This window comes from Allobosea psychrotolerans (assembly GCF_002917105.1).
GTDB classification, from domain to species: Bacteria; Pseudomonadota; Alphaproteobacteria; order Rhizobiales; family Beijerinckiaceae; genus Allobosea; species Allobosea psychrotolerans.
Genome location: NZ_PQFZ01000003.1, coordinates 282,520 through 335,720, shown reverse-complemented (window position 1 = coordinate 335,720; position 53,201 = coordinate 282,520). Strand labels below are relative to the sequence as shown.

Sequence of the window (53,201 nt, the reverse complement as noted above, 5' to 3'; positions counted from 1 at the left end):
GGCTTGCGCCCCGAGCTGCTTGAACTCGAGGTGACGGAGGACATCATCCTCGACGACGGCGCCAAGACGTTGCGCGTGCTCGCGGCGCTGCGGGCGCTCGGCGTCAAGATCGCGTTCGACGATTTCGGCACCGGCTATGGCAGCCTGACCTATCTGAAGACCTTTCCGCTCGACAAGATCAAGATCGACCAGTCCTTCGTGAAACGGCTGGAGCCGGGCTCACAGGATGCTGCCATCGTTGCCGCGACGATCGATCTCGGCCAGGCGCTTGGCCTTTCGGTCATCGCGGAGGGTATCGAGACGCAAGCGACCGCCGACCTGCTGCGCGAGATGGGCTGCGACGAGGGACAGGGCTATCTGATCAGCAAGCCGATCCCGGCCAAGGAATTCGAGATGAAGTTCCTGAACAGGGAAACGCGGCTCGTGGCGTAGGTGGCGCCACCGGATGGGCGTCAGCCTTGGGCCCCAGCGCAATGTCGCCATGAAAGCGACGGGATGAGATATTGACGCCGTCACAAACAGACTGTCCAGCGCACAGATCGTCTTCAACGGTTTTGCACGCTGCCGCCTGTCCCGAGGTTGCGCATTGGCCGGGCGATCAAGAAGGTGGTTCCATCAGGAACAAATTGATCAGGCTGCAGGTTTATCCCGATGCTCCTCACAGCGTGGCCGGCACGAAAGGGGCATCGGGAGAGAAACGATGCAAAGACGAGCTTTTCTGATGATGATGTTCGGAGCGGGGTTATTGCCCGTGACGCTTCACAGTGCAGCTGAGGCCTTGCCCGTTGCCGCTGCAGCTGAACGACCGGCAAACGCCGAGGATTCGTTGATCGAGCCTGCGCGAGGTCGAGGCCATGGCTACGGGCGGGGCAGGAATCGCGGTCTGCATCGCGGGTGGAATCGTGGGCGCCATCGTGGCTGGAACAAGCGCCGCTATTGAGCGCTGAGCCGGGACCGCGAGCGTTGCTCCAACCAAAATACGGGCCTGCCACGAATCTCGTGGCAGGCTTTTGAAATCACGGGCTTCATCTCAAGCCAAGCTTTCGGGACGATCCGAACAGCGCCCTTACATCCTGAACACGCCGAACCTCGTCTCCGGCACTTCGGCGTTGAGGCAGGCCGAGAAGGCCAGCGCCAGCACGCGCCGCGTCTCGGAGGGCAGGATGATGCCGTCGTCCCAGAGCCGGGCAGTCGCGTGATAAGGCGAGCCCTCCTCCTCGTATTTCGAGCGGATCGGCGCCTTGAAGGCCTCCTCCTCCGCCGCCGTCCAGCTCTTGCCCTCGGCCTCGATATTGTCGCGGCGCACGGTTGCGAGCACGCTCGCCGCCTGCTCGCCGCCCATCACCGAGATGCGCGAATTCGGCCAGGTGAAGAGGAAGCGCGGGGAATAGGCGCGCCCGCACATGCCGTAATTGCCGGCTCCGAAGGAGCCGCCGACCAGCACGGTGATCTTCGGCACCTTCGCCGAGGCTACCGCCGTGACGAGCTTGGCCCCGTCCTTGGCGATGCCGCGCGTCTCGAAATCGCGGCCGACCATGAAGCCGGTGATGTTCTGCAGGAAGAGCAGCGGAATCCGGCGCTGGCAGCAGAGTTCGATGAAATGCGCACCCTTCAGCGCGCTCTCGGAGAACAGGATGCCGTTATTGGCGATGATGCCGACAGGGATGCCGTGGATGCGGGCAAAGCCGGTGATCAGCGTCGTGCCGTAGAGCTTCTTGAACTCGTCGAACTCGGAGCCGTCGACGAGCCGGGCGATGACCTCGCGGATGTCGTATTGCTTCTTGAGGTCGGTCGGGACGACGGCTTCCAGTTCCTCTTGCCGGTAGAGCGGCTCGACCGCCTCGGCGATGTCGAGATCGGGCCGCTTGACGCTGTTGAGATTGCTGGCGATGCGGCGCGCGATGGCGAGCGCATGGGTGTCGTCGCCGGCATAATGGTCGGCGACGCCCGAGAGGCGGGCATGGACATCCGCGCCGCCGAGGTCCTCGGCCGAGACGACCTCCCCGGTCGCGGCCTTCACCAAAGGCGGTCCGCCGAGGAAGATCGTGCCCTGGTTCTTCACGATGATCGTCTCGTCAGACATCGCCGGCACATAGGCCCCGCCGGCAGTGCAGGAGCCCATCACCACCGCGACCTGCGGAATGCCCTCAGCCGAAAGCGTCGCCTGATTGTAGAAGATCCGGCCAAAATGCTCGCGATCGGGAAAGACCTCGGTCTGATGCGGCAGGTTCGCGCCGCCAGAGTCGACCAGATAGATGCAAGGAAGCCGGTTCTCGCGCGCGATTTCCTGGGCGCGCAGATGCTTCTTCACCGTCATCGGATAATAGGTGCCGCCTTTGATCGTCGCATCGTTGCAGACGATCATGCATTCGCGGCCGGAGACGCGGCCGATGCCGGCGATCATGCCGGCGCCATGGATCTCCCTGTCGTACATCTCGAAGGCGGCGAGCGCCCCGATCTCGAGGAAGGCGGAACCGGGATCGAGCAGGCGCAGTACGCGCTCACGCGGCAGGAGCTTTCCGCGCGCCGTATGGCGCTCGCGCGATTTGGCGTTGCCGCCGAGCGCAGCCGTCATGCGGCGCTCCTGCAATTCGCTGCGCAGGGCGGCCCAGTTCTCGGCATTGGCGCGCGTCTCGGCCGAATCCAGATCGACCTTGCTCTCGATGACCGGCACGTCGCGCTCCCTCGTCAGTTCTTGGACAGCTGATCTGCACCCCCCTCAGCCCTCATCCTGAGGAGCGCTCCGCAGGAGCGCGTCTCGAAGGATGCTCCAGGAGGCTCCTGTGCAAACTGGAGCATCCTTCGAGACGCCGCTTATCGCGGCTCCTCAGGATGAGGGCTGAGGGTCCAACTGGACTGCTCGGCAGATCAACTCTTGGGATCAGCCTTATGAACGGCTCCGCGGGTGCTGCCAACGGGGCGTCATGCCAAGATGGTCGGCCCAAAGATGCGCTCGAATTGCGCGCGCAAGGCCGAATCGACCTCCGCCATCGTCACGGGCAGGCCGAGATCGACCAGCGAGGTCACGCCATGGTCGCTGACGCCGCAAGGCACGATGCCGTCGAAATGCGTGAGGTCCGGCTCGACATTCAGCGAGATGCCGTGGAACGAGACCCAGCGCCGGACCCGGATGCCGATCGCGGCGATCTTGTCCTCGGCGCTCTCTGCGCCAGTCATTGCCCGCTTCTCGGGTCGCCTGACCCAGACGCCGACGCGGTCCTCGCGCCGCTCGCCCCTGACATTGAAGGTGTCGAGCGTGCCGATCAGCCAGGCCTCCAGCGCTGCCACGAAGCGCCTGAGATCAGGGTCGCGGCGCTTCAGGTCGAGCATCACATAGGCCACGCGCTGGCCCGGGCCGTGATAGGTGAACTGCCCGCCTCGGCCGCTGCGATGCACCGGAAAGCGCTCCGGCGCGATCAGATCCTCATCCTTTGCCGAGGTGCCGGCGGTGTAAAGCGGAGGATGCTCGACCAGCCAGACGCGCTCGGGCGCGAGCCCGTCGGCAATCAGCGCGACACGCGCCTCCATCTCGGCGACAGCGGCCTCATAGCCGGTCAGGCCCTCAGCCACGACCCATTCGACCGGGCCGGCCTCGCCCTCTGTCCCAAACAAAACTGCCAGCGCCTCGCGCGTCTTCACTTCGCCTTAACCCTGTTTGTTCAACGTTCATTCATCGGAAGCGGCAGGCGCCTCTTGCGCTCGAAAATGGCCCTCAGGCAAGCTCTGCTGGCAAGTTTCGTTGGTAGAATTCTGAAGTAGGGTTTCGGAGGCAGGACTTGAAGGCTGATCTCGATCTCGTTCCTGTCGTTCTCACCGTCGTGCTGGGCCAGACCCAGATGCCGATCTACAAATTGCTGCGCATGGGCCGCGGCGCCATCATCGAGCTCAACGCGACCGAGACCGAGGAAGTCCAGATTCTCGCCAACAACCACCCCTTCGCCAAGGGCAATGTCGTGGTCAGCGGCTCCAAGATCTCGGTCGAGATCACCCAGATGCTGAAGCGCCCGACGGTCTACTCGCTCCAGAGCGTCGCCGAGGCGGCCTGAGCGGCCAAGCGATTCTCCGCGTCTCCACAGCCCTCATCCTGAGGAGCGGGCTGAAGGCTCGCGTCCCGAAGCATGTTCCAGCTGGTTCGGGAGCCTTCCGGAGCATCCTTCGAGACACAGCCTACGCGGCTCCTCAGGATGAGAGCTGTAGGGGATAAACCGGACCATGACGCATTCTTGACGAAACACTCTTGTGGCGGCGGATTCGATTTGCTAGACCCGCGCCGTTCCTGAGTTGCCGCGTTCACACGGCAGTTTTCGAGCCGCTGCGGTCATGGCGGAATTGGTAGACGCACTACCTTGAGGTGGTAGCGGGGAGACCCGTGGAGGTTCGAGTCCTCTTGACCGCACCAGATTTGGGCTGAGCCCCACGAACGGCGACCCTCGCGGGTCGCCGTTCGTGTTTCCGGGCTGGAGCATCGGCCCGAAAAGTGGAAACCGGTTTTCGGGACAAGCCGATGCCGTGGCACTGGGACTATGCCGTGAAACGGTCATGCTGCATTGCAAGAGCGCAAGCGCACTGACACAAGAGCAGCCGCCCTTCCCTCGAATCCAGACCGTCCCTCAGACCATGGAGCCGAACCGATGGCGGACACGCAAACGGCTCAGGACGCGGTGCTGGAGCGCCCGATTCGCGACGAAGACGGTGCGATCGACGCAGGGCTGATCGAGCAGATCTCGCAAGCTGTCCTGCTCTCGGACCTGACGACGCTGCGCGCCGTCGTCGCCGACATGCACGAGGCCGATCTCGGCGCCGTGCTGGAAGCGCTCGATCCCGAGGAGCGCCCGCGCCTGATCTCGCTGCTCGGCGCCGATTTCGACTTCACCGCCCTGACCGAGGTCGACGACGCCGTCCGCGAGGAGATTCTCGAGGAGCTGTCGGCGCAGACCGTCGCCGAGGGCGTGCGCGATCTCGACACCGACGACGCGGTCTACATCCTCGAAGACCTCAACGAGGCCGACAAGCAGGAGGTTCTCGACAAGCTGACGCCCTCCGAGCGCGTCGCGCTGCAGCAGGGCCTCGACTATCCCGAAGGCAGCGCCGGCCGGCGCATGCAGAGCGAGGTCGTGGCGGTGCCGCCCTTCTGGACCGTCGGCCAGACCATCGACTATCTGCGCGAGACGGAGGATGTGCCGGAGCGCTTCTTCGAGATCTTCATCGCCGACCCCGCGCATCATTTCGTCGGAACCGTCCAGCTCGACCGCCTGCTGCGGACCAAGCGGCCGGTGCCGGTCGCCGAGCTGGTCGGGGAGGAGAACCGCGTCGTCAAGGCGACCGACGACATCGAGGATGTCGCGCGGATGTTCCAGCGCTACAACCTCGTCGCCGCGCCCGTGGTCGACGATGCCGGCCGCCTCGTCGGCGTGATGACGATCGACGACATCGTCGACGTCATCGAGGAGGCGGCCGATGACGACGTCAAGCAGCTCGGCGGCGTCGACGCCGACGAGGAGTTGTCGGACCCCGTCCGGCAGATCGCCAAGAGCCGCTTCCGCTGGCTCTTCATCAATCTGCTGACCTCCTTCCTGGCAGCGGCCGTGATGAGCCTGTTCGAGGCGCAGATGACCAAGCTCGTGGCGCTGGCGATCCTGGCCCCGATCGTCGCGAGCCAGGGCGGCAATGCTGCGACCCAGACGATGACGGTGGCGGTTCGCGCACTGGCGACGCAGGAACTCGGCGCCTGGAACCTGCGCCGTTTCTTCACCCGCGAGATGATCGTAGGCCTGCTGAACGGTGTCGGCTTCGCGCTGATCACCGGCGTCACCGCCGCGATCTGGTTCTCGAGCACGGGGCTGGGCCTCGTCATCGGCGTCGCGATGATCGTCAACCTGATCGCCGCAGCCGGAGCCGGCGTCGCAATTCCCGTCCTGCTCGACCGGTTCGATATCGACCCCGCAATCGCATCGGGAACCTTCGTCACGACGGTGACCGATGTCGTGGGCTTCTTCGCTTTCCTCGGGATCGCGACATTATGGCTCGGCTTGGGCTAGAACCCTGCGCGAAAAAGTGGGTACCGGTTTTTCGCATGAGCAATGCTCTAAACTCTTGGAATCGATCACATCGCATTCGGACGTTTCCGTCCGAATGCGATGTGATCTAGCCTAAGGCCTGAGAAAAACCGGTAACGTAAACCGGGCGTCAAGCTTTCTCCTCAATTTTCAGGGAGATGACCCTGCACCGTATGTTCAGCCGCAATCCCATCTCCCTCCTTGTCGCCACCGCGCTCGCGGTGCTGGGCGGCTGCGTCGCGATGGAAGGCAACTATCCGCTCAAGGGCGACAACCGGCCTCATCCGGGCGTCGCCGCCGCGCATCGCTATGCCGTTCAGGGCATCGACATTTCGCGCTGGCAGGGTGAGATCGACTGGGCTGCAGTGAAAGGCGCCGGGACGCGCTTCGTCTATATGAAGGCGACCGAGGGCGGCGACCATGTCGATCCGGCCTTCCAGCGCAACTGGGACGCGGCGCGCCGGGCCGGCGTGCGGCGCGGCGCCTACCATTTCGTCTATTGGTGCCGCCCGGCCCATGAGCAGGCGATCTGGTTCAAGCAGCAGATCCCCAACGATCCCGATGCGCTGCCGCCGGTGCTCGATGTCGAATGGAACGGCCATTCCAAGACCTGCCCGCAGAAGATCGACCGGGCGCTGGCGCTGGAGAAAATCCAGCTCATGCTGACCGAGCTCGAGCAGCTCACCGGCAAGAAGCCGGTGATCTATACCGACATCACCTTCCACAAGGATGTGCTGGAAGGCCAGTTCAACGACTACCCCTACTGGATCCGCTCGACGGCAGCCCTGCCCGAGGCACGCTATGCCAACCGGCCCTGGGCGTTCTGGCAGTTCACCACCACGGGGCGCGTGCCGGGCATCAGGGGCGACGTCGACCGCAACGCCTTCTTCGGCAGCGAAGAACAGTTCATCGGCTGGATCAACGGCGAGTTCGATATCGGCACGCGCGCCTGGGCCAAGCGCCGCCAGTCGCCGGCGCAGCCGAGCCCGAGCATCGTCAACGAGCCGCCGGCGCCTGCTCCCTCGCTCCAGCCGTCAGCGCCAGAACCGGTCGAGCCCGAGGACGCGCCTGTCGCGACCGTGCCCGGCGCTATCGAGCCGGTGCCCTCCTCGCTTCACATCGGCCGGAGCACCGGCAAGCGCAACTGACGGGGCCGTTTTCGCCGCGCCGTCAGGCTCGGATGCGACGGCGTCTTTCCCAGGCGCGCCCCAGGCCGAGCAGGACGAAATAGGCGACCGCGACCAGCAGGACGCCTTTCGCCAGTTGGTCCGGATGCATCTCCCGCCAGACCGTCCACAAGGCCGCCCCCGCCCAGAGCACCAGGATCGAGAGCGTCAGCCAACGCCAGCGCCGCACCCTGACCGGGTGGACGAAGACGACCGGCGCAAACATCAGCGCCGTCGCGACCAGAACCACCGCAACCGCCAGCCAGGCCGGCGGCGCAAAGGCGACGATGTAGAACAGGACGATGTTCCACACCGCCGGAAAGCCGCGGAACCACCAATCATCGGTCTTCATGCCGGTATCGGCGAAATAAAGCGCGCTCGTCAGCGCGACGACGACGCCGCAGAGCAGGCCCCAGGGCTGCGCCATCACATCGGCGCGCAGCAGCATCGCGGCGGGCACGAAGACATAGGTGATGAAATCGACGACGAGGTCGAGCTGGGCCCCGTCATAGCGCCTGGCCAATTCCCTGACTTCGAGCCGGCGCGCCAGCGGCCCGTCTAGCGCATCGACCAGCAGCGCCACCGCGAGCCAGCCGAAGGCCTGGGCCAGATCGCCCACGATCACAGCCTGCAGCGAGAGCAGCCCGAGCGCCGCGCCCAGCGCCGTGAAGACATGCACGCCATAGGCGAGCGTCCTGCGCCACCCCGTCACCGCCTGCCGCCTGCCCGGCTCCACCGCCGCTCCTCCCCGGTTAACCAAAGCTGAAACAAGCCATTCGGATGCGAGCAAGTTCTAACCGGGCCTTAACCACGTCGCTCTCATCTGGAAAGGCTAGATCACGTCGCATTCGGACGGAACCGCCCGAATGCGACGTGATCGCTTCTAAAAGTTGAGAGCATTGCTCTTGCGAAAAGCCGGTACCCACTTTTTCGCGCAAGGCTCTAATGGAGAAGTGGATGCCCGCGCGAGCGACGATTTTCGGACGAACCCTTTTCGGTGTGCTCGCCACGCTCGGCCTGCTCGCCTGCGAGACCGTGCCCGCCGCCGCGCTCTACCCGAAGAAGGGCGACAGCGAACCGCATCGCGGCGTGCGCGACGCGCGGCGCAAAGCGATCCAGGGCATCGACATCTCGCGCTGGCAGGGCGAGATCGACTGGGCCAAGGTCAAGGACGCCGACACCCGCTTCGTTTTCATCAAGGCGACCGAAGGGGGCGACCATCTCGACCCCAGCTTCAAGCGCAACTGGGCCGAGGCGAAAAAGCACGGCATCCCGCGCGGCGCCTATCATTTCGTCTGGTGGTGCCGCTCGGCCAAGGACCAGGTGCGCTGGCTGAAGAAGCACATCCCGCGCGATGTCGACGCGCTGCCACCCGTGCTCGATGTCGAATGGCAGAACGGCTCGCAATGCACTCGCAAGATCTCGCGCGACCAGGCTCTCGCCAAGATCCGCGAAATGTTGGCGGCGCTGCACGCCCATACCGGCAAGAAGCCGATCATCTACACCGACATCAATTTCCATGAGGACGTGCTCGAGGGCGAATTCAACGACTACCCCTATTGGCTGCGCTCGACCGCCGCGCCGCTGAAGCATCGCTATAACCGCGAGAAATGGGAGTTCTGGCAGTTCACCACGACAGGCCAGGTGCCCGGCATCACCGGCGATGTCGATCGCAACGCCTTCTTCGGCACCGAGCAGGAATTCGCCGCCTGGCGCGCCGGCCGCTTCGACATCGGCGCGCGCAAATGGCATGGCGGCGAGCCGAAGGTCGCCAGCTCCAAGCCGCCTGCGCGCCCTGCCGGCGCGAGCGCGCCGAAGGCGGCAGGCGCAGCCCCGCCCAGGCTCGTCCCGCCCGGGCGGGTGCCGCAACGGACGGCCGCGACGCGCGACGCGGGCGCGATCATGCGCGATTGAGCTTCTCGCAGTCGCGAGAGCCCGTCATCAGACCGTCAGCGATTTCGCACAGGTTACCCGAACCTTAACAGGGCTCCGGGGAGCAGTACGATGACGAGCATGACGTTGGACCACGGCACGGGCCATGCTCCCGATGCCGGAAAACCGAAGCTGGACGCTCCCAATAGCCTCAGTGCCCTCGCCTTCTTCGCCGGGGTCATGACCGCCGGCCTCGCCTACATGGCGTTTTCGCTCTACCAGGACATTTCGACCGCCGGCACGGAGGCCACAACCTGGCTGCCCTTCATCCTGCTCGGCGTGGCCATGCTGATCGCGCTCGGCTTCGAGTTCGTCAACGGCTTCCACGACACCGCCAACGCAGTCGCGACCGTGATCTACACTCATGCGATGCCGGCCAACCTCGCCGTCGTCTGGTCCGGCTTCTTCAACTTCCTCGGCGTGATGATGGCAAGCGGCGCGGTCGCCTTCGGCATCATCTCGCTGCTGCCGGTCGAGCTCATCCTCAATGTCGGCTCCGGGGCCGGTTTCGCCATGGTCTTCGCGCTGCTGATCGCCGCGATCATCTGGAATCTCGGTACCTGGGCGCTCGGCCTGCCGGCATCGTCCTCGCATACGCTGATCGGATCGATCATCGGCGTCGGCCTCGCCAACCAGCTCTACAATTCGAACAGCGGCACTTCGGGCGTCGACTGGTCCAAGGCGATCGAGATCGGCCAGTCGCTGCTGATCTCGCCGCTGTTCGGCTTCATCGCCGCTGCGCTCGTCTTCGTGACGCTGAAGATCCTGGTGAAAAGCCCCGAGCTCTATGCCGAGCCGAAGGGCAACAAGCCGCCGCCGCTCTGGATTCGCGCCATTCTGATCGCGACCTGCACCGGCGTGTCCTTCGCCCATGGCTCGAATGACGGCCAGAAGGGCATGGGCCTGATCATGCTGATCCTGATCGGCTGCGCACCCACGGCCTATGCGCTGAACCGCGCCATTCCCGCCGGCGATGTCGACACCTTCCGCAAGACCGCCATCGCCGCCAGCGCCGTGATCGACCAGAAGGCGCTGGGTTACGCCATCATCGGCGATCCACGCCAGAACGTGACGCGCTATGTCGCCGACCGGACGATCGACGACTCGACCTTCCCGGCGCTCTCGGCGCTGAACAAGGAGATCGTCAAGCAGGTCGAGACCTATGGCCACCCCTCCAAATATCCGGCCGCGGTCGTCGGCAACGCCCGCAACGACATGTATCTCGCTTCCGAGGCGATGAAGCACATCTTCAAGGCCGACAAAAAGGAAGAGAAGATCTTCACGGCCGAGGACCTCAAGGTCATGAGCGCCTACAAGGCCTCGCTCGACGACGCGACCCGGTTCATCCCGTTCTGGGTCAAGGTCGTGGTGGCGCTGGCGCTCGGGCTCGGCACCATGGTCGGCTGGAAGCGCATCGTCGTCACCGTAGGCGAGAAGATCGGCAAGTCGCACCTGACCTATGCCCAGGGAGCCTCAGCCGAACTCGTCGCCGCCGCTACCATCGCGGCCGCCGACGTCTACGGCCTGCCGGTCTCGACCACGCACATCCTGTCCTCGGGCGTCGCCGGCACGATGGCGGCCAACAAGTCGGGCCTGCAGATGTCGACCGTGCGCAACATGCTGATGGCCTGGGTGTTGACCCTGCCCTGCGCCATCCTGATCTCCGGCACGCTGTTCGTGGTGTTGCGTCAGGTGTTCTGAGGCCAAGCGTAAGGCCGGCGCCGAGGCGTTGCCGCCGCGGCGCCGGTTTGCTTTTCAAGCTCTTCACAATGGGGCAAGCCCCGCATGAACATCGCATTGCCGGCCCATGCCGATCTCCAGTCCAGCTCCGGCATCGTCTGGGCCTATCGCTTCGACGAGGCGGGAAAGCCTGGCCTGATCCCGCGCGACGAACTCCCTGGCCTCGCCCCGCCGGCCACCGGCTTCGTCTGGGTCCATCTCGATCTCGTCCACACCCGCATACCGGCCTGGCTCGCCGGGCAATCCGCCTTGCCACTGCCGGCGCAGGCGATGTTCCTGTCGCATGACAACCATCAGCGCCTCGACCATTCGCCCGAACTGGCCTGGGGCATCTCGCATGATCTGATCCGCGACATCGCCGAGAAATCCGAGAGCGTCGGCGCGCTGCACTGGATCATCGGAGAGCGCTTCCTGCTGACCGGCCGGCGCGGCGCCCTGCAATCGATCCGCATGACGGTCGAGGCCCTGGAGCAGGGCGAGACCATCGCCTCGCCCGCCTCCCTGTTCGAGCACATCATCGAATACATCATCGACGACGTGACCGACGCCGTGATCCGCCTCACCGACGAGATCGACAGCGTCGAGGACCATGTCCTGAGCGACCGCCTCCGCGACGGCCCGCAGCGCGTCGGCGCGGTCAGGCGCACCTCCGTTCGATTGCACCGCCAGCTCAACGGCCTGCATCTGCTGTTCCGGCGCTTCGCCGAGACCGGCTCGGGCCGCGCCGCGCCGGACGCCGTGAAGGCCTGCGCCGGGCGCCTGCTGCAGCGGGTCGACACCTTGCACCATGACGTCCATTCCGTGCAGGAGCGCGCCCGCCTGCTGCAGGACGAGATCGCCGCCCGCTCGGCGAACCGCACGAATGAGCAGCTTTATGTGCTCTCGATCCTGACCGCCGTCTTCCTGCCCGCGACCTTCATCACCGGGCTCTTCGGCATCAACGCCAAGGGTGTGCCCTGGGCCGAAGACACCGCTGGCTTCAGCTATGTCACGCTGATGTGCCTGGCGGCGGCCTGGGCGGTGATGCTGTTCCTGAAGCGCCGGGGCATGATCGGCTGAGGGCCGCGGCGATGGGGCTCAAGGCGTGAAGACTTGTTTTGGAAACGCCGCCGTCATTCCGGAGCGATCCGAAGGATCGAGCCCGGAATGACGGCGTGGTTCGCGCAGAAGCCGCCCGACTCTAGCGCCCGCCCGCCACGCGCAGGATCACGCCTGTCGTATAGGCCGAGGCCTCCGAGAGCAGGAACAGGATCGATTCGGCGATCTCGTCGGGCGTCGCGACGCGCTTGAGTGGGATCGTCGGCGCGATGCGCGCGACGCGGCCGGGCTCGCCGGAGGACATCGCGTGGATATCGGTCTCCGTCATGCCCGGCGCGACCGCGTTGACCCGGATGCCGGCCGGAGCCAGCTCTTTGGCGAGCCCGATGGTGAGGGAGTCGATCGCGCCCTTGGAGGCGGCGTACCAGACGAATTCGCCGGGCGAGCCGAGCGTGACGGCTGCCGAGGAGATGTTGACGATCGCCCGGCCTTTCGCCTCGGCATTGGCGCTGAGCGCGCGCGCCGCCTCGCGCGCGACCAGGATCGCGCCGGTGACGTTGATGTCGATGCAGGAGCGGATCACGGCGGTGTCGGCCTCGGCGAGCGAACTCGCCTTGCCGGTGATGCCGGCATTGTTGACGACATGGCTGAGCGGCCCCAGCGCCGCTTTCGCCTCGGCGAAGACGCGGATGATGTCGGTCGCGCTCGCCATGTCGCCCTGGAGCGCCACGGCCCTGGCCCCGGCCGCCTCGCAAGCCGCAACGACCCCGGCGGCGGCATCGGCATTGCTTTGATAGTTCACCGCGACATCATAGCCGCGCTTGGCCGCCATGATCGCGGTCGCAGCGCCGATGCCACGGCTGCCGCCGGTGACGAGAAGGACGGGGCGGGTCATGGGAGGCTCCTTTTCGATGAAACAGCCTCAGCCCTCGTCCTGAGGACCGAGGCAGAGGCTCGGCACGCCCCAGGATGAGGGCTGCGGGAGGGCAATAGAAACGAAAAGGGCGGCTCTTGCGAGCCGCCCTTCCACATACCGGACCGTCGTAAAACGATCAGCGCTTCGAGAACTGGAAGCTGCGGCGGGCCTTGGCCTTGCCGAACTTCTTACGCTCGACGACACGCGAATCGCGGGTCAGGAAGCCTTCCTTCTTGAGCGGGCCGCGAAGCTCGGGCTCATAGAAGGTCAGGGCCTTGGAGATGCCGTGGCGCACCGCGCCGGCCTGGCCGGACAGGCCGCCGCCCTTGACCGTGACGACGACGTCGTACTGGGTCAGGCGATCGACATGCTGCAGCGGCTGCTGCAGGACCATGCGCAGCACCGGGCGGGCGAAGTAGACCTCCTGGTCACGCGTGTTGACCGTGATCTTGCCCGAGCCGGGCTTGATCCAGACGCGGGCAATGGCGTTCTTGCGCTTGCCGGTGGCATAGGCACGGCCCTGGGCGTCGATCTTCTTGACGTGGACGGGAGCGTCGGGCTGGGTCGACTTCGCGACCTGGCCGAGCTGCTCGAGAGACTGAAGAACCTCGGCCATGATCAGACCCTCGCATTCTTGCGGTTGAGCGCAGCGACGTCGAGCGTCTCCGGCGACTGGGCGGCGTGCGGATGCTCAGCGCCCTTGTAGACGCGCAGGTTGCCGAGGATCTGGCGGAAGAGCGGGCCACGCGGGAGCATGCGCTCGACGGCCTTCTCGACGATGCGCTCAGGGAAGCGGCCCTCGAGAATGAACTTGGCCGAACGCTCCTTGATGCCGCCGGCAAAGCCGGTGTGGTGGTAATAGACCTTCTGGTCGAGCTTGCGCCCGGTCAGAACCACCTTATCGGCGTTGACGATCACGATATTGTCGCCGCAGTCGACATGCGGGGTGTAATTGGCCTTGTGCTTGCCGCGCAGGCGCATCGCCACGATGGTGGCGAGACGGCCGACGACCAGCCCGGAGGCATCGATCACAACCCACTTTTTTTCGACGTCGGCGGGCTTCAGCGACATGGTCTTCATCGCAGCACCCCTTCGGTTAGCATGAAAAAAGGACAAGCCTCCGGGAACCCGGCGGCGATGTGAGGCGGTGGTTAAGGGGCTGCCGCGGCTATGTCAAGGCAATCCGTCGACACAAATAGCCAAGAAAACCCATGTTTTCAAACGACATGCGATAAAAGGTATCCAGATACCGTACAAGACGGCAATTGATCTCTGTTGCATCGCGCCGAGCTTTCGCAATCATGCGGCAGGAGGACCGTCCATGAACAAGAAACCGCTTGCCTGCACCCTGCTGAGCCTGGGCCTCACCGCATCGCTCTTCGCTCTCCCCTCGCCAGCCTCCGCAGAGGTCCATGTCATCAGCTCCGGCGGTTTCACCGCGGCCTATAAGGAACTCGTCTCCGGCTGCGAGGTGAAGATCGGCCAGAAGGTCGTCAGCGCCTACGGCGCCTCGATGGGGGCCGCGCCCGATGCCATACCCAACCGGCTGGCGCGCGGCGAACCCGCCGATATCGTCATCCTGGCCAGCGACGCCTTCGACAAGCTGGTCAAGGACGGCAAGGGCATTCCCGGCAGCCGGGTCGATCTGGTGCGCTCAGTGATCGGCCTCTCGGTCAAGGCCGGCGCGCCCAAGCCCGACATCTCGACGGTCGAGGCGCTGAAGAAGACGCTGCTGCAGGCGAAGTCGATCGCCTATTCCGCCAGCGCCAGCGGAACCTATCTCTCCGAGGAGCTGTTCCCCAAGCTCGACCCGAGCGGCCAGGTCATGGCCAAGTCGAAGAAGATCTTCAGTGAACGCGTCGGCACGGTGGTGGTGCGCGGCGAGGCCGAACTCGGCTTCCAGCAGGTCAGCGAACTGATCACGATCGACGGGCTGGATTTCGTCGGCACGCTGCCCGAGGAGGTCCAGCGCGTGACGGTCTTCTCGGCGGGGCTGGCGGCCGGGTCGAAGGAGCCGGAAGCGGCGAAGCAGCTGATCGCCTGCCTGGGTTCGCCGGAGGCCGCGCCGGTCATCCGGAAGACCGGGCTGGAGCCGCTGCCGCAGAAGTGAGCGGCAACGGCGATCCGTCTCCGTCATGCTCGCCCTCGTGGCGGGCATCGACGTCTTTCACGCCCGCCCGGGAGAAGACGTGGATGGTCGGGACAACGAGCCCGATCAAGACGGCGGGTTCAGCGCTCGCGCCGGAATGGCATACGGCCAAGATCGGCGCCAAGCCGGTTGCGAAAGCCGCATCCAGCGCCGAATCCGCCTGTGCAACCGGCCCTTGACTTAGAGTGCGCTCGAACTTGTAACCAGATCAGCGTCACGACGAACAAGGCAAACCATGAAGATCGGGGACCTCGCGAGGCGCACGGGACTATCGACGCACACGATCCGCTATTACGAGCGGATCGGGTTGCTGCCCTACGCATCGCGCGCCTCCTCGCAGCAGCGCGAATACGATGCCTCCATCCTGGTCTGGATCGAGTTTCTCGGCCGTCTCAAGACGACCGGCATGCCGATCCGCGACAAGCTGCGTTATGCGCGTTTGCGCGAACGCGGCCCGGAGACGCAGGAGGATCGCCGCATCCTGCTGGAGGAGCACCGGACCAGGGTCCGGACCCATATCGCCGAGCTTCAGGCCTGCCTTGCCGTCCTCGACACCAAAATTGCCGGCTATGCCGGCTCCGACATGGTGGAGAAGATTGATGATGCTGCAACAGAACGGCGCAAACGAGCGGTTCGAGAGGGGCTTGCGCGCCCTCTCCGAGATTGACGGCCATGCCGGCGAGAACGTTGTCGATCAGCTCGCCGATATCGCTCCGGATTTCGCGCGCTACGTGATCGAGTTTCCCTTCGGCGACATCTATTCCCGCCCGGGCCTCGATCTCCGAAGCCGCGAGATTGCGACCATTGCGGCACTGGCCGCACTCGGGAATGCCGCACCGCAATTGAAGGTCCATATCGAGGCGTGCCTGAATGTCGGGATCAGCCGAGAGGAGATCGTCGAGGTCCTGATGCAGATGGCCGTCTATGCCGGCTTTCCCGCCGCGGTGAACGGGCTCTTCGCCGCCAAGGAGGTCTTTGCGGCCAGAGGCGACGCCGGGCGGGAGCGCGCGGCATGATGATGTCCAACGTCCGCGTCGTTGTCGCTGGCAGCCTCGCCGCCCTCGTGCGGTCGGCGATCGGGCTCTCGGTCAAGGCCGGCGCGCCAAGCCCAACATCTCGACGGTCGAAGCGCTGAAGAAGACGCTGCTGGAAGCGAAGTGCCCATCTGTCATTCCGGGGCTTCGCGCCAGCGAAGAACCCGAAACCCACGACCGGGTGAGCGTTGTCGACCGGGGTTGGCGAAGATATCGCGCACCCGGTCGTGGGTTCCGGGTTCGGCGCTGCGCGCCGCCCCGGAATGACATGGTGGTGCCGTTCGACCCGCTACCGCTCGGCCGGGATCGAATAAGTCCCCGTCGCATGGCAGACCATCTCGCTCTCGCCTTGCGAGAACAGGCAGACTTCGCCGACCGCCAGCCGCCTGCCGAGCTTGAGCAGCCTCGCCTCCGCGATCAGCGCCGCCTGCCCGGGCTTGCGCAGGAAATTGTAGTTGAGGCTCGTCGTCACCGCGAGCGCGACCGGGCCGATCTGGGCCAGGATCGCGGCATAGAGCGCCAGATCCGCCAATGCCATCATGGTGGGTCCCGAGATCGTGCCGCCGGGGCGCAGATGGCGCTCGTGATAGTCGCAGCGCATGCGCGCGCTCATCGGCCCGACATCCTCGATGAAATAGGTGCGCCCGCCATAATGGAGCTGCGGGAACACCTGGTCGAGAAAAGCCTCCAGTTCGGAGACGGTCATGCGCGTCGTCATGGTGCGGGAAACCGGAAGCGGATCGGACATCCCTCCCCTTGCAGCATGGCGATCCCGCTCCGACAATAGGCGCGATCGCGAAAGGCCAAGCCATGAATGCCCATACCGGACCCGAAGCCGCACTGGTGCTGCTGCGCAGCGATGCGGACGGCGTCGCGACGCTGACGCTGAATCGCCCGCAATCGCGCAATCCGCTGAGCGAGGCGATGCTGGCGGCTCTGAGCGAGGCCTTCACCGTGATCGCGGGCGACCGCAGCGTGCGCGCTGTCGTGCTCAGCGCCGCCGGACCGGTGTTCTGCGCCGGGCATGACCTGAAGGAGATGAGCGCGCATCGCGCCGATCCGGATCGCGGCCGCGCCTATTTCACCGACATCCTCGGGCGCTGCTCGGCGATGATGCAGCAGATCACCAGCCTGCCCCAGCCTGTGATCGCTGCCGTCGAAGGCACCGCGACCGCCGCCGGCTGCCAGCTCGTCGCCAGCTGCGATCTCGCGGTCGCGGGCTCGCAGGCAAAATTCTGCACGCCGGGCGTCCATATCGGCCTGTTCTGCTCGACGCCGATGGTGGCGCTCTCGCGCAATCTCGCGGCCAAGCACGCGCTGGAGATGTTGCTGCTCGGCGAGATGGTGCCGGCGCCTGAAGCCGCGCGGATGGGGCTGGTGAACCGTGTCGTCCCGGCGGGCGAGGCCCTGGCGGAGGCGCAGCGCCTTGCCGGCGTGATCGCCTCGAAATCCCCGGCCACCGTCAAGATCGGCAAGCGCGCCTTCTACGAGCAGCGCGAAATGGGCTTGAGCGCGGCTTATGACCATGCCTCGGCGGTGATGGTCGAGAACATGCTGGCGCGCGACGCGGAGGAAGGCATCGGCGCCTTCATGGAGAAGCGCGCACCCGTGTGGGAGAACTAAAGCATCGCCCCAAAGTTGGAGGCCTGTTTCCTGGGCAAGCCGATGCGGCATCGAAGCACGCCGCTCCTGTGCGGTTCCGCACGGTTCGACGCGCTGACAGACCCGGTTTCCGGGCTATAACGCAGGCCAAGAGAACGCAGGCTGAGAAAACGCAGACTAAGAGCGATCACAGCGCGCCAGCCAATCCGGGAGATCTGACCATGCTCGCCAACGCACCGCGCCCCTTCAATTTCGACCTCGGCGAGACCGCCGATGCGATCCGCGACACGGTCCATGCCTTCGCGCAGGAGAAGATCGCGCCGCGTGCCGAGGAGATCGACAAGACCAACACCTTCCCGCGCGATCTCTGGCCGCAGATGGGCGCGCTCGGCCTGCACGGCATCACGGTGAAGGAGGAGGATGGCGGTGCGGGGCTCGGCTATCTCGAGCATGTCGTGGCGATCGAGGAGGTCAGTCGTGCCTCCGCTTCCGTCGGCCTCAGCTACGGCGCCCACAGCAATCTCTGCATCAACCAGATCGCCCGCAACGGCAATGCGGCGCAGAAGGCGAAATACCTGCCCAAGCTGATCTCCGGCGAGCATGTCGGCGCGCTCGCCATGTCCGAGCCGGGAGCTGGCTCGGACGTCGTCTCGATGAAGACGAAGGCGGTGAAGAAGGGCGACCGCTATGTGCTCACCGGCAACAAGATGTGGATCACCAACGGGCCGATCGCCGAGACGCTGGTGGTCTACGCCAAGACCGATCCGGAGGCCGGTTCGCGCGGCATCTCGGCCTTCCTGATCGAGAAGGGCATGAAGGGTTTTTCGACCCACCAGAAGCTCGACAAGCTCGGCATGCGCGGATCCGACACCTGCGAACTGGTCTTCGAGGACTGCGAGGTTCCCGAAGAGAACGTGCTGGGTGCGGTCGGGCGCGGCGTCAACGTGCTGATGTCGGGCCTCGATTATGAGCGCGTCGTGCTCTCGGCCGGCCCGCTCGGCATCATGCAGGCAGCGCTCGACGTGGTCATGCCCTATGTCCATGAGCGCAAGCAGTTCGGCCAGGCGATCGGCGAGTTCCAGCTCGTCCAGGGCAAGCTCGCCGACATGTATGTGATGATGAACGCCTGCAAGGCCTATGTGTATGCCGTTGCCAAGGCCTGCGACCGCGGCGAAACCACCCGCGAGGACGCAGCCGGCGCGATCCTGATCTCGGCCGAGAAGGCGACCCAGATCGCACTCGACGCGATTCAGCTTCTGGGCGGCAACGGCTACATCAACGACTACCCGACCGGACGACTGCTGCGTGACGCCAAGCTCTACGAGATCGGCGCCGGCACCAGCGAGATCCGGCGCATGCTGATCGGGCGGGAATTGTTCCAGAAGACGAAGTGACGGCCGCAGGCCGTCATGCTCGGGCTTGACCCGAGCATCTCCGGACGGGATGTCTCCCAATGGCGGAGCATCGAACCTCCCGAGAGATTCTCGGGTCTGCGCTTCGCTCCGCCCGAGAATGACGTGAGGCACCAATGCCCCTCTACTTCGCCTATGGCGCCAATATGGACGTTGCCGCGATGGCGACGCGCTGTCCGCGCTCGAAGCCGCTCGGGCTGGCGCGCCTGCCGCGCCATCGCTTCATCGTGACGCGCGACGGCTACGCCTCGGCCGTCCGCGACCCGCGCGAGGAGGTCCATGGCGTGCTCTGGGACTGCGCGCTCAGCGATATCCGCGCCCTCGACAAGTTCGAGGACATCGCCAGCGGGCTTTATGTGAAGATCAACCAGCCGGTGATCGTGCCGGGCGGAGCCAAGCGCGCGCTGGTCTATGTCGGGCGCTCCGGAGAGGTCGGGCGGCCCAGGCCGGGCTATCTCGAAGACGTCATCGCCAGCGCGAAACACTGGGCTTTGCCAGAGGCTTACCTCGCGGCAATGAATCGTTTCCTGAGCAAGCCGAATCTGGATGCGAAGACGTTGAATCAGGATGTGAAGGAGGCCCTGCCGCCGGGGCCGGTTGCAGGTGTTCGGCCACGAGCGCTGGCGCCGAAATAGGACAGTCCCATCATGCTCGGGCTTGACCCGAGCATCTCCCGACAAGATGGCTCCCGGCGGACACGGAACCCTTCTCGGCACGCAGTTCTCGGGTCCGCGCGGTGCGCGGCCCGAGAATGACGCAGGCATCAGGGGCTGGCGGCGTCACGCCGCCAGCCCCTTGGCCATCTCGCTGACCTGCTTCTCGAACAGCGCGCGATAGGCGCCGTTCTCAGCGGTCAGCAGCGCCTCATGCGGGCCTTCCTCGACAACGCGGCCGCGATCGAAGACCAGGATGCGGTCCATCGCGCGCACGGTCGAGAGCCGGTGCGCGATGACGATGGTGGTGCGGCCTTCCATCAGCCGCTCCATCGCCTGCTGGATCAGCGCCTCCGATTCCGAATCGAGGCTCGAGGTCGCCTCGTCCAGGATCAGGATCGGCGCATCCGCCAGGAAGGCGCGCGCCAGCGCGACACGCTGGCGTTCGCCGCCCGAGAGCTTGATACCGCGCTCGCCGACGAGCGTGGCATAGCCCTTGGGCAGGCGCATGATGAACTCATGCGCGTTGGCCAGCTGCGCCGCCTGCTCGACCTGCGCCTGGCTTGCGCCGGGCCGGCCATAGGCGATGTTCTCGGCCAGCGAGCGGTGAAACAGCACCGGCTCCTGCTGCACGATCGCGATCTGCTGGCGCAGGGATGCCTGCGTGGCGCTCGCGATATCGATATCATCGATCACGATGCGGCCCGAGGTGACGTCGTAGAGCCGTTGCACCAGCTTGACGAAAGTCGTCTTGCCGGAGCCCGAGCGACCGACGAGGCCCACCTTCTCGCCGCCACGGATGGTCAGCGAGAAGTCGCGATAGAGCGGGTCGGCATGGCCTCCGTAGTGGAAAGTCACGTTCTCGAAAGCGATCTCGCCCGCGGTCACGCCCATCGCCACCGCGCCCTTCCGGTCCGGCACGCCATAGGGAAGATCGTGCATCGCGACGAGCTCCTCCATGTCGTTGACCGAGCGCTGCAGGTTGTGGACGTGCTGGCCGACATCACGCAGATAGCCATGCACCACCGCATAGGCCGTCAGCACGAATGCGACATCGCCGGGCGAGGCCTGCCCGTTCGCCCACAGCCAGATCACGAGGCCGATCACCGCCGCACGCAGCACCAGCAGAACCACGTTCTGGCCAGTGCCCGACCAGGTGCCGCGAAGCCAGGCGCGCCGCGTCCTGAGACTCCATTTCGACACGACGGTCGCCAGGCGCAGATCCTCGCGCGCCTCGGCGCCATAGGCCTTCACGACCGGGTTGCAGGTGATGGAATCGGCCAGCGCGCCGCCCAGACGCGTGTCCCAGGCATTGCCGAGCCGCGCCGCCGGCGCCACGAAGCGCAGCGACAGCGCAAGCGTCAGCCCGATATAGGCCAGCGCCCCCAAAGCCACGACGAATCCCATCGCCGGCCAGTGCCAGGCCAGCACCGCCGTCATGCCGAGCAGGATGACCAGCGAAGGCAAGAGCGCGATCAGGATCGTGTCGGTCAGCAGGTCGAGCGCCCACATGCCGCGCGTGATCTTGCGCACTGTCGAGCCCGCGAAGTTGTTCGCGTGCCAGTCGGTCGAGAAGCGCTGCAGGCGCGCGAAAGCTTCCTGCGAGACATCGCTCATCGTACGCAGCGTCATCGTGGTCAGGCCGACGAAGGCGAAGTGCCGCCCGAGCACCATGATGGCGGCCAGCACCATCATCGCGCCCAGCGCCCGCAGCGCCGCTTCGGTGCCGCCGCCGCCACTCGACGCCGCATCGACGAGGCGACCGGCATAGACCGGCGTGAACAGCTCGGCGAGCGTGGCGGCGATGGTGACGCCGGCAACCCAGGCGACCTGCCCGGGCTGACGCGCCCAATGGCTGAAAGTGAAGCCGAGAACGGCCCGGAACGGCTCGCGCCGCCCGGTTTGAGTATCGTGAGACATCGATTCATTCGGCGCCGCGACGGCAGCCGACTCCAATTCAAGCGAAGCCCGGGCGCTGCCCCGGTCTTCTGAAAACGCGATGGGATTGCTGGCTCAGGCCGCCCTGGATCAGGCGGGCCGCGCGGTCGTCCGACTTAACGGGACGACGCCATTCGGGGAGCGGTGATGACGATGAATTTCATTCAGCCCTCCCTTTCCGATGTTGGAGCCAAGACTTGTGAAATAACAAGACATGCACGGTAAACGGGCAGACGCGAATCCCGCAAGTCGCAATTTTCGCATGGGGTGCTTGCGGAAAGCGCCGGGCGAGCTGGCTTCGGGCCTCGCGCTCGCCCAAGCCCCGCTCGCCCCGCCTCATTTCCGACAGGAGAAGGGCAGGAAGGTGCTCGCCGTTCCCGCATTCATCGCCAGGATGACCATGATGTTCGCGAGCTCGAGCTCCTCGGCGGATTTCGGGCAGACATTCGCCTGCGCCATGCAGCCCGATGCGAGGAAGGCTTCGTGGTCGGCGAGGAATTCCGGCCCCAAGCCTTGCGTCCCCCGGCGCGTCAAGGCCTCGGACCAGGCCTTCTTGTAGCGGGCGCATTTCACTTCGGACCAGCTCTGCGGCTGGCTGTCCTGCGCGAATGCCACGCTGGTCACGCTCACGATCGAGGCTGCCAGCAGGGTTGCGATCAGCTTGGTCGGACGCTTCATCTCAATCTCGGTTCATGCGACGCAGGCGCGGTTAGAGCGCACCTTACTTCCAGAACAATGCCAGCAATCTCACCGCGATCACCAGCACGAAGGCCAGAATGATGGTTCCCACCACGCGATGGCGCTTCTCTCGGTCGGGGAATTGGCGGCCGAGAATCCGCCCGAGCGGTTTGCGGAACAGGAAGGCGATAACGGCCAGAACGATCAGGATATGGGACAAATCGGCCGCTCAGTTCTTGCCGCCGGCGTCTTTCGACTCTGCTGCGTCGAAGGGTGCGCCAGCCTTCTTCCAGGCGCCGAAACCGCCGGCGATATGGGCGACCGGCTTCAGCCCCATCTCCTGGGCGGTCAAGGCCGCCAGCGCCGAACGCCAGCCGCCGGCGCAGAAGAAGACGAAGCGCTTGTCCTGGCTGAAGACCGGCTTGGCATAGGGGCTCTCGGGATCGATCCAGAACTCCAGCATGCCGCGCGGACAATGGAAGGCCTCGGGCATGCGCCCTTCCCGCTCCAGTTCGCGCGGATCGCGCAGATCGACGAAGACGACATCGTCGCGGCCATGCAGCGCCCTGGCCTCCTCGACCGAGAGCGTTTCCACAGCTGCCTCAGCCTCAGCCAGCAACGCCTTGTAGCCCTTGGTGATGATCTGCGGCATGGCAGGTCTCCGTTGTCGCGGCACCGTGTCGGCACGGCGCGTCGCGGTCAATCGCCCTGCCCTGCGAGCGCGATCTTGGCAAGTCGGCCTACACCGAGCAGTGTGGGATTCTAGAGCATTTTCGAGTGAACTGGACACCAGTCCGCGTGAAGACAATGCGATAAGACAAGGAGCTAGAGCGTTTTCGCGATTCGGAGAAACGCGGACATGCTCCAGGAGTTGGAATGATCGGGTTCGGCACCTTCGACATCGTCGGCTTTGCCTTCTTCGTGGCATCGTGGATCGGCTATCATTTCGCGGTGGAGCTCGGCCCGCATGCGGCGAAGAGCCTGAACATGCGGATGAACCTGCGCCGCGCGCGCTGGGTGCGCGAGGCCATGGGCCGCGACAACCGCATCGTCGATACGCAGGTCATGAACGGGCTGCAGAACGGCACCGCCTTCTTCGCCTCGACCTCGCTGATCGCGATCGGCGGTTCGCTCTCCCTGCTGCAATCGACCGACCGCGTCGTTGCCCTCTTTGCCGACCTGCCCTTCGGCACGCCGACCAACCGCGCCGCCTGGGAGATGAAGGTGATCGGGCTCGCGGTGATCTTTGGCTACGCCTTCTTCAAATTCGCCTGGGCCTACCGGCTGTTCAACTACTGCGTCATCCTGATCGGCGCCCTGCCCCCGGCCAAGAGCCATGACGAGCGCGACGCTGCGCGCGCCGTTCATGAGATGACCGAGATGAATATCGCCGCCGGCCGGCACTTCAACCGCGGCCAGCGCGCCTTCTTCTTCGCGCTCGCCTATATGGGCTGGTTCCTCGGGCCGGCGACCTTCATGATCTTCACCGCCGCGGTGCTGATCGCGATGTATCGCCGCCAGTTCGCCTCGGACGCCGCCCGCGTCTTCAGCTATGCCAACGCCCTGATCGACCACGCCGCAGCGCGCAAGGCCAGTGATGAGTGACCCGCACGACGCCCTCGAAGCGGCAATGCTGCGCCTCGTCGCCGAGCGTGGCCCAGGTGGCACGATCAGCCCGACCGACGCCGCCCGCGCCGTCGGCGGCGATCATCCCGATGGCTGGGGGCCCTTGATGCAGCCGGCGCGCAAGATCGCGGTCAGGCTGATGAAGGAGGGCCGCCTCGTCATCACCCGCAAGGGCAAGCCGGTGGATCCGGATGATTTTCGCGGGGTGTATCGCTTGCAGCTGCCAGAGGATGGCAGTGGGCAATAGGCAGTCGAAAAGTCCCCAGACTGCCAACGGTCTACTGCCCACTGCCGCCGGTCACGGCCCCGGAAACAGCGCGTCGGTATACCCCGCCAGCCGGTAGGCCAGGAGCCCGACCCATTCCTTGAAGCCGTCATCGGCGATGCTCAGGCCGCGCGGCGCCCGGCCATAGGGCCTGATGAAATCGGCCGGCTCGTTCTCCGACCAATAGTCGACCGGGAAGGCCTCAACCGCAAAGCCCGCCTTGCGGAACACGCCCATCGCGCGCGGCATGTGCCAGGCAGAGGTCACCAGCAGCCAGCGCTCGCCCGGCTTGGGTTCGACCAATCGACGGGTGAAGACGGCGTTCTCGCGCGTGTTGCGTGACCTGTCCTCCAGAACGAGCCGCTCCGGTGGCAGGCCGAGCCCCTCGAACAGCAATCGCGCGCCATCGGCTTCGGTCTCGGTGACCGGCGTGACCAGATTGGCGGCGCCGCCGGTAAAGACGATCTTGGCCTCGGGATGAAGCCGCGCGAGCTCGACCGCCTTGGTCATGCGCGCAGCCGCCGAGGTCAGCACCACATCACCGCGCGCAACGCCGATGGCACCGCCCAGCACGACGATGCCGGCAACCGGCCCCTTCGCGACGTCCTGCTGGGGGAAGCGGTTCTCGAGCGGGCGGATGACGATGCGCGGCAGCGGGCTGAACGCCATCAATGACAGGGCAAGCAAGGCGAGAATGCCGAGCCAGCGCCCGAACCGGGCAAGGCGCGTGAAGGCCAGCAGCGCGGCAAGCCCCGCCAGCAGGATCGCCAGATTCACCGGAGAGAAGACGAACCAGACGAGCTTGGAAAGAGTGAAGAACATCGACGGCCCCCGGCACAACTCAGCCGGTTATAGAACCTCGATGCTGACGGCTTGCTAACGCGGAGCGTCCCACTGCGTCAGCGGATGATGCGCGGCGGCGCTTGCGGCTGGCGCGGCTGGGCCTGCGGCAGCGACGCTTCGAGCTCGATCGCGCGGTTGGCGACCTCGCGTAATTCGCAGCCCGCCTGCCGGCCGAGCTGCCAGCCTTCTCGCTGCGTCGTTCCGTAGAAGGCGCATTTCTGCGCGACGAAACTCTCCCAGGCAACCTGCAGGGCAACGACCCGGTTGCGCTGGCCCGCATCGAGCGTGCGCCCCTTCAATCGCAGCGCCAGCAGCATCCGCTCGCGCCACACCGCCTCCTCCCGGCGCGCGCAGCCGGTTTCGGCAGCGCGCTGATCGACGCCGGTCGCACGCACGCAAGCGACCGCGATCATGCCGATGCAGGACGGCGCGGCGATACGGCCCTCGCGCAGGCAGGCAGCCAATTGCGCCCGGTCGCTCGCGAGCACCGTACGGCCCGGCGGCGGTGATGGCGCCTGCGCCCAGAGCGGCGTGGCGCTGACCATCAACAGAAAGAGCGGGAACGCGTTCAGCGGGATCATCGGTTCATCATCCGCGCCGGGGCGGCCAGATCAAGGCCACTGGAGCGTTTTCGAGCGAAGTGGACACCGGTTCGCGTGAAGAAAACGTCATAAAACAAAGAGCAGGAGCAGCATGCGGAAAAGTGGGAACCGATTTTTCGCATTGATCCGGCTCGATGCGTCACCTCACGAAATCGGCAACGGCAAGGCCGGCTTGGCGGCCGGGCGCTCGAAGAGGGTCTCGTACCAGCGCTGCAGATGCGGCCGCACGCGACGCTCGACCGGCATGTTCAGCCAGCGATGCGCACCGCAACCGACCGTGATGTCGGCCATGCCGAAACGCTCGCCCGCGAGAAAGCTCCGCGTCGCCAGATGCGCCTCCAGGATATCCATCTTGGCCTCGGTCTTGGCGATGGAAGCCGCGATCACGTCGGGGCCGGTATGCCCGGGCATTTTCCGCACCAGCCCCCAGAAGGCGGGCGTCATCGAGGGCTGCAATTCGGAGATCATCCAATCCATCCAGCGGTCAGCCTCCGTGCGCAGCGCCGGATCCTCCTCCCAGATCCAGCCGGCGCCATAGCGCGCCGCCAGGTAGCGCACGATGCTGTTGGATTCCCAGATGCAGACTTCGCCGTCTTCCAGCACGGGAATCTGGGCGTTGGGGTTCTTGGCAAGAAAGGTCGGCTCGCGCGTACCGCCGAATGCGCCGCCGAGGTCGATGCGTTCGAAGGTTTGACCGACCTCGCCTGCAGCCCAGACCACCTTCTGCACATTGATGGAGCTGATGCGCCCCCAGATCGTCAGCATGACTGCAAGTCCTGTTCTCGTCGTGCCGGCAACTCTCGGGCCGGGGGCCGCAATTGGCAAGGAAGAGGCGAAAGCCCGCCCCTGCCCTCAGGCGAATTCCATGATGACGGCGTCGACCGCAAGTGAATCGCCCTCCTTCGCCAGGATCTTGGCGATCGTGACGTCCTTCTCGGCGCGCAGCACGTTCTCCATCTTCATGGCTTCTACCATGCAGAGCGCCTCGCCCGCCTTGACCTCCTGGCCGACCGTGACGGAGACCGCCTTGACCAGCCCCGGCATCGGGCAGAGCAGGAACTTGCCGGTGTCGGCCGCGACCTTCTCCGGCATCAGCGCCGCGAGCTCGGCCTCTCGGACCGTATAGACATAGGCATTCGCATAGGCGCCGGCATGGCCGAGCGCGACGCCGTTGAGGATCGCCCTCACCTGCGCCGCCACGCTCACCCCGTCGAGCGTACCGCGCCAGACCGGCTCGCCCGGCCGCCAATCGCTGACGACCGTAATGCTGCGCTCGCCAAAGGCGATGACGACCGCGCCGGCCTGCTCCGAGACCTCGCCCTCGAAGCGTTCGGCGCCGAGCTGGACGACGCGCATGCGGTCGAAGGCGACCCTGCGCCAGCCTTCCATCTGCGCCGAGACATTGCGCTTGCGCTGGTTCAAGCGGTGGTCGCAGGCGATCGCGATCGCCGCCATCCGCGACGCAACCTCATCCTTGGGCTGCGGCAGCGCGAAGCCTTCCGGGAACTCCTCGGCAATGAAGCCGGTCGAGAGATTGCCTGCGATCCAGCGCGGGTGCTGCATCAAGGCCGAGACGAAGGGGATATTGTCGCGGATGCCGTCGATGGCGAAGGCGTCGAGCGCGCGCGCCTGCGCCTCGATCGCGGCCAGCCGCGTCGGGGCATGGGTGACGAGCTTGGCGATCATCGGATCGTAATAGATCGAAATCTCGCCGCCTTCGAAGACGCCGGTATCGTTGCGCACCGTCGCGTCGCCGTCCGGACCTTCGGCTGGCGGGCGATAGGTCACGAGGCGACCGGTCGAGGGCAGGAAGTTGCGGGTCGGATCCTCGGCATAGATGCGGCTTTCGACCGCCCAGCCTTGCAGCTTCACCTGGTCTTGAGTCAGGCGCAGCTTTTCGCCGAAAGCGACGCGGATCATCTCCTCGACGAGATCGACGCCGGTGATCATCTCGGTGACCGGATGCTCGACCTGGAGGCGCGTGTTCATTTCGAGGAAGTAGAAGGACTTGTCCTGGCCGGCGACGAACTCGACCGTTCCGGCGGAATCGTAGTTCACCGCCTTGGCCAGCGCGACCGCCTGCTCGCCCATCTTGCGACGCGTCGCCTCGTCGAGCAGCGGCGACGGCGCCTCCTCGACGACCTTCTGGTTGCGGCGCTGGATCGAGCATTCGCGCTCGCCGAGATAGATGACGTTGCCGTGCTTGTCGCCGAGCACCTGGATTTCGATATGGCGGGGATCGACGATGAATTTCTCGACGAAGACGCGGTCGTCGCCGAAGGAGGACGCAGCCTCCGACTTGGCGCGGGCAAACCCCTCTGCCACTTCGCCGGCGGAATAGGCGATGCGCATGCCCTTGCCGCCACCGCCGGCGGAGGCCTTGATCATGACGGGATAGCCGATCTCGTCGGCGATGGTCACCGCATGGGCCGGATCCTCGATGATGCCGAGATGGCCCGGTACGGTCGAGACCTTGGCGGCGGCGGCTGCCTTCTTCGATTCGATCTTGTCGCCCATCGCGGCGATGGCGCCGGGATTGGGGCCGATGAAGACGATGCCGTTATCCTTCAGCGCCTGGGCGAAGGCCTCGCGCTCGGAGAGGAAACCGTAGCCGGGATGGACGGCCTGGGCGCCGGTCGCCTTGCAGGCGGCGACGATCTTGTCGATCAGCAGATAGGACTGGGCGGCGGCGGGCGGACCGATATGCACGGCCTCGTCGGCCATCTCGACATGGAGCGCGTCGCGATCGGCATCGGAATAGACCGCGACCGTCTTGATGCCCATGCGGCGGGCGGTCTTGATGACACGGCAGGCGATCTCGCCACGGTTCGCGATCAGGATCTTCGTGAACATCGATGGCATCTCCCGACCGTCTCACCAAATCATTGGCCGCCGGGGTTTAGTGAACGCCGCAGCCGGCGTCCATTGATGCAAAAGTTCAGCCGCTGGCAAGCGGTTGTGCGCAGATGGGCTCAGCTCGCCAACAGCATGCGCTCGGCGCCGAGACCGCGAAGCTTCTCCGAGCCCTTGCGCAGCGCAAAGCCGATCAGGGCTTCGTCGCAGCATTCTGCCTCGCGCACGATCTCGAAGGCGATGCGCTGGGCCGTGGCGCTCGGCCCGTCTCCGGCGCTAAGCGTCGTCACCAGCCAATGCGCCTTGTCACGGTCGATGATCCCCGTCGGACGGCTTTCCCAGACGGCGTAGTCGACGGTGAGCGCGACTAGGTAATCGGCGAAAGCCGCGCAGGCCTCAGGCACCGCCCGATCGAGCGCGACCAGCACATCGATGATATCGCGTGTCATCACGACATCGCTCAAGATCTCACGCTGAAGCATCTTGACGTCTTCATCGTCGATCACGTGATGATCCATCACGCGATCGACGAATTCACGAAGCTCATGACCAATCATTGTTCAATCCTCGTCCGGCTTTGTTTTGTGCCGGTATGTTCCTGTTGCAGGAACACCATGGGTCCGCACCTCCCAGCAGGTGGTTAACGCCCAAATCTGAACGATTATTCAGGTTAAACAGAGCTGATCCGACGTGGTTGCGCAGACGTTACGATCGGCGCCGGCTCACGGACCCGCGCGGGCGATGGCATCGGCCGGCAGGCATTTGCCCGTCCGTCTGGACGCGTAGGGCGAGATGGGCAGAAAGCCGTCATTGTCGGGCGAGCCGGCCTTGCCCTTCGCCAGTTCCAGGAGCCCTGCCGTCAGCGTGGCCAGCGAGTGCTGCGCAAGGATCGAGCCACCGTCGATCAGATTGAAGCGAATATGCCTGATCTGCGGATCGCAGGCCGAAGGCGGATAGACATTGCGTAGCAGCAGGCGCGGATAGGCCAGGATCTCGCCATGCTCATAGACGCGCTCGATCTTGAGCCCCCTGGAATTATCGACACGCTTCTTGGGATCGAGATCGTAATAGCCGGTGACGAAACTGGGATCGAAGGCGAAGACACGCCGGACGCGGCCGTCGCGATAGGCCGCCTGCTGCGCCAACCCGCCGCCGAGCGAGTGGCCGATGGCGACGATTTCGGTGCGGCCCCGGCGATAGCAGGGATAGCGTTCGACGCGGTCGAGGATCGGGCCGATATGGTCCTGCACCTGCTCGTATTGATCGTAGAGCGGCAAAACCCGCGTCAGAAACCGGAAATTCGAGCGCCAGTCGTCGCGCTGGCTCCGGTCGGTGCCGCGAAAGCCGAGGATCACCTCGCGGCAGAACCGCGTTCCTTGGCGGCCGGATTCTTGGCGGCCGAATTCTTGGCGACCATGCGTCCAGACCTGCAAGCCCAGCCCGTCGAGAATGCGGCCCCTTGGCGACTCGTCCAAGGTGCAATCACCCTCGCGCCCGCCGAAACCGAAATCACGACGCGGGCTCGGCGCGCCACGGCAGTCGTTGATCAGCGTCTCGGCCAGCGCCCAGGGGGCAAGCCAGGGCCGCGCCAATGTCCCGAAGGCCTGGTCATCGTCGCGCTGCGCCACCGCCTCTCTGGAGCCGGTCGCCAACGGCTTGGCGACGCCGTAGAGCGCATCGTCATAGGCAGCCAGCGAGAGCAGCGCATAGCCGACAACATAAGGAGCTACATCTCTGGCCGGGAGCGCTTTCGCATCCTCGGCACCGACACGCACGCGCGCATAGTTCTTGTCCTGGACGATCTCGATCGTGCCGCACGCAGCAAGGGCGAGCGCCAGGACAAACGCCGTCGCCAGCTTCCCGACCGGCACAATCACCCTCGTCATCGCCGCCCCCGCCTTCAACCTAACGTAGCGTTATCGCCTGCGCTGGCAAGACAGGAGGGGCGAGTTCAGGCAGGCTCCGTCGCCAACACGTCGAGCAGTCCCGGCAGCTCGGACATCTCGCCGAGCACATGCCGGGCGCCCAGCGCGACGAGGCTCGTTGCGGGCTGGAAACCCCAGGACACCGCGATCGGCGTAACGCCGGCGGCGACCGCCATCTCGATGTCGAAGGAGCTGTCTCCGACCATCGCGCAACGCTCCGGCTTCGCACCGGTCTCGGCCAGCGCCCGCAGGATCATGCCGGGATGCGGCTTGGACAGCGCGTCGTCGGCGGTCTGGACCGTTGTGAACAACGCGTTCCAGCCATAGCGCTCGATGATGTACTCCGCGCCCCGGCGCGATTTGCCGGTGGCGACGCCGAGCTTCAACCCTGGCCGGGTCGAGAGAACCGAAAGCATCTCGGCGACGCCGGGATAAAGCGGCTCGGCCAGTGCCGGATCGGCCTCCGCCTGATGACGCATCGCGCCAAACACCTCTCGATAGGTTTGGGTCAGCGCATCATCGGGCTTGTCGAACCCGGCCAAGCGCATCAAGGCGATGTCGAGCGTCAATCCGACGATCCCGAGCCCGGCTTCACGGCCGGGATGGGCGAGCCCATGCCTGGCGAAGGTTTCGTATTGGGCACCGAGAATGATCGCTTCGGAATCGATCAGCGTGCCGTCGAGGTCGAAGATGACGAGATCCATGGCGCGGCTTTAGAGGTTGTCATGGATTATGGGAAGGATTTGATGGTCAAAACGACGGAGATGCGACGCTGCAGCTCCGTCGTTTTGCCCTCACCCCGCGGGGCGCGGCGATTTTGCGCGACTGCGGCGCCGTTCTCCCTGGCAAATCGGACGGTTTGCGTCCTCGAACTCTTTGCGTCCTCGAACTCCTGGCATTCGCGCAAAATCGCCAGCGTCAAATCAACCCCATAGGCCATGACAACCTCCGGAGCATGACGCCGAAAACGGCCAATCGGTTTCGGCGTCATGCCATGTCATGCGCGGACAGCGCCGCCGTGTCAGGATCGCGTCGCAGCCGGGGTCTGCTCCGCGCCGGACTTGGCCTCGCGGGCGCAGCTGTCGACTGCCTTGCGCAGATCATCCCCGTCGAGCCCCTTTCCGCGCGCCTCCTTGCGGCAGGCTGCGCGCTGGGCGAGATCGGGACGCTTGGCATTGAAGCAGGCGACAAGCGCGGCCGTACGGGTGGAGCCTTCGAGCTTCTGGCCGTCGACCTCCTCCTTGCAGGCGGAGCGGGCCGCAGCCGCGGTCGGCTTGCCGTCGCGCGTCACCCCGTCGCGAGCGTAAAGCTGCACGCCGGGAAATTTGGCCTGGAGGCAGTCGCGCATCGCCGCGCGCAGGTCATCGCCGGAGAGCGCGACATTGTCGGCAAGGCACTCCTTGCGCGCCTTGGCGCGGACTTCGCGCGGCACGGGTTCGTCGGGGGCGGCAGCCACTGCGGCCGCCTGGCGCGGCGCGGGCGCCTGCGCAACAGCCGGAGCCGCGACGCAAAGGGACAGAGACAGGCCAGTGAAGAGAACGGCGAAACGCATCATCGGAGCACCTGCGTAAGAGTGATGGGAACATAACTAGAACATAATCCAGTTTGTTCCGCAACTGTTCTCTTACGCTTCGTCAGCGCCCGCGAACGAAACGGGATCTGCCCCTATTCGTCGGGCGCATCGACGATCGGATCGTAGCGCTCATCCTCGAAGCCGAGCAGGTTCCAGGACTGGCGCATATGCGGTGGAAGCGGCGCGCTGACATCGATCGTGCCCTTGCCGCGCGGATGCGGCAGCACGATGCGGCGCGCCAGCAGATGCAGCTTGTTCTGGATGCCGCCGGGCAGTTCCCAGTTCTTGATGTTGAAGTATTTCGGATCGCCGACGATCGGGTGACCGATATGAGCGGCATGGGCGCGCAATTGGTGGGTACGCCCCGTCACCGGCTTGAGCGAGAGCCAGCCGAGCTTCTGCGCAGCGGTCTCGACCACGGCGTAATAGGTCACGGCATGCATCGCGCCGTCGTCGCCATGCTTGGCGACCGCCATGCGCTGATCGCCGTCATAGGCCTCCTCGCGGGCGAGATAGGTCGAGATCCGGCCCTGGCGTACGCGCGGCACGCCCGCGACCAGCGCCCAATAGACTTTGCGCGCCGAGCGCGAACGGAAGGTCTTGGCCAAAGTCGCCGCGGCAAAGCGCGATTTCGCGATGACGAGGCAGCCGGCGGTGTCCTTGTCGAGCCGGTGTACCAGGCGCGGCTTCTGGCCGTCCTTGCCCATCATCGCGTCGAGCATCTGGTCGACATGGCGCGTGGTGCCCGAGCCGCCCTGCACGGCGAGCCCCGCCGGCTTGTTCAACACGATGACGTCGTCATCCTCATAGAGCGTGATCGAGCGCAGGAAGCCGAGCGTGTCGTCATCGGCCTTGAGCGAGCGCGGCCGCTGCTCCTGCGGTTCGAGCTTGAGCGGCGGGATGCGCACGGTCTGGCCCTCTTCGAGCCTGTCCTTGCTGTCGGCCCGCTTGCCGTTGACGCGCAATTCGCCCTTCCGGACGATACGCTGAATATGGCTGAAGGAGAGCTGCGGAAAACGTGCCTCGAGGAAACGGTCGATCCGCATCTCGTTCTCATCCGCCGTCACCACGAGCTGCTGCACGCCGGTGGCGAGCACCTGCGCCGTCTCGGCCTTGACCTCGGCGCGCGTCGGCACATCCGTCACCGGCGCTTTGCGAGGCGCCGCAGGCTTGCGTGGGCCAGCCGCGCGCGGCACGGGATGATGCGGAGCCGGGTTGCGCGTCGGCTCGGTGCGCACGACATCCTCGTCCCGCTCCGGCCGAGGCCTGGCCGAAGCCCGCGCCGAGCGGCGCGCATCATGGCTCGGGCGCTTGCCCTTTGCAGCCAGTCCCCTGGGCGCACCCGAGGCCGGAGGCCTGCCGCCACGCTTCGGTCCGCTGCCCTTGGGGCCGCCGCTCTTGGGACCGCCCGGCCCCCTGTTTCCGGTTCTCATGTCAGTCCCCGCATGATCGCAAGGCCGCCGACCAGCGCCGCAAGCGACACCACGACGGAGCCGAGGACATAGGCCGCAGCCAGCATCGCCTCGCCCCGCTCCCAGAGCAGGATCGCGTCGAGCGAGAAGGCGGAAAAGGTGGTGAAGCCGCCCAGGATGCCGGTGGTCAGGAACAGCCGCAGATCCTGCGGCGTGCCCTCGCCGGCCTTGAAGGCGAACCAGCCCGCGACCAGACCCATCAGGCCGGAGCCGACGATGTTGATAGCGAGCGTGCCATAGGGAAAGTCGGGGCCGACCCATTTGAGCGAAGCGAAATTGACGCCGTGCCGCAGCACGCCGCCGATGCCGGCGCCGAGAAAGACGAGGAGCGTGGAGATCATCCGTTTCGCATAGAGCGCGAGGCGGCGGCGCACAAACGAAATCGCAGCGGTGTCATCCCGCACGTGCTGAGGCACGCAGTGCTGCTGCGCAGGTGCGGGACCTCAATCCGGACAAAACGAAAGGCCGCCCGTCCGGCCTGGGCCCCGGTGGCAGGCCTCACCGCCGGAATCGAAACCGCGCCAACAGCGGGCGTACATAGAGTTCGACGACGATCGTCAGCACGATGAAGACCAGAGCGATCGCCAAGGCGACGATCCAGTAGCTGATATCGTCTTTCGAGACGAACCAGCCCGCGATCAGCGCGGGAACGATCAGGAGAAGGCGCGCGATGAGAGAGAACATGGGCGCTCCGGCCGCGATGCCTGAGGCAGGCGTTGTCGGGAACGATAGACGCGGACCGGTGCGTCGCGCCTTGCGATCGATCAAGTTGGATCCTCCGCGCTCAGCCCTCGCACGCTCCGGCGGATTGTCGACGCGCTGACGGTCATCTGATAGGGCGGCAGCAGCAAGCTCGGCAGCCGCCGCTTCCGTCACTATCCGTTGTTCGCCACCCGGATCGGCATCGTAAGCAGCTGACCATTCCGCCTGGCATTGATGGAGCGCTTCATAATCCGGCGAATGGTCAGAAAATTTTGCGCGCCGATTTCGAAAAATTACATCCCCCGCTCGCGCCGCAGCTTCTCCCAATACTCCAGCCGCTTGCGGATCTCGCGCTCGAAGCCGCGCTCGGGCGGATCGTAGAAGCGCTGCCGGCCAAGCGCGTCGGGCCAGTAGTTCTGGCCGGAGAAAGCGTCAGGCGCGTCATGGTCGTAGGAATAGTCGGCGCCGTAGCCTTCTTCCTTCATCAGCTTGGTCGGGGCGTTGAGGATCGTCTTGGGCGGCATCAGAGAGCCGCCCTGCTTGGCCGCTCGCACAGCCGCCCCGTAGGCCTTGTAGGCAGCGTTCGATTTCGGCGCGGTGGCGAGATAGATCACCGCATTGGCGAGAGCGAGCTCGCCCTCGGGTGAGCCGAGCTGCTCATAGGTCTCGGCGGCGGCACGCGCATGCAGCAGCGCCTGCGGATCGGCCATGCCGATATCCTCCACCGCCATCCTGACCAGCCGCCGCGCCAGAAAGCGCGGATCCTCGCCGGCATCGAGCATGCGGGCGAAATAGTACAGCGCCGCGTCGGGGTCGGAGCCGCGGATCGTCTTGTGCAGGGCCGAGATCAGATTGTAGTGACCGTCCTGCGCCTTGTCGTAGATCGGCGCGCGGCGCTGGATGACCTCGGCCAGCCCCGCCTCGTCGAAGACCTCATCGGGCTTGGCGGCGCGCCAGAGCTCCTCGGCCAGCGTCAGCACGGCGCGCCCGTCGCCATCGGCGAAGCGGGCAAGCGCCAGGCGCGCCTCCGGCGTCAGCGGCAAGGATCGGTTTTCCAGAAGCTCGGCCCGGCCGAGCAGGAACAGCAGCGAGCCCTCGTCCAGCGACTTGAAGGTCAGCACGCGGGCGCGCGACAAAAGCGCGGCATTGAGCGCGAAGGACGGGTTTTCGGTGGTCGCCCCGACCAGCGTGATCGTGCCGTCCTCCATCACGGGCAGGAAGGCGTCGAGCTGGGCGCGGTTAAAGCGATGGATCTCATCGACGAAGAGCAAGGTGCCCTTGCCGCCGAACCGGCGCCCGCGCGCCAGCTCGAACACCTTCTTCAGGTCGGCGATGCCGGAGAAGATCGCGCTGATCTGCTCGAAGCCGAGATCGACCTGCCCCGCGAGCAGGCGCGCCACGGTGGTCTTGCCGGTGCCGGGCGGCCCCCAGAAGATCAGGCTGCCGAGCGAGCCTGAGGCGACGAGCCGCGTCAGCGCCCCGTCATGCCCGGTCAGATGCTCCTGCCCTGCGACCTCCGCCAGCGTCGTCGGGCGCAGGCGGTCGGCGAGCGGGCGCGGTCCGGACTTGTCCAGCCCGGAGGCGGCGAAGAGATCGCTCACCCCGGGAAGACCGAGGTCACGGTCTGGCCGCCGCGCGAGATCGTCACTTCCCAGGCGCGCCTGCGCTCCTTGGTGGCGTTCTCGATATCCCGCGACGTCGCCATGCGCTCGCCATTGAGCGCCTGGATGATGTCGCCCTTCTGGAAGCCGACGCGCGCCGCCACGCTGCCCTCCTCGATCTCGCTGACGGCGACGCCCTCGGTCGCGGCGTCGATCGAAAGCTCCTCGGAGACGGCCGGCGACAGGTTCATCACCGTAAGCCCCGCCAAAGGCGAGCGCCCCGCCAGCACGACGGCGTCGCGCGGGCGGGTTTCCGGCGCCGGGATCAGCTTGACCGGAAGCGTCAATCGCTTGCCGCCGCGCAGCACGGTCAGCCCGGTCGTACCGTTGAGCGGACGGGTGGCGAAGCGATAGCCGAAGGCCTCGGGATCATCGACGCCGACCCCATCGATCGCCAGGATCACGTCGGAGCGGCGCAGCCCGGCTTCAGCGGCCGGCCCCTTCTCGACCACGCTGGCGACGACGGAACCCGCCGGCCGGTCGAGACCGAGCCCGTCGGCGACATCGGCCGTCAAGGCCTGGAGCCGGGCTCCGAACCATGGCCTGCGCACCGTCGTCGCGCCCGCTCGCGCGCTCTCGACCACGACGCGCACCATGGCGGAGGGGATGGCGAAACCAATGCCGATGCTGCCGCCCGAGCGCGAGAAGATCGCGGTGTTGATGCCGACGACGCGGCCCTGCATGTCGACCAGCGCTCCCCCGGAATTGCCGGGATTGATCGCCGCGTCCGTCTGGATGAAGGACTGCGCGTCGCCGACGCCGATCTGCGTGCGCGCCAGCGCCGAGACGATGCCTTGCGTCACCGTCTGGCCGACGCCGAAGGGGTTGCCGATCGCCAGCACGATATCGCCGATCTCGACCTTGTCGGAATCGGCGAGCTCGATCGCGGCGAGATCCTTGACGCCCTTGAGCTTCAGCACGGCGAGATCAGTGCGCGGATCGCGCAGCAGGATCGTTGCCTCGACCTCACGCTTGTCGGCGAAGGCGACCTTGACCTCGCTCATGCCCTCGATGACGTGGTTGTTGGTGACGACGAGGCCCGAGGCGTCGACCACGACGCCGGAGCCGAGCGAGCGCTGCACGCGCTCCTGCGGCACGCCGAAGCCGCGATCGCCGAAGAAGCGGCGGAAGAACGGATCGTCCATGAAGGGGTTGCGCGGCTGCTTCTCGACGCGCGCACCATAGACGTTGACGACGCTCGCCACGCTCTGGCGCACGATAGGCGCAAAGGAGAGCGTGATCTGCTGGCGGGTCTCGGGAACCTGCTTCGGCTGGGCCTGGACGGCGCTCTCCATCGCGACCGCCATCAGCAAGGCGAGCGGTACGGCAAGGTGGATGGGTCTCGAACGGCCTGGCATCAACGCCTCCTCTGCAGCGCCGCAACAGCGCTGGCCGAGAAATAGGCCGGCCGGCTCAGCTTTTCCAGCGTCTAGAGGCTGTTGTGAGCCATGGGGCGCAGATGCCCTGCCTCACTTGTCCTGCAGCAGCAGTCGGTAACGCTCGATTTCGCCGGGCACGAAGCCTGCGACGAAGGCAGGGGTCATCTCCTCCGCCGTGGGCGGGACCGAGGAGAGCTCCTTGAATCGACCTTGCAGCGTCTGGCTCGAAAGCGCTGTTTTCAAAGCCTCATTCAGCTTGGCGATGATCGGCTGCGGCGTGTTCTTCGGGGCAAACAGTGCGTTCCAGCCCTGCGCCTCGAAGGCCGGCAGGCCGGCCTCCTTCGAGGTCGGAACATCGGGCAGGCTCGCAAGCCGTCCCGGCGTCGCCACCGCCAGCGCCTTCACCTTCTTGCTTTCGACCGCGCCGTACAAGGACGTCGCCGCATCGCAGACACCGTCGATCTGCCCGCCCATCAGGTCGTTCAGCGCCGGACCTGCGCCGCGATAGCTGACCAGTGCCACATCGACGCCGGCCGCCTTCACGAAATTGCGGCAGATCAGATAATTCGACGAGCCGACGCCGGCATGGCCGAGGCTGACCTTGCCCGGATTGGCCTTGGCGTAAGCGACGAACTCCATCAGGTCCTTGGCGGGGAAATCGAGCTTCAGCGCGATCATCGGCGAGGTCTTGGCGACGAGGCCGATCGGCGCGAAATCGGCATTGGTGTATTTGAGGTCGGGATAGATCGTATAGGAGGCGGCGTTGGTGCCGCTATTGCCGATCACGATCGTATAGCCGTCCGGCTCGGCGCGGGAGGCACGCGTCAGGGCGGTCGCCCCGCCTGCCCCGCCCATATTCTCCATCACGATGCGCTGCCCGAGCGCCCGTCCCATCTCGTCGCCGACAAGGCGCGCAATGACGTCCGAGGAGCCGCCCGCCGCAAAGGGCACGATCATGGTGATCGGCTTGGAGGGGTAGCTGTCTTGCGCGGCGGCTGGCGCGGCAACCGCAAGAACGCCGGCCAAGGCAATGGCGGCACGCAGCGACATCTTTGCAATCACGTCTGATCCCCCTTGGCGTCGGCTTCTCGGGCCGATTTGGCGCCCCAGGCTAACAGCGGTGCGCGAACGCGCAAAGGCTGACGGTAATAACAATCATCCGCAGCAATAGCCAAAGCGCGAAACGAAAAAGGGCGGCCCGAAGACCGCCCTTTCGAAATTGCCTGGGATGGAGAGACGGCTCAGGCCGCCTCGTCTTCCGCCGTGAAGACCGGGCCGGAATCCTTGCCCTTGGCCTCGACATCGCGATCGACGAACTCGATCACAGCGAGCGGAGCATTGTCGCCGAAGCGGAAGCCCGCCTTCATGATGCGCAGATAGCCGCCATTGCGCTCCTTGTAGCGCGGGCCCAGCACCGCGAAGAGCTTGCCGACCAGAGCGACGTCCTTGATCTGCGCGATCGCCTGGCGGCGGGCATGCAGGTCGCCGCGCTTGGCAAGCGTGATCAGCTTTTCGACGACCGGACGCAGATCCTTGGCCTTCGGCAGCGTGGTGGTGATCTGCTCGTGCTTGATCAGGGCCTGGGACATGTTGGCGAACATCGCCTTGCGATGCTCGACCGAGCGGTTGAAACGACGACCGCGGAAACCGTGACGCATTTTGGCTCTCCTATCAGTTACGGCCGCCGTGCCACGGTACGGCCGTTCTTTATGCTCCGGCGCTTATGCGCCGTGCGAATGGCGCAGGCGAACGCCTGCGCCCGATTGCTCAGTAATGCTCCTCGAAGCGCTTCGCGAGCTCTTCGATGTTCTCCGGCGGCCAGCCGGTGACGTCCATGCCGAGATGGAGGCCCATGGTGGCGAGCACTTCCTTGATCTCGTTCAGCGACTTGCGGCCGAAGTTCGGGGTGCGCAGCATCTCGCCCTCCGACTTCTGGATCAGGTCGCCGATATAGACGATGTTGTCGTTCTTCAGGCAGTTCGCCGAACGCACGGAAAGCTCGAGCTCGTCGACCTTCTTGAGCAGCGCCGGGTTGAAGGGCAGCTGCGGCGCGGTCGAGACGGCCTCTTCCTTGCGCGGCTCCTCGAAGGTGATGAAGACGGCGAGCTGGTCCTGCAGGATGCGGGCGGCGAGCGCCAGCGCATCCTCGGGGGTGACCGAGCCGTTGGTCTCGATCTGCAGGGTCAGCATGTCGCGATCGAGGTTCTGGCCCTCGCGGGTGTTCTCGACGCGGTAGGAGACCTTCTTGACCGGCGAATACAGGCTGTCGACCGGGATCAGGCCGATCGGCGCATCTTCCGGGCGGTTCTGCTCGGAGGGGACATAGCCCTTGCCGGTATTGACGGTGAACTCCATGCGGATCTCGGAGCCCTCGTCCAGCGTGCAGAGCACGAGATCGGGGTTCAGGATCGAAACGTCGCCGATGGTGTTGATGTCGCCGGCGGTGACGGTGCCGGGGCCCGTCTTGCGCAGGGTCATGCGCTTGGGGCCTTCGCCCTGCATCCTGACCGCGATCGCCTTGATGTTGAGGACGATGTCGGTGACGTCCTCACGCACGCCGGGGATCGAGGAGAATTCATGCAGCACGCCGTCGATCTGGACGGCGGTGACGGCCGCGCCCTGGAGCGAGGACAGCAGCACACGACGCAGCGCGTTGCCGAGCGTCATGCCGAAGCCGCGCTCCAGCGGGCGCGCGATCACGGTGGCGTGGCGCTTCGGGTCGTCGCCGACCTTGATTTCGAGCTTGTTGGGCTTTGACAGATCCTGCCAGTTCTTGCTGATCACGACCGCACTCCTGGTGCTTGAATTCAATGGCGGCGGCGGGCCGCCCCGGACAGGCGCCCGCCGGTGCGGGCGCCTCGAGGATCAGGTATCAGACGCGACGGCGCTTGCGCGGACGGCAACCGTTATGCGGGATCGGCGTCACGTCGCGGATCGAGGTCACGGTGAAGCCCGCTGCCTGCAGGGCGCGCAGCGCCGACTCACGACCCGAACCCGGACCGGTGACTTCGACTTCGAGCGTACGCATGCCGTGCTCGGCAGCCTTGCGGGCGGCGTCCTCGGCAGCAACCTGGGCGGCATAGGGGGTCGACTTGCGCGAGCCCTTGAAGCCCATCGTGCCGGCGGACGACCACGAGATCGTGTTGCCCTGCGCGTCGGTGATGGTGATCATGGTGTTGTTGAACGAGGCGTTCACATGGGCGACGCCGGAGACGATGTTCTTCCGTTCGCGGCGACGAACGCGTTGGGCTTCCTTGGCCATAGGTCTTTCATCCTTCGAGCGCGCCCGTCATGCCAGGCGCTGGGGAGAGGTTCCTGCCGTCATGCCCGGACTTAGCCCCGGGCATCTCCTGCAGGAGAAGGCGCCAGAGGCGCCCTCTTCACGAGATCCTCGGGTCAAGCCCGAGGATGACGATTGCCTCAGGCAATCATCACTTCTTCTTGCCGGCGATCGGCTTCGCCTTGCCCTTGCGGGTGCGGGCGTTGGTATGCGTGCGCTGGCCGCGAACCGGCAGCGAGCGGCGATGGCGCAGGCCGCGATAGCAGCCGAGATCCATCAGGCGCTTGATGTTCATCGAGACTTCACGGCGCAGATCGCCCTCGACGAGGTAGTCGCGATCGATCGTCTCGCGGATCTGCAGGACTTCGGCGTCGGTCAGCTGGTTGACCCGGCGCTCGTCGGCGATGCCGACCTTGGAGCAGATCTCCTTGGCCTTCTGGGCGCCGATGCCGTGGATGTACTGCAAGCCGATGACGACGCGCTTGCCGGTGGGAATGTTGACGCCCGCGATACGAGCCATGGTCTCTTCTCCATGTCGGCCGAGACGCCCAATGGCGCGCCGGCGGTGAAAAATAACCTCGCGCCGGTGGAGGCCGGCCTCTGCGAGGCGTTGAACCGATCACGCGTAAATACGACGCCGTTCCTTCTCGCGAAGGCGTCGGCATCGCTTACATGAAACCGGAAGTGGGGTCGTTAGTCGCTTGGACGCAACGAGTCAACCCGCCGCGACCAAGAATCATGCCAAAGCAAAAATCAGCAGCCCGCCAAGGCCTTCTCGATCGCCGCCGTCACGGCATCGATCGGCTGCATGCCGTCGATATCGGTCAGTTGCCCACGCTTGGCGTAGTAGGGAGCGACGACCGCGGTATCGCGATTATAGGCCTCGAGCCGGGTCTTGAAGACCTCCGGATCGTCGTCCTTGCGCACCGGCTGCCCGGCCGCCCTCGCCTCTTCGGCGCGCTTGACGATGCGGTCGACGAGCTTGGTCTGGTCGACCTTGAGCTCCAGCACCTTGTCGAGCTTGAGCCCCTTGGACTCAAGCATCGCGTCGAGCGCCTCGGCTTGCGCCAGGGTGCGCGGGAAGCCGTCGAGGATGAACCCCTTCTTGGCATCCGCATGCTCGATTCGCTCGGCGACGATGCCGATGACGATATCGTCCGAGACCAGCGCGCCGGAATCCATCACCGACTTCGCCTTGATGCCGATCGGCGTGCCGGCGGCGACGGCCGCGCGCAGCATGTCGCCCGTGGAAAGCTGAGGAATGCCGTGCGCTTCGACGATACGCGCCGCTTGAGTGCCCTTACCCGCCCCCGGCGGCCCCAAGAAAATCAATCGCATCAGCGCTTCGCCCCTCGCAGCTTGGCCTTCTTGACCAGCCCCTCATACTGATGGGCCAGCAAATGTCCGTGAACCTGCGCCACGGTATCCATCGTCGTCGTCACCACGATCAGCAGCGACGTGCCGCCCAGGAGAATGATCGGTATCTGGGCATAGGTGATCATGAACTCGGGGATAAGGCAGACGATAGTCAAATAGCCGGCTCCGAGCACGGTGATGCGCGTCAGCACCCGGTCGATATGCTCGGCGGTGCGCTCGCCCGGGCGGATGCCGGGCATGAAGCCGCCATGCTTCTTGAGATTGTCGGCCGTCTCCACCGGATTGAACACGATCGCGGTGTAGAAGAAGCAGAAGAAGATGATCAGCGCCGCATAGAGGAACATGAACAGCGGCCGGCCATGGGCCAGATAGGTCGCGATCACCGACAGGAAGCCCGTGCCGCCCGAGGCCTGCGAGAAGCTCGCGATGGTGGTGGGCAGCAGCAGCAGCGAGGATGCGAAGATCGGCGGAATCACGCCGGCCGTGTTGAGCTTCAGCGGCAGGAACGAGGTCTGGCCCTCATACATCCGGTTGCCGACCTGGCGCTTGGGGTAGTTGATCAGGAGCCGGCGCTGGGCGCGCTCCATGAAGACGCAGAAGGCGATGACGCAGATCGCCATCACCAGGATCAGCAGCAAGAGGCCGGTCGAGATCGCGCCCTGGCGGCCTAGTTCGAGGGTCTGGGCTAGCTGCGACGGGAATTCAGCAATGATGCCCGAGAAGATGATCATCGAGGTGCCGTTGCCGATGCCGCGGCTGGTGATCTGTTCGCCGAGCCAGAGCAGGAACATCGTGCCGCCGACCAGCGTGATCGTGGTCGAGAGCAGGAAGAACGGGCCCGGCTCCAGCACGAGATTGCCCGAACCCTGCAGGCCGACACCGATGCCATAGGCCTGGAAGACCGCGAGAACCAGCGTCAGGTAGCGCGTGTACTGGTTCAGGACCTTGCGGCCCTGCTCGCCTTCCTTCTTCAGCGCCTCGAAGGTCGGGATCACGCTGGAGAGCAGCTGCACGATGATCGAGGCCGAGATGTACGGCATGATCGCAAGCGCGAAGATCGCGAGCCGGCCGACCGCGCCGCCGGAAAACATGTTGAACAGGCCAAGCACGCCGGACTGGGACTGCTTGAACAGATCCGAGACGGCGTCGGGATTCATGCCGGGCAGCGGGATATAGGTGCCGAGCCGGTAGATGATCAGCGCGCCGAGCGTGAACCAGATGCGTTTCTTCAGCTCATCCGCCTTGGCGAACGCGCCGAAATTCAGGTTTGAAGCAAGCTGTTCAGCCGCCGATGCCATGCGTCCGGTCCTTGGATGGTATCATAAACAGTCAAACGGCGGCCTGGGCTTCGGGCCCGGCCGCCGTTCGCAAACGCTCATGTAAGAGCTTGGCTCACGCCTGTGAAGCGGCAGGCGCCAGGATCTTCACGGAACCGCCGGCCTTCTCGATAGCGGCAACCGCCGACTTCGACGCACCGGCCACCTCGAAGGCGAGCTTCGCCTTGAGTTCGCCGACGCCCAAGATCTTGACGCCGTCGGTCGCCTGACGGGTGATCACGCCGGCGGCGACAAGCGCCTCGATCGTAACCGCACCCTTGGCGTCGAGCTTGCCGGCTTCGACTGCCTGCTGGATCCGGCCGAGATTGACCTCGTTCAGATCCTTGGAGAACAGGTTGTGGAAGCCACGCTTGGGCAGGCGGCGATAGAGCGGCATCTGGCCGCCTTCGAAGCCCTTGACCGCCACACCGGCGCGAGCCTTCTGGCCCTTGACGCCGCGTCCGCCGGTCTTGCCCTTGCCGGAGCCGATACCGCGGCCGACACGGATGCGCGACTTGTGCGCGCCTTCGTTGTCACGAATCTCTGTGAGTTTCATCGAACGATTCCCCTCACTTCACGTCGATGACGCGGACGAGGTGCCTGACCTTGTCGATCATGCCACGCACGGAAGGCGTGTCGACCAGGGTCGAGCGCCGGCGGATCTTGTTCAGGCCGAGACCGATCAGGGTCTGGCGCTGCGAAGCCTCGCGGCGGATCGGGCTGCCGATCTGCTCGACGACGACGGTGGTTTCAGCTTTTGCCATGATCCCACCCTCACGCTTCGGCCGCGGCATCGGTGCCAGCATCGCGACGACGCGTCTGCAGGGCCGAAACCTTCAGGGACCGACGCGCGGCGACGCCGCGCGGGCTGTCCTCGTTCTTCAGCGCGTCGAAGGTCGCGCGGACGAGGTTGTAGGGGTTCGAGGAGCCGAGCGACTTCGACACCACGTCCTGCATGCCGACCGCCTCGAAGACGGCGCGCATCGGACCGCCGGCGATGATGCCGGTACCGGCCGGGGCGGCGCGCAGCACGACCTTGCCCGCGCCGTGACGGCCCTGGACATCGTGATGGAGCGTGCGGCCTTCGCGCAGCGGAATGCGAACGAGACCGCGCTTGGCGGCTTCAGTCGCCTTGCGGATCGCTTCCGGCACTTCGCGGGCCTTGCCGTGGCCGAAGCCGACGCGGCCCTTCTGATCGCCGACGACGACGAGCGCGGCGAAGCCGAAGCGACGCCCACCCTTCACCACCTTGGCGACGCGGTTGATGTGGACCAGCTTGTCCACGAATTCCGAATCGCGCTCTTCGCGATCGCGGTCACGAGGTTCTCTCGCCATTTTAGTCCTCTTACTTGCGCGGACGACGCTCCAAGGCGTTCGCCGCTCGCTCGAGCGTTCCGGATGGAACGACGTTGAAGCGTGCCCCGCGAGAGAGTGGATTCCACATCTCGACAGGAACACGCTCGGTTCTTCAGCTTTCGTCCGGCCGTCTCCGGCCGGACGGAATGCGCGTCAGAAGTTCAGGCCGCCCTCGCGGGCCGCCTCGGCCAGCGCCTTGACGCGGCCGTGATACATGTAGGAGCCGCGATCGAAGACCACGTCCTTCACGCCCGCCTTGACGGCGCGCTCGGCGATCAGCTTGCCGATCGCGGTCGCGGCCTCGACATTCGCACCCGACTTGATGTCGGCGCGGATGTCCTTGTCCAGCGACGAAGCCGAAGCGAGGGTGACCCCCTTCGTATCGTCGATGATCTGGGCGTAGATCTGCTTGCCGGTGCGGTGCACCGACAGGCGAGCGCGGCCATTGGCAACCGCCTTGATGGCGCGACGGACGCGAGCCCGACGGCGCGCAGTGTTTTCTGTCTGCTTGCTGCTCATGGCGCTTACTTCTTCTTCCCTTCCTTGCGGAAGATGAATTCGCCGGCGTACTTGACGCCCTTGCCCTTATAGGGCTCGGGGCCGCGATAATCGCGGATCTCGGCGGCGGTCTGGCCGACCACCTGCTTATCGATGCCGGTGATCACGATTTCGGTCGGCTTCGGCGTGACGATCGCGACACCTTCCGGGATCGGATAGTCGATGTCGTGGCTGTAGCCGAGCGACAGCTTGAGCACCTTGCCATTGACGGCGGCCTTGTAGCCGACGCCGTTGATTTCGAGCTTCTTCTCGAAACCCGTGGTGACGCCCAGCACCAGATTGGCGACGCGAGCACGCGAGGTGCCCCAGAGCGAGCGGGCGCGCTTGGTCTGCGAGCGCGGCTGGACGGCAATGGCGCCATTATCCATGGCGACCGAGACGTCCTCCGGCACCTCGAAGGAGAGTTCCCCCTTCGAGCCCTTGATCTTGACGAGCTGGCCGGCGACGTTGGCGGTGACGCCAGCGGGAACCGGGACAGGCTTCTTACCGATACGAGACATTGGATTTCTCCTGAAAACGAGCGGCGCGGAAGGTCAGAAGACCTTGCAAAGCACTTCGCCGCCCACGTTCTGCTCGCGGGCAAGATGATCGGGCATCACACCCTTCGGCGTCGAGATGATGGTCACGCCAAGGCCATCGGCCACGCGCGGCATCGTCTCCACCGAAGAATAGACGCGGCGGCCGGGCTTCGACACCCGCGAGATCGACCGGATGACCGGCTGCCCCTCGTGGTACTTCAGCTCGATATCGAACTCGGTCCGGCCATTGCCGAACTCGGTCTGGGTGTAACCGCGGATGTAGCCCTCGGACTGAAGCACATCGAGCACGCGGGCCCTGAGCTTCGAACCAGGCGTCGAAACGCGCGACTTGCGCCGCATCTGCGCATTGCGGATGCGGGTCAGCATATCTCCAAGCGGATCAATGATCACGATGCGTCCTCCTCACCAGCTCGACTTGACGAGGCCGGGAACCAGCCCCTTGTTGCCGAGCTCGCGCAGCGCAACGCGCGACATCTTCAGCTTGCGGTAGAAGGCGCGCGGACGGCCCGTCACCTCACAGCGGTTGCGCACCCGGTTCGGAGCCGAGTTGCGCGGCAGTTCAGCGAGCTTCAGGCGAGCGAGGAACCGCTCGTCCATGGACTGGCTGTCATCATTGGCGATCGCGAGAAGCCGCGCGCGCTTGCCCGAGAATTTCTTCACGAGAGCCTTGCGGTGGTTGTTGTTCTCGACGGAGCTTTTCTTAGCCATCGATCTCTCCTGGTTTCCGCGTATGAGCGGTGAGGCTCACTGCCGGAACGGGAAGTTGAAGTGCTTGAGCAAGGCGCGTGCCTCGTCGTCCGACTTCGCAGTCGTGCAGACGATCACGTCCATGCCCCACACGGCGTCGACCTTGTCGTAGTTGATCTCAGGGAACACGATGTGCTCCTTGATGCCGAGCGCGAAGTTGCCGCGCCCGTCGAACGACTTCGGGTTGAGGCCCCGGAAGTCGCGCACGCGGGGCAAGGCGATGGTGACGAGCCGGTCGACGAACTCGAACATCTTGGTCTTGCGCAGCGTGACTTTGCAGCCGACCGCCATGTTCTCGCGCAGCTTGAAGCCGGCGATGGCGAGGCGGGACTTGGTGATGACCGGCTTCTGGCCGGCGATCAGGGCGAGGTCGCCGGCGGCGTTGTCGACCTTCTTGCGGTCAGCCGTGGCTTCGCCAACGCCCATGTTGATGACGATCTTGTCGATCGTCGGCACTTCCATGACGTTCTTGTAGCCGAACTCGGCGATCATCGCGGGACGGACGACGTCCTCGTAATGCTTCTTCATACGCGGCGTGAGAGCCGCCTGCTGCTGATTATCAGCCATCGATCAGATCCCCCGAACGCTTGGCGAAACGGACCTTGCGGCCATCGTCGAGCACCTTGAAGCCAACCCGGGTCGGCTTGCCGTCCTTCGGATCGGCCACGGCAAGGTTCGACAGATCGATCGTCGCTTCCTTGCTGATGATGCCGCCCTCGGACTGGGCCGACGCCTTGGTGTGCTTCTTGACGAGATTGACGCCACGCACCACGGCGCGGGCATCCTTCGGAAGCACCTGGAGCACTTCGCCGGCCTTGCCCTTGTCACGGCCGGCCAGCACGACGACCTTGTCGCCCTTCTTGATCTTCGCAGCCATTACAGCACCTCTGGCGCAAGCGAGATGATCTTCATGTGGTTCTTGGCGCGAAGTTCGCGCGGAACCGGTCCGAAGATACGGGTGCCGACAGGCTCCTTCTGGTTGTTGATCAGAACGGCCGCATTGCGGTCGAACCGAATCACCGAACCATCGGCGCGCTTGACGTCCTTGGCGGTGCGAACGACGACCGCCTTCATGACGTCGCCCTTCTTCACGCGGCCGCGGGGAATGGCTTCCTTGATCGAAACGACAATGATGTCGCCAATGCGGGCGTAACGCCGCTTCGACCCGCCGAGAACCTTGATGCACATCACACGACGGGCGCCGGAATTATCCGCGACCTCGAGATTCGTCTGCACCTGGATCATGGCCTTGATCCTTCCATATGCATATCAGCGCGGTTTCCCGGCAGGCATTAGCGCCGCCGGGACTACGACTGACGGGGGTCGATCGCCCCCTGGCCTCAAATTTGACTTACGCCTTGGGAGCGTTGTCGAGCACAACCCAGCTTTTCAGCTTGGAAATGGGCTTGGACTCCTCGATCCAGACCTGGTCGCCAACCTTCGAGACCTGAGCCTCGTCGTGGGCATGATAGTTTTTCGTGCGGCGAACGGTCTTCTTGAGGAGCGGGTGCGTATAGCGCCGCTCGACCTTCACCACAACTGTTTTATTTTGCTTGTCGCTGACGACGACGCCCTGCAGCACGCGCTTCGGCATGTCTCAAACTCCTCAGGCGCTCACTGCGGCGGTCTTGGACCGCTGCAGTGTTTTGATGCGGGCGATATCCTTGCGCACTTCGGTGACCCGAGCGGTATTCTCGAGCTGGCCGGTGGCGCGCTGGAAACGCAGGTTGAACTGCTCCTTCTTCAGCTTCAGGAGCTCTTCCTGCAGCAGGTCCACGCTCATGACCTTCAGGTCGGACAGGCGTTTTGCAGTCTTCATGTCGTCCTCCCTTACTCGGCGATGCGTTGGATGAAGCGGGTCTTGATCGGCAGCTTGGCTGCGCCGAGGCGCATGGCCTCGCGCGCGGTCTCTTCCGGCACGCCGTCGATCTCGAACATGATCCGGCCCGGCTTGACCTTGGCTGCCCAGAATTCAGGCGCGCCCTTGCCCTTGCCCATGCGGACTTCGGTCGGCTTCTTCGAAACCGGCACGTCCGGGAAGATCCGGATCCAGACACGACCGGCGCGCTTCATGGCGCGCGTGATCGCGCGGCGGGCCGCCTCGATCTGGCGCGCAGTGACGCGTTCCGGCATCAGTGCCTTGAGGCCGAACTGGCCGAAATTCAGATCCGTGCCGCCCTTGGCGACGCCGGAAATGCGCCCCTTGAACTGCTTGCGGAACTTAGTCTTCTTTGGTTGCAACATGGCTCTTCTCGATCAGCCTTACGCGGCGTGGTCACGACGATGGCCACCGCCGGAACGGCTGCCCTCATCGGCCATGCGCTTGTCCTGGGCCATCGGGTCGTGTTCGAGGATCTCGCCCTTGAAGATCCAGACCTTGATGCCGCACGTGCCGTAGGTGGTGAAGGCAGTCGCCACACCATAATCCACATCGGCGCGCAGCGTGTGCAGCGGCACGCGACCTTCGCGATACCATTCCAGACGCGCGATTTCGGCGCCGCCGAGACGGCCCGAGCAGTTGATGCGGATGCCCTCGGCGCCCAGACGCATGGCCGACTGAACGGCCCGCTTCATGGCGCGGCGGAACGCGACGCGGCGCTCGAGCTGCTGCGCGATCGAGTCGGCGACCAGGGTCGCGTCGATCTCGGGCTTGCGCACCTCGACAATGTTGATGGCAACATCGGCCTTGGTGAGCGTCATCACCGTCTTGCGCAGCTTCTCGATATCGGCGCCCTTCTTGCCGATCACCACGCCCGGACGAGCCGAGTGGATGGTGACGCGGCACTTCTTGTGCGGGCGCTCGATGATGATCTTGGAGATCGCAGCCTGCTTCAGCAGCTTCATGAGGGCGGCGCGGATCGCCATATCCTCATGCAGGAGCTTGCCGTACTCACCCTTCTGCGCGAACCAGCGCGAATCCCAGGTGCGGTTGATGCCGAGGCGAAGCCCGATCGGATTGATTTTCTGACCCATCGTTCTCTCCTCAGGCCTTGGCCGCCGCGACTTCGCGCACCACGATCGTGATGTTGGCGAAGGGCTTCAGGATGCGGGCGCCGCGGCCGCGGGCGCGAGCGTGGAAACGCTTCATGACCAGCGCCTTGCCGACGAAGGCCTGCGCCACGACGAGATCGTCGACGTCGAGATCATGATTGTTCTCGGCATTGGCGATCGCGCTCTGAAGGCACTTGCGCACGTCCAGCGAAATCCGCTTGCGCGAGAATTCGAGGTCGGCGAGCGCGGTCGAGACCTTCTTGCCACGGATCAGCTGGGCGAGGAGGTTGAGCTTCTGCGGGCTGACGCGAAGATTGCGGGCGACCGCAATGGCTTCGTTGTCAGGCAGCGCACGGGGGGCGGATGGCTTTCCCATGGCTTACTTCCTCTTCGCCTTCTTGTCGGCGGCGTGGCCGTGGAAGGTGCGCGTCGGCGAGAACTCGCCGAACTTGTGGCCCACCATCTCCTCGGACACGGACACCGGCACATGCTTGTGGCCGTTGTAGACGCCGAACGTCAGACCGACGAACTGCGGAAGGATCGTGGAGCGACGGCTCCAGATCTTGATGACCTCAGACCGGGCCGCCGAACGGGCAACCTCGGCCTTTTTCAGAAGGTATCCGTCGACAAACGGACCTTTCCAAAGCGAACGCGCCATGACGGACCTCAGTTCTTCTTCTTGCGGGCGTGACGGCTCGACACGATGAACGTATCGGTCCGCTTGTTCGAGCGGGTCTTCTTACCCTTGGTCGGCTTGCCCCAGGGGGTGACCGGGTGACGACCACCGGAGGTGCGGCCTTCGCCGCCGCCATGGGGATGGTCGACAGGGTTCATCGAGACGCCGCGGTTATGCGGACGACGACCGAGCCAGCGCGAACGCCCCGCCTTGCCATCATTCCGGTTCATGTGGTCGGGGTTGGAAACCGCGCCCACAGTCGCATAGCACAGGCCGCTGATCAGGCGCTGCTCGCCCGAGTTCAGACGGACGATGACATAGCCCTGGTCGCGACCGACGATCTGGGCGTAGTTGCCCGCAGACCGCGCCAGCGCCCCGCCCTTGCCGATCTTGAGCTCGACATTGTGGACGATGGTGCCGATCGGCAGCGTGCCCATCGGGGCGGCGTTGCCGGGCTTGACGTCGACCGACGGGCCCGAGATCACGCTGTCGCCGACGGCGAGGCGCTGCGGGGCCAGGATATAGGCCTGCTCGCCGTCGCTGTACTTGATCAGCGCAATGAAGGCGGTGCGGTTGGGATCGTATTCGATCCGTTCCACCACGGCCGGAATGCCGTCCTTGCCGCGACGCTTGAAGTCGATCAGGCGCAGCGTGCGCTTGTGACCACCGCCGCGGAAGCGGACGGTGATGCGGCCGAGGTTGTTGCGGCCGCCCGAGGACGACTTGCCCTCGGTCAGCACCTTGAGCGGCTTGCCCTTATAGAGCTCGCTGCGGTCGACGATCACGAGCTGGCGAAGGCTCGGCGTGGTCGGCTTGAAACTCTTCAAAGCCATGATGCAGATCCTCCCTTCACAGACCCGTGGTCACGTCGATGGAATGACCATCTTCGAGCGTCACGATTGCCTTCTTGACGTCCGAACGCTGGCCGAGGCGGCCACGGAAGACCTTGATCTTCCCTTCGGTGACGAGCGTGTTCACGCTCTTCACCTTGACGTCGAACAGCTTTTCGATCGCGGCCTTGATCTGCGGCTTGGTCGCAGTCTTGGAGACCTCGAAGACGACCTTGTTATGCTCGGAGAGCATCGTCGCCTTCTCGGTGATCACCGGGCTACGAATGACGTCGTAGTGGCGCGGATCCAGATTCTTTGCAGCCTGGCTCATTTGAAGCGCGCCTCCAGCGCATCGACAGCCGCGCGGGTCAAGACGAGCTTGTCGCGACGCAGGATGTCATAAACGTTGATGCCCTGGATCGGCAGGACGTCGACATTCGGGATCGAACGCGCGGCCAGGCCGAAGTTCACGTCGATCTCGGCGCCGCCGATCACCAGCGCGCTGGACAGGTCCAGCTTGCTGAAATGGCCGAGCAGCAGCTTGGTCTTGGGCTCGGAGAGCTTCACATCATCGATGATGATGATCTCGGACCCCTTGGCCTTGGCCGAGAGCGCATGACGCAGAGCCAGAGCGCGGACCTTCTTGGGCAGGTCATGCGCATGGTCGCGCACGATCGGGCCGAAGGCCTTGCCGCCGCCGCGGAACTGCGGAGCGGAAGCCGCGCCGTGGCGAGCGCCGCCGGTGCCCTTCTGCTTGTAGATCTTCTTGCGGGTGCGATCGACTTCCGAGCGGCCCTTGGACTTGTGCGTCCCGGCGCGGCGCTTGGCGAGCTGATAGCGCACCATGCGGGCGAGGATGTCGGCGCGCGGCTCAAGGCCGAAGATCGCGTCCGACAATTCGACGGTGCCGGCAGAGCCGCCCTCGAGGGTGGTGATATCGAGCTTCATCACGCGTTCTCCTCAACGGTCTCAGTCGCGGGAGCCTGCGTTTCACCGCCGGCAACCTTGAACTTGCCCGGCAGGGGCGCATCCTTGGGCAGCGCGCGCTTGACGGCGTCGCGGACGTGAATCCAGCCACCAGCATGACCGGGAACCGCACCCTCGACCAGGATCAGGCCGCGCTCGACGTCCGTCTGGACGACGCGCAGGTTCTGCGTGGTGACGCGCTCGGCGCCGAGATGGCCCGGCATCTTCTTGTTCTTGAAGGTCTTGCCCGGGTCCTGACGGCCACCGGTCGAACCGATCGAGCGATGCGAGACCGAAACACCGTGCGTGGCGCGAAGACCGCCGAAGTTCCAGCGCTTCATGCCGCCGGCGAAACCCTTGCCGATGGTCGTGCCGCTGACATCGACGAACTGGCCGACGACGAAGTGGTCAGCCGTCAGCTCGGCGCCGACCGGGATCAACGCGTCGTCGCTGACGCGGAACTCGACGATCTTGCGCTTGGGCTCGACCTTGGCGACGGCGAAATGGCCGCGCTCAGCCTTCGAGACGTTCTTGACCTTGGCCAAGCCCGACCCGAGCTGAACGGCGACATAGCCGTTCTTCTCAACCGTACGATGCGCGACAACCTGGCAGTTATCGAGCTTCAGCACGGTGACCGGGATATGTTCGCCGGCATCCGTGAAGATGCGGGTCATCCCGACTTTCTGTGCAATCACACCGGAACGCATCGGTGCATACCTTCCCTTGGGGTCATGTTCATCCTGCCAAAACGCAGGAGACAGAGGACCCGGCTAAAGATCAGAGCATGGCCAGACGACGGGAATAGCGGATCGTCGTCTGGACCATGGTCAACTTACAACTTGATTTCGACGTCGACGCCGGCGGCGAGATCAAGCTTCATCAGGGCGTCGACCGTCTGAGGGGTCGGGTCGACGATATCGAGAACCCGCTTGTGGGTCCGCATCTCAAACTGCTCGCGCGACTTCTTGTCGATGTGCGGCGAGCGGTTGACCGTGAACTTCTCGATGAGCGTGGGCAGCGGGATGGGCCCGCGGACCTGGGCGCCCGTCCTCTTGGCCGTCGACACGATCTCGCGCGTCGAAGCGTCGAGAATGCGGTGATCGAACGCCTTGAGGCGGATCCGGATGTTCTGACCGTTCATGGTCTTGTGTTCTCCGTGACGTGAAAAGGCAAAGGCCCGGTAGGGCCTTCGCCCTCACGAAAACGCGTTACGCGATGATGCTAGCGACGACGCCGGCGCCGACGGTTCGGCCGCCTTCGCGGATGGCGAAGCGCAGCTTCTCCTCCATCGCGATCGGCACGATCAGGTGCACTTCCATGGCGATGTTGTCGCCAGGCATCACCATCTCG

The 53,201-nt window shown here is 65.2% G+C and carries 68 protein-coding genes, 1 tRNA gene and 1 pseudogene (1 of these 70 running past the window's edge); 16 read left to right on the top strand and 54 right to left on the bottom strand.

Annotated elements, in window-relative coordinates:
• On the top strand, positions 1-432 hold the 3' portion of the coding sequence (locus tag CYD53_RS07310; protein WP_103717418.1) for an EAL domain-containing protein. It extends 2,304 nt beyond the left edge of the window; only the last 432 of its 2,736 coding nucleotides appear in the window; its start codon lies off the left edge, out of view; its stop codon occupies positions 430-432.
• Positions 433-1,066: 634 nt separating this feature from the next.
• Here CYD53_RS07310 and CYD53_RS07305 read toward each other — a convergent pair.
• On the bottom strand, positions 1,067-2,674 hold the full coding sequence (locus tag CYD53_RS07305) for a carboxyl transferase domain-containing protein (RefSeq protein ID WP_103717417.1): 1,608 nt from the start codon (positions 2,672-2,674) through the stop codon (positions 1,067-1,069).
• A gap of 248 nt (positions 2,675-2,922) precedes the next feature.
• Positions 2,923-3,612 (bottom strand): lipoyl(octanoyl) transferase LipB, encoded by a 690-nt coding sequence (lipB, locus tag CYD53_RS07300; protein WP_342751665.1) that lies wholly within the window; start codon positions 3,610-3,612, stop codon positions 2,923-2,925.
• Positions 3,613-3,776: 164 nt separating this feature from the next.
• Here lipB and CYD53_RS07295 point away from each other — a divergent pair, with 164 nt between their 5' ends.
• From CYD53_RS07295 to CYD53_RS07280, 4 genes are all read left to right on the top strand, one after another.
• Entirely contained in the window at positions 3,777-4,046 is a 270-nt protein-coding gene (locus CYD53_RS07295) for a FliM/FliN family flagellar motor switch protein (protein WP_083269630.1), read from the top strand.
• 268 nt (positions 4,047-4,314) lie between these two features.
• Positions 4,315-4,399, top strand: a tRNA-Leu gene (locus tag CYD53_RS07290).
• 232 nt (positions 4,400-4,631) lie between these two features.
• A complete protein-coding gene (mgtE, locus tag CYD53_RS07285; protein ID WP_103717415.1) occupies positions 4,632-6,038 on the top strand; it encodes a magnesium transporter in 1,407 nt (468 codons plus the stop codon).
• A 176-nt stretch (positions 6,039-6,214) separates the two neighbouring features.
• Positions 6,215-7,204: a glycoside hydrolase family 25 protein gene (locus tag CYD53_RS07280; protein ID WP_425428268.1), complete on the top strand. Its 990-nt coding sequence runs from the start codon at positions 6,215-6,217 to the stop codon at positions 7,202-7,204.
• A gap of 22 nt (positions 7,205-7,226) precedes the next feature.
• On the opposite strand, the gene CYD53_RS07275 is transcribed toward CYD53_RS07280, so the two are convergent.
• Complete coding sequence (locus CYD53_RS07275; protein ID WP_146055840.1) at positions 7,227-7,934, bottom strand: CDP-alcohol phosphatidyltransferase family protein; 708 nt, start codon at positions 7,932-7,934, stop codon at positions 7,227-7,229.
• 245 nt (positions 7,935-8,179) lie between these two features.
• Here CYD53_RS07275 and CYD53_RS07270 point away from each other — a divergent pair, with 245 nt between their 5' ends.
• The 3 genes from CYD53_RS07270 (at position 8,180) to CYD53_RS07255 (ending at position 11,953) form a co-directional block, all read left to right on the top strand.
• On the top strand, positions 8,180-9,136 hold the full coding sequence (locus CYD53_RS07270) for a glycoside hydrolase family 25 protein (RefSeq protein ID WP_210202297.1): 957 nt from the start codon (positions 8,180-8,182) through the stop codon (positions 9,134-9,136).
• 90 nt (positions 9,137-9,226) lie between these two features.
• The gene (locus CYD53_RS07260; protein ID WP_103717411.1) at positions 9,227-10,855 is read left to right on the top strand and encodes an inorganic phosphate transporter; all 1,629 of its coding nucleotides are present in this window, start codon (positions 9,227-9,229) and stop codon (positions 10,853-10,855) included.
• A gap of 84 nt (positions 10,856-10,939) precedes the next feature.
• The gene (locus tag CYD53_RS07255) at positions 10,940-11,953 is read left to right on the top strand and encodes a transporter (RefSeq protein ID WP_103717410.1); all 1,014 of its coding nucleotides are present in this window, start codon (positions 10,940-10,942) and stop codon (positions 11,951-11,953) included.
• Positions 11,954-12,074: 121 nt separating this feature from the next.
• Here CYD53_RS07255 and CYD53_RS07250 read toward each other — a convergent pair whose 3' ends face one another.
• The 3 genes from CYD53_RS07250 to rplM form a co-directional block, all read right to left on the bottom strand.
• Positions 12,075-12,827, bottom strand: coding sequence for an SDR family oxidoreductase (locus tag CYD53_RS07250; RefSeq protein WP_103717409.1), 753 nt, complete (start codon positions 12,825-12,827; stop codon positions 12,075-12,077).
• Positions 12,828-12,984: 157 nt separating this feature from the next.
• Positions 12,985-13,464: a 30S ribosomal protein S9 gene (gene rpsI / locus CYD53_RS07245; protein ID WP_069692103.1), complete on the bottom strand. Its 480-nt coding sequence runs from the start codon at positions 13,462-13,464 to the stop codon at positions 12,985-12,987.
• A gap of 2 nt (positions 13,465-13,466) precedes the next feature.
• Complete coding sequence (rplM, locus tag CYD53_RS07240) at positions 13,467-13,928, bottom strand: 50S ribosomal protein L13 (protein WP_092177746.1); 462 nt, start codon at positions 13,926-13,928, stop codon at positions 13,467-13,469.
• A gap of 241 nt (positions 13,929-14,169) precedes the next feature.
• On the opposite strand from rplM, the gene CYD53_RS07235 reads away from it, so the two are divergent.
• From CYD53_RS07235 to CYD53_RS07225, 3 genes are all read left to right on the top strand, one after another.
• On the top strand, positions 14,170-14,958 hold the full coding sequence (locus tag CYD53_RS07235) for a substrate-binding domain-containing protein (protein ID WP_103717408.1): 789 nt from the start codon (positions 14,170-14,172) through the stop codon (positions 14,956-14,958).
• A gap of 274 nt (positions 14,959-15,232) precedes the next feature.
• Positions 15,233-15,664 (top strand): MerR family transcriptional regulator, encoded by a 432-nt coding sequence (locus tag CYD53_RS07230; RefSeq protein ID WP_103717407.1) that lies wholly within the window; start codon positions 15,233-15,235, stop codon positions 15,662-15,664.
• Positions 15,597-16,013: a carboxymuconolactone decarboxylase family protein gene (locus tag CYD53_RS07225; RefSeq protein WP_103717406.1), complete on the top strand. Its 417-nt coding sequence runs from the start codon at positions 15,597-15,599 to the stop codon at positions 16,011-16,013. The genes CYD53_RS07230 and CYD53_RS07225 overlap by 68 nt, the downstream gene beginning before the upstream one ends.
• Before the next feature lie 307 nt (positions 16,014-16,320).
• Here CYD53_RS07225 and CYD53_RS07220 read toward each other — a convergent pair whose 3' ends face one another.
• Complete coding sequence (locus CYD53_RS07220) at positions 16,321-16,737, bottom strand: PaaI family thioesterase (RefSeq protein ID WP_103717560.1); 417 nt, start codon at positions 16,735-16,737, stop codon at positions 16,321-16,323.
• 104 nt (positions 16,738-16,841) lie between these two features.
• Here CYD53_RS07220 and CYD53_RS07215 point away from each other — a divergent pair, with 104 nt between their 5' ends.
• The 3 genes and pseudogenes from CYD53_RS07215 to CYD53_RS07205 all read left to right on the top strand — a co-directional run.
• A complete protein-coding gene (locus CYD53_RS07215) occupies positions 16,842-17,654 on the top strand; it encodes an enoyl-CoA hydratase (RefSeq protein WP_103717405.1) in 813 nt (270 codons plus the stop codon).
• Between the two features lie 200 nt (positions 17,655-17,854).
• Entirely contained in the window at positions 17,855-19,027 is a 1,173-nt protein-coding gene (locus CYD53_RS07210) for an isovaleryl-CoA dehydrogenase (RefSeq protein ID WP_103717404.1), read from the top strand.
• A 134-nt stretch (positions 19,028-19,161) separates the two neighbouring features.
• Positions 19,162-19,554: pseudogene (locus CYD53_RS07205) on the top strand (gamma-glutamylcyclotransferase family protein); the annotation flags it as partial.
• A gap of 270 nt (positions 19,555-19,824) precedes the next feature.
• Here CYD53_RS07205 and CYD53_RS07200 read toward each other — a convergent pair.
• The 4 genes from CYD53_RS07200 to CYD53_RS07190 form a co-directional block, all read right to left on the bottom strand.
• Complete coding sequence (locus CYD53_RS07200; RefSeq protein ID WP_103717559.1) at positions 19,825-21,618, bottom strand: ABC transporter ATP-binding protein; 1,794 nt, start codon at positions 21,616-21,618, stop codon at positions 19,825-19,827.
• Between the two features lie 354 nt (positions 21,619-21,972).
• Entirely contained in the window at positions 21,973-22,314 is a 342-nt protein-coding gene (locus tag CYD53_RS07195) for a hypothetical protein (protein ID WP_103717402.1), read from the bottom strand.
• Between the two features lie 43 nt (positions 22,315-22,357).
• Entirely contained in the window at positions 22,358-22,534 is a 177-nt protein-coding gene (locus CYD53_RS30175) for a hypothetical protein (RefSeq protein WP_181011744.1), read from the bottom strand.
• Positions 22,535-22,543: 9 nt separating this feature from the next.
• Positions 22,544-22,966, bottom strand: a complete 423-nt coding sequence (locus tag CYD53_RS07190) for a rhodanese-like domain-containing protein (protein WP_103717401.1) — start codon at positions 22,964-22,966, stop codon at positions 22,544-22,546.
• 224 nt (positions 22,967-23,190) lie between these two features.
• Here CYD53_RS07190 and CYD53_RS07185 point away from each other — a divergent pair, with 224 nt between their 5' ends.
• Positions 23,191-23,919 (top strand): DUF599 domain-containing protein, encoded by a 729-nt coding sequence (locus CYD53_RS07185; RefSeq protein ID WP_103717400.1) that lies wholly within the window; start codon positions 23,191-23,193, stop codon positions 23,917-23,919.
• The gene (locus CYD53_RS07180) at positions 23,912-24,187 is read left to right on the top strand and encodes a DUF3253 domain-containing protein (protein WP_103717399.1); all 276 of its coding nucleotides are present in this window, start codon (positions 23,912-23,914) and stop codon (positions 24,185-24,187) included. Before CYD53_RS07185 ends, CYD53_RS07180 begins: the two co-directional genes overlap by 8 nt.
• Positions 24,188-24,238: 51 nt before the next feature.
• Here the strand turns inward: CYD53_RS07180 and CYD53_RS07175 are convergent, their stop codons facing one another.
• From CYD53_RS07175 to CYD53_RS06965, 43 genes are all read right to left on the bottom strand, one after another.
• Complete coding sequence (locus CYD53_RS07175) at positions 24,239-25,027, bottom strand: YdcF family protein (RefSeq protein WP_103717398.1); 789 nt, start codon at positions 25,025-25,027, stop codon at positions 24,239-24,241.
• Between the two features lie 77 nt (positions 25,028-25,104).
• The gene (locus CYD53_RS07170) at positions 25,105-25,629 is read right to left on the bottom strand and encodes a DUF1311 domain-containing protein (protein WP_103717397.1); all 525 of its coding nucleotides are present in this window, start codon (positions 25,627-25,629) and stop codon (positions 25,105-25,107) included.
• 165 nt (positions 25,630-25,794) lie between these two features.
• On the bottom strand, positions 25,795-26,415 hold the full coding sequence (locus CYD53_RS07165; RefSeq protein ID WP_103717396.1) for a glutathione S-transferase family protein: 621 nt from the start codon (positions 26,413-26,415) through the stop codon (positions 25,795-25,797).
• Positions 26,416-26,502: 87 nt separating this feature from the next.
• Positions 26,503-28,503, bottom strand: coding sequence for an acetyl-CoA carboxylase biotin carboxylase subunit (locus CYD53_RS07160; protein ID WP_103717395.1), 2,001 nt, complete (start codon positions 28,501-28,503; stop codon positions 26,503-26,505).
• Positions 28,504-28,622: 119 nt separating this feature from the next.
• Positions 28,623-29,009: a hypothetical protein gene (locus CYD53_RS07155; protein ID WP_146055838.1), complete on the bottom strand. Its 387-nt coding sequence runs from the start codon at positions 29,007-29,009 to the stop codon at positions 28,623-28,625.
• 216 nt (positions 29,010-29,225) lie between these two features.
• Positions 29,226-30,389 (bottom strand): Tle-like phospholipase domain-containing protein, encoded by a 1,164-nt coding sequence (locus CYD53_RS07150; RefSeq protein WP_103717393.1) that lies wholly within the window; start codon positions 30,387-30,389, stop codon positions 29,226-29,228.
• Positions 30,390-30,454: 65 nt separating this feature from the next.
• Positions 30,455-31,132: an HAD family hydrolase gene (locus CYD53_RS07145; protein WP_103717392.1), complete on the bottom strand. Its 678-nt coding sequence runs from the start codon at positions 31,130-31,132 to the stop codon at positions 30,455-30,457.
• Between the two features lie 26 nt (positions 31,133-31,158).
• Positions 31,159-31,368 carry a hypothetical protein gene (locus CYD53_RS07140; protein ID WP_103717391.1) on the bottom strand — a complete coding sequence of 70 codons (210 nt, stop codon included), beginning with the start codon at positions 31,366-31,368 and terminating at the stop codon, positions 31,159-31,161.
• Positions 31,369-31,449: 81 nt separating this feature from the next.
• A complete protein-coding gene (locus CYD53_RS07135) occupies positions 31,450-31,980 on the bottom strand; it encodes a hypothetical protein (protein ID WP_146055837.1) in 531 nt (176 codons plus the stop codon).
• A 113-nt stretch (positions 31,981-32,093) separates the two neighbouring features.
• On the bottom strand, positions 32,094-33,434 hold the full coding sequence (locus tag CYD53_RS07130) for an RluA family pseudouridine synthase (protein ID WP_103717389.1): 1,341 nt from the start codon (positions 33,432-33,434) through the stop codon (positions 32,094-32,096).
• Positions 33,431-33,814: a fluoride efflux transporter CrcB gene (crcB, locus tag CYD53_RS07125; RefSeq protein ID WP_103717558.1), complete on the bottom strand. Its 384-nt coding sequence runs from the start codon at positions 33,812-33,814 to the stop codon at positions 33,431-33,433. Before crcB ends, CYD53_RS07130 begins: the two co-directional genes overlap by 4 nt.
• Positions 33,815-33,971: 157 nt before the next feature.
• The gene (locus tag CYD53_RS07120; RefSeq protein WP_103717557.1) at positions 33,972-34,157 is read right to left on the bottom strand and encodes a hypothetical protein; all 186 of its coding nucleotides are present in this window, start codon (positions 34,155-34,157) and stop codon (positions 33,972-33,974) included.
• 311 nt (positions 34,158-34,468) lie between these two features.
• Complete coding sequence (locus tag CYD53_RS07115; protein ID WP_103717388.1) at positions 34,469-35,776, bottom strand: replication-associated recombination protein A; 1,308 nt, start codon at positions 35,774-35,776, stop codon at positions 34,469-34,471.
• On the bottom strand, positions 35,773-37,194 hold the full coding sequence (locus CYD53_RS07110) for a Do family serine endopeptidase (protein ID WP_103717387.1): 1,422 nt from the start codon (positions 37,192-37,194) through the stop codon (positions 35,773-35,775). The genes CYD53_RS07115 and CYD53_RS07110 overlap by 4 nt, the downstream gene beginning before the upstream one ends.
• Before the next feature lie 111 nt (positions 37,195-37,305).
• Complete coding sequence (locus CYD53_RS07105) at positions 37,306-38,265, bottom strand: tripartite tricarboxylate transporter substrate-binding protein (RefSeq protein ID WP_103717386.1); 960 nt, start codon at positions 38,263-38,265, stop codon at positions 37,306-37,308.
• Positions 38,266-38,456: 191 nt separating this feature from the next.
• Complete coding sequence (gene rplQ, locus CYD53_RS07100) at positions 38,457-38,873, bottom strand: 50S ribosomal protein L17 (RefSeq protein ID WP_069692132.1); 417 nt, start codon at positions 38,871-38,873, stop codon at positions 38,457-38,459.
• Between the two features lie 109 nt (positions 38,874-38,982).
• Complete coding sequence (locus tag CYD53_RS07095; RefSeq protein WP_092177794.1) at positions 38,983-39,999, bottom strand: DNA-directed RNA polymerase subunit alpha; 1,017 nt, start codon at positions 39,997-39,999, stop codon at positions 38,983-38,985.
• Positions 40,000-40,087: 88 nt separating this feature from the next.
• The gene (gene rpsK, locus CYD53_RS07090) at positions 40,088-40,477 is read right to left on the bottom strand and encodes a 30S ribosomal protein S11 (protein WP_043237079.1); all 390 of its coding nucleotides are present in this window, start codon (positions 40,475-40,477) and stop codon (positions 40,088-40,090) included.
• Between the two features lie 169 nt (positions 40,478-40,646).
• A complete protein-coding gene (rpsM, locus tag CYD53_RS07085; RefSeq protein WP_069692134.1) occupies positions 40,647-41,015 on the bottom strand; it encodes a 30S ribosomal protein S13 in 369 nt (122 codons plus the stop codon).
• A 233-nt stretch (positions 41,016-41,248) separates the two neighbouring features.
• A complete protein-coding gene (locus CYD53_RS07080; RefSeq protein WP_103717385.1) occupies positions 41,249-41,833 on the bottom strand; it encodes an adenylate kinase in 585 nt (194 codons plus the stop codon).
• Positions 41,833-43,170: a preprotein translocase subunit SecY gene (gene secY, locus CYD53_RS07075; protein ID WP_103717384.1), complete on the bottom strand. Its 1,338-nt coding sequence runs from the start codon at positions 43,168-43,170 to the stop codon at positions 41,833-41,835. The genes CYD53_RS07080 and secY overlap by 1 nt, the downstream gene beginning before the upstream one ends.
• 94 nt (positions 43,171-43,264) lie before the next feature.
• The gene (gene rplO, locus CYD53_RS07070) at positions 43,265-43,744 is read right to left on the bottom strand and encodes a 50S ribosomal protein L15 (RefSeq protein WP_103717383.1); all 480 of its coding nucleotides are present in this window, start codon (positions 43,742-43,744) and stop codon (positions 43,265-43,267) included.
• A gap of 13 nt (positions 43,745-43,757) precedes the next feature.
• Positions 43,758-43,952 (bottom strand): 50S ribosomal protein L30, encoded by a 195-nt coding sequence (rpmD, locus tag CYD53_RS07065; protein ID WP_069692138.1) that lies wholly within the window; start codon positions 43,950-43,952, stop codon positions 43,758-43,760.
• Positions 43,953-43,962: 10 nt separating this feature from the next.
• Complete coding sequence (gene rpsE, locus CYD53_RS07060; RefSeq protein ID WP_103717382.1) at positions 43,963-44,523, bottom strand: 30S ribosomal protein S5; 561 nt, start codon at positions 44,521-44,523, stop codon at positions 43,963-43,965.
• A 174-nt stretch (positions 44,524-44,697) separates the two neighbouring features.
• Positions 44,698-45,063 carry a 50S ribosomal protein L18 gene (gene rplR / locus CYD53_RS07055; RefSeq protein ID WP_103717381.1) on the bottom strand — a complete coding sequence of 122 codons (366 nt, stop codon included), beginning with the start codon at positions 45,061-45,063 and terminating at the stop codon, positions 44,698-44,700.
• Between the two features lie 5 nt (positions 45,064-45,068).
• A complete protein-coding gene (gene rplF / locus CYD53_RS07050) occupies positions 45,069-45,602 on the bottom strand; it encodes a 50S ribosomal protein L6 (protein ID WP_069692141.1) in 534 nt (177 codons plus the stop codon).
• A gap of 33 nt (positions 45,603-45,635) precedes the next feature.
• Entirely contained in the window at positions 45,636-46,031 is a 396-nt protein-coding gene (rpsH, locus tag CYD53_RS07045; protein WP_092177802.1) for a 30S ribosomal protein S8, read from the bottom strand.
• 12 nt (positions 46,032-46,043) lie between these two features.
• The gene (gene rpsN, locus CYD53_RS07040) at positions 46,044-46,349 is read right to left on the bottom strand and encodes a 30S ribosomal protein S14 (RefSeq protein ID WP_092177804.1); all 306 of its coding nucleotides are present in this window, start codon (positions 46,347-46,349) and stop codon (positions 46,044-46,046) included.
• A gap of 36 nt (positions 46,350-46,385) precedes the next feature.
• Positions 46,386-46,955 carry a 50S ribosomal protein L5 gene (gene rplE, locus CYD53_RS07035; protein ID WP_103717380.1) on the bottom strand — a complete coding sequence of 190 codons (570 nt, stop codon included), beginning with the start codon at positions 46,953-46,955 and terminating at the stop codon, positions 46,386-46,388.
• Entirely contained in the window at positions 46,948-47,265 is a 318-nt protein-coding gene (rplX, locus tag CYD53_RS07030) for a 50S ribosomal protein L24 (protein WP_043237098.1), read from the bottom strand. Before rplX ends, rplE begins: the two co-directional genes overlap by 8 nt.
• Positions 47,265-47,633: a 50S ribosomal protein L14 gene (rplN, locus tag CYD53_RS07025; RefSeq protein ID WP_054144259.1), complete on the bottom strand. Its 369-nt coding sequence runs from the start codon at positions 47,631-47,633 to the stop codon at positions 47,265-47,267. Before rplN ends, rplX begins: the two co-directional genes overlap by 1 nt.
• Before the next feature lie 106 nt (positions 47,634-47,739).
• Complete coding sequence (gene rpsQ, locus CYD53_RS07020; RefSeq protein ID WP_092177808.1) at positions 47,740-47,982, bottom strand: 30S ribosomal protein S17; 243 nt, start codon at positions 47,980-47,982, stop codon at positions 47,740-47,742.
• Positions 47,983-47,994: 12 nt separating this feature from the next.
• Positions 47,995-48,207: a 50S ribosomal protein L29 gene (rpmC, locus tag CYD53_RS07015; RefSeq protein WP_069692147.1), complete on the bottom strand. Its 213-nt coding sequence runs from the start codon at positions 48,205-48,207 to the stop codon at positions 47,995-47,997.
• A gap of 11 nt (positions 48,208-48,218) precedes the next feature.
• A complete protein-coding gene (gene rplP / locus CYD53_RS07010; protein WP_069692148.1) occupies positions 48,219-48,632 on the bottom strand; it encodes a 50S ribosomal protein L16 in 414 nt (137 codons plus the stop codon).
• 18 nt (positions 48,633-48,650) lie between these two features.
• Positions 48,651-49,361: a 30S ribosomal protein S3 gene (rpsC, locus tag CYD53_RS07005; RefSeq protein WP_092177810.1), complete on the bottom strand. Its 711-nt coding sequence runs from the start codon at positions 49,359-49,361 to the stop codon at positions 48,651-48,653.
• 10 nt (positions 49,362-49,371) lie between these two features.
• Positions 49,372-49,755: a 50S ribosomal protein L22 gene (gene rplV / locus CYD53_RS07000; RefSeq protein ID WP_103717379.1), complete on the bottom strand. Its 384-nt coding sequence runs from the start codon at positions 49,753-49,755 to the stop codon at positions 49,372-49,374.
• Positions 49,756-49,758: 3 nt separating this feature from the next.
• Entirely contained in the window at positions 49,759-50,037 is a 279-nt protein-coding gene (gene rpsS / locus CYD53_RS06995) for a 30S ribosomal protein S19 (protein ID WP_069692151.1), read from the bottom strand.
• 8 nt (positions 50,038-50,045) lie between these two features.
• A complete protein-coding gene (gene rplB, locus CYD53_RS06990) occupies positions 50,046-50,888 on the bottom strand; it encodes a 50S ribosomal protein L2 (protein WP_069692152.1) in 843 nt (280 codons plus the stop codon).
• Between the two features lie 16 nt (positions 50,889-50,904).
• On the bottom strand, positions 50,905-51,216 hold the full coding sequence (locus tag CYD53_RS06985; RefSeq protein ID WP_092177814.1) for a 50S ribosomal protein L23: 312 nt from the start codon (positions 51,214-51,216) through the stop codon (positions 50,905-50,907).
• Positions 51,213-51,833 carry a 50S ribosomal protein L4 gene (gene rplD / locus CYD53_RS06980; RefSeq protein ID WP_103717378.1) on the bottom strand — a complete coding sequence of 207 codons (621 nt, stop codon included), beginning with the start codon at positions 51,831-51,833 and terminating at the stop codon, positions 51,213-51,215. Before rplD ends, CYD53_RS06985 begins: the two co-directional genes overlap by 4 nt.
• Entirely contained in the window at positions 51,833-52,558 is a 726-nt protein-coding gene (rplC, locus tag CYD53_RS06975; RefSeq protein ID WP_069692155.1) for a 50S ribosomal protein L3, read from the bottom strand. Before rplC ends, rplD begins: the two co-directional genes overlap by 1 nt.
• Before the next feature lie 125 nt (positions 52,559-52,683).
• Positions 52,684-52,992 carry a 30S ribosomal protein S10 gene (gene rpsJ / locus CYD53_RS06970; protein ID WP_043237115.1) on the bottom strand — a complete coding sequence of 103 codons (309 nt, stop codon included), beginning with the start codon at positions 52,990-52,992 and terminating at the stop codon, positions 52,684-52,686.
• A gap of 67 nt (positions 52,993-53,059) precedes the next feature.
• On the bottom strand, positions 53,060-53,197 hold the full coding sequence (locus CYD53_RS06965) for an EF-Tu C-terminal domain-related protein (protein ID WP_425428271.1): 138 nt from the start codon (positions 53,195-53,197) through the stop codon (positions 53,060-53,062).
• Positions 53,198-53,201: the final 4 nt, after the last annotated feature.

Excerpts from the sequence above, each read along its gene's own strand:
- mgtE (WP_103717415.1), top strand. The coding sequence starts at position 4,632 with ATGGCGGACACGCAAACGGCTCAGGACGCGGTGCTGGAGCGCCCGATT.
- CYD53_RS07280 (WP_425428268.1), top strand. The coding sequence starts at position 6,215 with ATGACCCTGCACCGTATGTTCAGCCGCAATCCCATCTCCCTCCTTGTC.
- CYD53_RS07270 (WP_210202297.1), top strand. The coding sequence starts at position 8,180 with ATGCCCGCGCGAGCGACGATTTTCGGACGAACCCTTTTCGGTGTGCTC.
- CYD53_RS07260 (WP_103717411.1), top strand. The coding sequence starts at position 9,227 with ATGACGAGCATGACGTTGGACCACGGCACGGGCCATGCTCCCGATGCC.
- CYD53_RS07255 (WP_103717410.1), top strand. The coding sequence starts at position 10,940 with ATGAACATCGCATTGCCGGCCCATGCCGATCTCCAGTCCAGCTCCGGC.
- CYD53_RS07250 (WP_103717409.1), bottom strand. The coding sequence starts at position 12,827 with ATGACCCGCCCCGTCCTTCTCGTCACCGGCGGCAGCCGTGGCATCGGC.
- rpsI (WP_069692103.1), bottom strand. The coding sequence starts at position 13,464 with ATGGCCGAGGTTCTTCAGTCTCTCGAGCAGCTCGGCCAGGTCGCGAAG.
- rplM (WP_092177746.1), bottom strand. The coding sequence starts at position 13,928 with ATGAAGACCATGTCGCTGAAGCCCGCCGACGTCGAAAAAAAGTGGGTT.
- CYD53_RS07235 (WP_103717408.1), top strand. The coding sequence starts at position 14,170 with ATGAACAAGAAACCGCTTGCCTGCACCCTGCTGAGCCTGGGCCTCACC.
- CYD53_RS07230 (WP_103717407.1), top strand. The coding sequence starts at position 15,233 with ATGAAGATCGGGGACCTCGCGAGGCGCACGGGACTATCGACGCACACG.
- CYD53_RS07225 (WP_103717406.1), top strand. The coding sequence starts at position 15,597 with ATGATGCTGCAACAGAACGGCGCAAACGAGCGGTTCGAGAGGGGCTTG.
- CYD53_RS07220 (WP_103717560.1), bottom strand. The coding sequence starts at position 16,737 with ATGACCGTCTCCGAACTGGAGGCTTTTCTCGACCAGGTGTTCCCGCAG.
- CYD53_RS07215 (WP_103717405.1), top strand. The coding sequence starts at position 16,842 with ATGAATGCCCATACCGGACCCGAAGCCGCACTGGTGCTGCTGCGCAGC.
- CYD53_RS07210 (WP_103717404.1), top strand. The coding sequence starts at position 17,855 with ATGCTCGCCAACGCACCGCGCCCCTTCAATTTCGACCTCGGCGAGACC.
- CYD53_RS07200 (WP_103717559.1), bottom strand. The coding sequence starts at position 21,618 with ATGTCTCACGATACTCAAACCGGGCGGCGCGAGCCGTTCCGGGCCGTT.
- CYD53_RS07195 (WP_103717402.1), bottom strand. The coding sequence starts at position 22,314 with ATGAAGCGTCCGACCAAGCTGATCGCAACCCTGCTGGCAGCCTCGATC.
- CYD53_RS07190 (WP_103717401.1), bottom strand. The coding sequence starts at position 22,966 with ATGCCGCAGATCATCACCAAGGGCTACAAGGCGTTGCTGGCTGAGGCT.
- CYD53_RS07185 (WP_103717400.1), top strand. The coding sequence starts at position 23,191 with ATGATCGGGTTCGGCACCTTCGACATCGTCGGCTTTGCCTTCTTCGTG.
- CYD53_RS07180 (WP_103717399.1), top strand. The coding sequence starts at position 23,912 with ATGAGTGACCCGCACGACGCCCTCGAAGCGGCAATGCTGCGCCTCGTC.
- CYD53_RS07175 (WP_103717398.1), bottom strand. The coding sequence starts at position 25,027 with ATGTTCTTCACTCTTTCCAAGCTCGTCTGGTTCGTCTTCTCTCCGGTG.
- CYD53_RS07170 (WP_103717397.1), bottom strand. The coding sequence starts at position 25,629 with ATGATCCCGCTGAACGCGTTCCCGCTCTTTCTGTTGATGGTCAGCGCC.
- CYD53_RS07165 (WP_103717396.1), bottom strand. The coding sequence starts at position 26,415 with ATGCTGACGATCTGGGGGCGCATCAGCTCCATCAATGTGCAGAAGGTG.
- CYD53_RS07160 (WP_103717395.1), bottom strand. The coding sequence starts at position 28,503 with ATGTTCACGAAGATCCTGATCGCGAACCGTGGCGAGATCGCCTGCCGT.
- CYD53_RS07150 (WP_103717393.1), bottom strand. The coding sequence starts at position 30,389 with ATGACGAGGGTGATTGTGCCGGTCGGGAAGCTGGCGACGGCGTTTGTC.
- CYD53_RS07145 (WP_103717392.1), bottom strand. The coding sequence starts at position 31,132 with ATGGATCTCGTCATCTTCGACCTCGACGGCACGCTGATCGATTCCGAA.
- CYD53_RS07140 (WP_103717391.1), bottom strand. The coding sequence starts at position 31,368 with ATGGCCTATGGGGTTGATTTGACGCTGGCGATTTTGCGCGAATGCCAG.
- CYD53_RS07135 (WP_146055837.1), bottom strand. The coding sequence starts at position 31,980 with ATGCGTTTCGCCGTTCTCTTCACTGGCCTGTCTCTGTCCCTTTGCGTC.
- CYD53_RS07130 (WP_103717389.1), bottom strand. The coding sequence starts at position 33,434 with ATGAGAACCGGAAACAGGGGGCCGGGCGGTCCCAAGAGCGGCGGCCCC.
- crcB (WP_103717558.1), bottom strand. The coding sequence starts at position 33,814 with ATGATCTCCACGCTCCTCGTCTTTCTCGGCGCCGGCATCGGCGGCGTG.
- CYD53_RS07120 (WP_103717557.1), bottom strand. The coding sequence starts at position 34,157 with ATGTTCTCTCTCATCGCGCGCCTTCTCCTGATCGTTCCCGCGCTGATC.
- CYD53_RS07110 (WP_103717387.1), bottom strand. The coding sequence starts at position 37,194 with ATGCCAGGCCGTTCGAGACCCATCCACCTTGCCGTACCGCTCGCCTTG.
- CYD53_RS07105 (WP_103717386.1), bottom strand. The coding sequence starts at position 38,265 with ATGTCGCTGCGTGCCGCCATTGCCTTGGCCGGCGTTCTTGCGGTTGCC.
- rplQ (WP_069692132.1), bottom strand. The coding sequence starts at position 38,873 with ATGCGTCACGGTTTCCGCGGTCGTCGTTTCAACCGCTCGGTCGAGCAT.
- rpsK (WP_043237079.1), bottom strand. The coding sequence starts at position 40,477 with ATGGCCAAGGAAGCCCAACGCGTTCGTCGCCGCGAACGGAAGAACATC.
- rpsM (WP_069692134.1), bottom strand. The coding sequence starts at position 41,015 with ATGGCTCGTATCGCGGGCGTCAACATTCCCACCGGCAAGCGCGTCGTC.
- CYD53_RS07080 (WP_103717385.1), bottom strand. The coding sequence starts at position 41,833 with ATGCGATTGATTTTCTTGGGGCCGCCGGGGGCGGGTAAGGGCACTCAA.
- secY (WP_103717384.1), bottom strand. The coding sequence starts at position 43,170 with ATGGCATCGGCGGCTGAACAGCTTGCTTCAAACCTGAATTTCGGCGCG.
- rplO (WP_103717383.1), bottom strand. The coding sequence starts at position 43,744 with ATGAAACTCACAGAGATTCGTGACAACGAAGGCGCGCACAAGTCGCGC.
- rpmD (WP_069692138.1), bottom strand. The coding sequence starts at position 43,952 with ATGGCAAAAGCTGAAACCACCGTCGTCGTCGAGCAGATCGGCAGCCCG.
- rpsE (WP_103717382.1), bottom strand. The coding sequence starts at position 44,523 with ATGGCGAGAGAACCTCGTGACCGCGATCGCGAAGAGCGCGATTCGGAA.
- rplR (WP_103717381.1), bottom strand. The coding sequence starts at position 45,063 with ATGAGCAGCAAGCAGACAGAAAACACTGCGCGCCGTCGGGCTCGCGTC.
- rplF (WP_069692141.1), bottom strand. The coding sequence starts at position 45,602 with ATGTCTCGTATCGGTAAGAAGCCTGTCCCGGTTCCCGCTGGCGTCACC.
- rpsN (WP_092177804.1), bottom strand. The coding sequence starts at position 46,349 with ATGGCTAAGAAAAGCTCCGTCGAGAACAACAACCACCGCAAGGCTCTC.
- rplE (WP_103717380.1), bottom strand. The coding sequence starts at position 46,955 with ATGGCTGATAATCAGCAGCAGGCGGCTCTCACGCCGCGTATGAAGAAG.
- rplX (WP_043237098.1), bottom strand. The coding sequence starts at position 47,265 with ATGGCTGCGAAGATCAAGAAGGGCGACAAGGTCGTCGTGCTGGCCGGC.
- rplN (WP_054144259.1), bottom strand. The coding sequence starts at position 47,633 with ATGATCCAGGTGCAGACGAATCTCGAGGTCGCGGATAATTCCGGCGCC.
- rpsQ (WP_092177808.1), bottom strand. The coding sequence starts at position 47,982 with ATGCCGAAGCGCGTGCTGCAGGGCGTCGTCGTCAGCGACAAGCAAAAT.
- rpmC (WP_069692147.1), bottom strand. The coding sequence starts at position 48,207 with ATGAAGACTGCAAAACGCCTGTCCGACCTGAAGGTCATGAGCGTGGAC.
- rplP (WP_069692148.1), bottom strand. The coding sequence starts at position 48,632 with ATGTTGCAACCAAAGAAGACTAAGTTCCGCAAGCAGTTCAAGGGGCGC.
- rpsC (WP_092177810.1), bottom strand. The coding sequence starts at position 49,361 with ATGGGTCAGAAAATCAATCCGATCGGGCTTCGCCTCGGCATCAACCGC.
- rplV (WP_103717379.1), bottom strand. The coding sequence starts at position 49,755 with ATGGGAAAGCCATCCGCCCCCCGTGCGCTGCCTGACAACGAAGCCATT.
- rpsS (WP_069692151.1), bottom strand. The coding sequence starts at position 50,037 with ATGGCGCGTTCGCTTTGGAAAGGTCCGTTTGTCGACGGATACCTTCTG.
- rplB (WP_069692152.1), bottom strand. The coding sequence starts at position 50,888 with ATGGCTTTGAAGAGTTTCAAGCCGACCACGCCGAGCCTTCGCCAGCTC.
- CYD53_RS06985 (WP_092177814.1), bottom strand. The coding sequence starts at position 51,216 with ATGAGCCAGGCTGCAAAGAATCTGGATCCGCGCCACTACGACGTCATT.
- rplD (WP_103717378.1), bottom strand. The coding sequence starts at position 51,833 with ATGAAGCTCGATATCACCACCCTCGAGGGCGGCTCTGCCGGCACCGTC.
- rplC (WP_069692155.1), bottom strand. The coding sequence starts at position 52,558 with ATGCGTTCCGGTGTGATTGCACAGAAAGTCGGGATGACCCGCATCTTC.
- rpsJ (WP_043237115.1), bottom strand. The coding sequence starts at position 52,992 with ATGAACGGTCAGAACATCCGGATCCGCCTCAAGGCGTTCGATCACCGC.
- CYD53_RS06965 (WP_425428271.1), bottom strand. The coding sequence starts at position 53,197 with ATGGTGATGCCTGGCGACAACATCGCCATGGAAGTGCACCTGATCGTG.